We start from the raw sequence: 57671 nt of genomic DNA, 5'->3' as shown, positions 1-57671 counted from the left end.
AGTAAGGAATCGTTATCTTAATTGTCGTGCCGGCACCGGGTGTTGATTGGATATGTGCCTGGCCGCCAATCATGCCTGCCCGCTTCTGGATATTTTGCAATCCCATGCCTTTGTGCAGTTTCATGATTTCAGCCACGTCAAACCCTGCACCATTGTCCTGTATAGACAAGGTTAAAACATTACCAGCAAACGCTAAGTTAATAACAATTTCATTGGCCTGTGCATGCCTTACTATATTATTCAGGATCTCCTGAAAGAGCCGGAAGGTAATCGTCGCTTTATCTGCAAGTGGTGGGAGGGGTGTATCGGGATGGGTGTAGGTTATTTTAAAAAGGTCAGACCGCTCCAGGTATTCCAGTTCAAAGGCAATTGCATTGACGAGCCCCCTGTTCAGTAGCTCCTCGCCATGCAATAACCGGGACAGTGCCCGCAGCTCTTTCACCGCCCTTTTGGCCAGTGCTTCTGCCGCGGCCACTTTTTCACCGGCCTTCTCTGTATCCTGTATATTGATTGAGCCCAGAGTCATTACCGTAAGGCCCAGCAACTGTCCGATATTGTCGTGTAGATCGTAACCTATGGTCTTCAGGGTTTGTTCCTGGACCTCCATCTGGGTTTTTAACAATTCGGTATTAAATGCCTGTTTCAGGCTTTCCTTTTCTTCTGCATGCTTCTTTTTCCTTCTGTTATAGAGGTTTACATATACAATCAGGAACAAGGGGGCAATCAGAAAGATAACGGTTGTTAAACCGATGAGGAATAATATCTCCTTTGAAGAAATCTGCATATAAAAGCGTATGACCAACAGGAATACAACAACACATTCAGAATTGAATAGGTAATATACCTAATCGAAGCTGGAAAATGCGATATTCTGTCATTTGCCAGAAAATCAAAGAAAATGTTGGTCGCTGTACTACCAAAATAAAATATTAGCGTTCCGTTTACCCACCAAAACGGTGCGTAGGTGTTCAGAACGACATACTTATCGTCCCGCAGAATAAGGTAGTAAAAATAGAGACTTGCCAATACAAATACTACGGATTCTATTGAAGCGGTTACGTTTACGAACTTTGCAAAATGATTCGGAAGACCTTCATATATATACATCACCAGAAATAGGCAAAGCCATCCGATAAGGATTTTTCCTTTATCTGTGTATTGCAGGTACTGGTGATAAAAAAAGTAACTAATAAAACCACATTCTATCAGCAGGTAGGCATTATATAATGGGGCATTGGGTAAGTGCGTCATTTGGCGAATGTAAACACCCGTCAATTCTGTCGCACAGGTTATCAACAAGTAGACGATGGTAAACCGCCATACAGGCGTTTTGTCTTGTGAAAGACAAAACGCCCCTATCAACAGGCAGATCATTTCTGCGACGGTATTTGCTGTAAAAAAATCTTTCATATTTATGAGTCAGATCATTGAGTGATTAACAGGGCGCCTACTGATTTACAGTTGTAAGGCGGCGGACACATTTCCCCACGATTCTCAGGAGCAGCCAATACAATACGACCTTTACCTTTAGTACCCCTTGGGTCGTTGTTGTAATAATCCCAATGGTAGGTAGTACCATTATTAGAGGAATCCCTGGTGGTTACCATTACAAGGGTGTTACGGTTCCAGTAATCACATGGTGGCACGTGTGTATGGGAGCTGTCGTAACGGTTGTAAATGCTATCATATGCTGCGTAATAGAAACGGATACCGTCTCCGCCTTCTGCTTCCAGCTGTTCAACCAGTGCTTTTAGTTTTGAAACACTGAACCACACGGCGCGTGTGTTGGAAACCCACTTTGGTGGCTTCTTGCCGCTGCTATCCCTGGAACCGTCCCCGGTTGTATCCGGAAGTTTACCAGCGCGTTTCGCATAATTCTGAACATATATTTTTGCAAACTCGACACTGATGGTGTCTTTTTCCAGCAGACCGCTTGTAGCGGTATCTTTGTGATCATCTTCAGGTATGGAAGGTGATTGTTTAGATTGACAGGCAGTCATAGTCATAGCTACCATAGCTATGGTGATAATGGCAACAGGGATGTTCATAAACATTAAATGATTTAAGGTGTACCTAAATGTATAAAAAACTATTTCAATTTCATTTAAAGACCTGCAACTACTTTCAAAAGGCAGTGGAGGGCAGCTACCTAGCCCATGAGCTGCCGTTTCCACGTACCTTTCTGAAAGTAGTGTGCAGGTTGTTGTTCGTACAGGTTATGTCTGAGGGGGGACGTATAGGATGAAAGGCCATTGAACGGATGCTGTCATCAACAATTGCCTGTAATCAATCATCTATGAAGGACTTGGTTGCCTGTTCCGGGCTGTGTATATGATACACGATTACCGGAACGGAGCTGTTATCTGAACCTGATTATATAATCTACATTTACATTGATGGGTCTCGATTCTCTATCGCCTCCTGCTACAGCATGCCTATGTTCCCCATCTACGGAAGTTGCACTCTCGGCGGCATTAAACGCTGCCAGTTCCCATCCCTCTGCCGGATCGATCGCATGTCTTTCTGCCGGCACCCTATAAATAGCATGCGTATGTTTACCATTTGTAGTTGTCCTGATCGGATTTACCGGCAAACCCGTAGTAGAAATTACCTGTATGGTGCCTACCTTTAATTTTCCGGCCCCAGTCACGAAGTATCCCCGCAGATCGGGCAGTGCAAAGGTTAACGGCGCCCCACCGAAGTGAGTACCGATTACATTAAAGAGATCTCGGTATATATTTCTGCGCAGCGAGCTGCCGTCGCATGGAAACCAGCCTGCTGCCTGTAATTTGATTTGGACATCCCTATCTGTTATATCACCTCCAAAAGGCATGATCGTTCCAATGGGAGGTGCGGCAGCTGGAATGTCTCGTTCCGCGATCAGGAAATCAGCATAGATATTTTCCGGTCTTGTTTCCAGGTCACCGCCGGTAATGGTATGCAGATGTTCCCCGGCGGTGTTGGTCTGTCCGCTATCATCAATCCATGCGATACAGTTGTAGGCAGTAAAACCTGTGGCTCCTTTGGCCGCAGTGTGGGTAGACACGGGCACACTCGCTACCTGGTGGTTATGTGCACCAGCTGCAGTAGTCGTTATGCCGGGGGGAGATGCGGTGGCATAATACTCTACAGAGCCGATGTTGTCGCCCGTGTTTCCCCCTTTGTGAAGGGCATGGCGGCTATCCGCATCCGGGTCCCTGTTTGTTAAGTGACTAGTACCTCTGAGAAAATATCCTCTTAAATCCGGAACATGAATATTTTTAAGACCATCTCCGCCAAAGTTGCCCAGGATTGTATCGGACAATGCCGGGTAAGCCGTACATGCATACGATTTACCATCGCAATGGAGCCATCCTGCAGGTATGTGCGGCAATGGGCCTCCGAAGGCAGTAATAGTGCCTGCTGGTAATATGCCGGCAGGCACTTCAGGTGCACGGCATTTTATGACGAAATATAAAGCCACGTTGATGGGAAGGGTCGCAGTGTCAAATCCTGTGAGTGTGTGAAAGTGTGCGCCCGCCGGTTCTGTGGCGATTGTTTGGTTACCTCTTGCCATTTCGTGTGTGGAGCCACTCCAGGCCCTGTGCATATTGGCGGTAAGCCTGCCACAGGTATGGTGATGGGCGCCGGTGATAGAAAGGGACCAGAGAGACGACGGCAGCCCTGTAGCGGTTTGCTGTAATGAGCCGGTTTTATTGCCGGTGGCACCGCCAGGTGCTGCTGCAAGCCTATTTTTAGCGTCCGGGTCTGTACCTTTTGCCTGGTGTAAGGTACCTCTCAGAAAACGCCCGATCAGATCGGGCACGTTAAAATGGGATTCGTTTCCGCCATGAACGTGCCCGATGGCTGCGAAGAGTTCCGGATAATCCCCGGTGGAATAGGAACTCCCGTCGCACAATAGCCAGCCTTCACTTTCTAATGCATGCAACTGTTCACGGTTCGAAAGGTCGCCGCCAAAGGTGGTAATAGCACCAATGGGGAGCCCGGGTCCGATGGATACAGTTGTGGCATTTTCGAAAATCATGTCCCTTTTTGTTTTGATTGATGATACAAAGGTCAATCAAAACGAATCGGGAGAACAGGCCGGAATGTTCCCTTTTAGCAGCTGTTTTTAGGGGGTGGAAAAGGTGGTTTTCAGCTTTGCAGGTATTAAATCATTGATTTTCAGTTGGTCTTTCCGGGTTGTCTACCAGCCATTGAGTCAGTTTGTAGCGGGGAAGCAGCTCAGACATTTTCTTTTGGAGGTATTTTGAAATGAGTTCAAAGACAATGAAGCCGATGACCAGGGAGATGCCCCATTCAAGGTTGGTGTAGGTGTGTTTGGTAATGATGGTTTTGTGTGTGGTAAGGCCCCAGAGGTTATGGATGGAACGGGTCGTGAAGAAGTGGGAAACCAGACGGGTGGAGAGCATACCAATGGCGAAGCCGATAAAGTTGCCAATGTAGTTGGAATAGAGGTATTCGAGGAATTTTCTTACAACTTTCAGTTTCATAAAGATGGCCAGGTTTGTTTTAAAACAAGATAGACAAAATTTGCTTTCACTTTTCCGGAAAGCAAATTTTGTCGGATGTAACCTGGGGATCATGCGGTTCTTCTGTTTCCCCGATGGTAGAAACAAATCGCTGTCGAAGCGGGCCTGCGGTTGCGTAAATTTATTCTGTTTTTATGCTTTGGGCAGGGTTCACCAGCGCTGCGCTGACTGCCTGGAAGCTTACCGTGAGCACCGCGACTCCTATTGCCAGTGCACCGGCCAGCAAAAATAACCCGACCGATATATTTATCCTGTAAGCAAAATCTGACAGCCACTCGTTCATCGCATACCATGCCATTGGTGTCGCAATCAGGATTGCCAGCGATACCAGTAGTATAAAGTTCCTGGTCAGCAGTAGTACGATCTGGGTGACACTTGCCCCCAAAATTTTTCTTAACCCGATTTCTTTTTTACGCTGCCGGATGCTGAAGGCTGCCAATCCTAACAGTCCCATACAGGAGATCAGGATCGCCATAACGGTAGCCGTATTCATTATTGCGGCTGTCTTCTGTTCTTTCGCATAGAAAGCCGCTATGGTATTGTCAAAGAATTTATATTCAAACTGCTCGTTCGGATATACCTTATTATATGCGTCTCCAATAGCCGCTATCATGGTTTTGTAATCCCCACGCATCTTGACATTGAGATTTATAGCAAACATCTTTGACGCTGTAAAAAATGCAGGTTTTATTGTCTCATGCAATGATTGCGTATGAAAATCTGCTACTACACCAACTACAGGACAAACAGGAGATGAATTATCACTCATTCCACTCTCCATCATTTTTCCGATAGCATCTTCAGGATGCGCAAATCCAAGGGCTTTTGCTGCACTTTCATTGATCAGGAACTCCCGCATACTATCCGATGCCTGGACATTCCTGCCGGCCACCAGTTTTAGTTGATACAAGGGTACGTAATTCTCATCTATCCACAACAACTGACAATCCGCTTTCACCGGTTCCTTCCCTCCGTTATATTTTAACTGTGTACCCCAATGTGCCGATGCAGCAGGTGTACCATTACTTGTACTCACCAACTCTACGCCGGGGATCCTGTGGAGATTATCTGCCAGCACATCTACCTTAGAACGTTCATAGGCTGGAACCGTATTGATATTAATGACCGCGTCACTTTTGAATCCCAGGTCAGCATGCAGTAGATAATGCAGTTGTTTTTGCACTACCAGTGTACTGATGATAAATGCCATTGAGATTGTAAACTGAAATACTACTAACGCTTTTCTCAGGTATCCCCGCTCTTTTGTATCACTCTTCAAACTGATTACAGGGATTTTACCCGATAATACAATAGCTGGATAAAATCCAGCCAGTAAGGTGGTAAGTGCCAGTAATACCAGTAACATCAGTATGTTCTGCCAGCTAAAAATGGTTGCAATAGCACCCGCTGGTACGAAATCCTGCAAAGCCGCCAGTACGGGATATGCCGTTATCACTGCTAAACTCATTGCAGCCAGGGTAATCAGAAATGTCTCGATGAGCAACTGGAAGATCAGACTTTTCCTGCTTCCTCCCAGCACCTTCCTCACACCAATTTCTTTGGATCGCCGGATAGATTGTACTGTAGACAGGTTGATGAAATTAACCACTGCAATGACGAGGATAAATGCTGCAATACATAATAATCCATACAGCGTTGGTAAATGCGCCTGCTTTGAAAAGAAGTCACTATACTTTGTATCAAAATGTATTGACGGAAACGGTTGTAAGAAGAGGTTCTTCTGTTCTCCTTTACGGAGGGTAGTATTTTGAAGCAGTAGGTTGGTCATCTGCTTGTTGATAGGTTCTACCGCGGTTCCCGGAACTAACTTTACAAATACCTGTGTACGGGAGAAATACCCGCCCCAGTTTTCTGTATAGATGTGTTTACCTGCGAGAAAACTGTTTGGCACAGTACTGATAGAGACAAAATCTGTAAACCTGAAATCACTGTTTGCTGCATAATCTTTTACGACACCTGCTACTGTAAGCGTGAGAGAATCTTCGTAGCGCAAGGTCTTGCCAACCATATCCTGCAAAGGGATATGACCAAAATATTTATATGCCTTACTTTCCGTCAATACTACCTTAAACGGCTCTGACATTGCCGTGGCAGCAGATCCGATGAGCCACTGATAAGTGAATACCTTGAAATAATCAGGTCCTGTTATGATGATATCTGATGGTTGATACTGAAAGTCCGGAGCGGGAAAGCGCTTGCCGTTGGGTGCGTCAACTTTCGTATAAAAAGCGTGAAAATCGGCTATCGCTTTTAATCCGCTTATATTCCCCCTCATTGCATTGGCCAGAGGATCAGGGGGCATAGAAAAGAAATTATGCTTGCCTTCGGGCGAAGTAGCATCACTTACCACCCTGTAGATATTTTCCTTGTCAGGCTGGAAGTTTTCATAACTCAATTCAAACTGGCAGGTCACCCAGATAGCCACACAGGATAGAATGCCCAGTGCAAGTCCTGATATATTGATGACCGTATATAGTTTATTACTGACCAGATTCCGGAAAGCAATTTTGATATAGTTCCTGATCATACGGCTAGAGATTAGTTATCTCCAGCATACATGGAGTATGCCGGTTCTCTATGGAATGATTACAAGGTGTATATAATTAATTTAAATGTATATGTGTTCGGTTTTGCCTTAATATATGTCCGGTTGTGAACGATTGGTTCAGACTGAGAATGGTTTTCATTTCAGCTAAGGACCGTTTCAAATGATATGCCTCCTAATGTCATCGTTGTAAACTCCTTAATTCAAATCCATGATCGGTTTCCATGGTGACGGAAAGACGCCCACCCGCTGTGCATAGGCATTCCAGATATTACTCAATTCCTTTACCTTCTCCGGATATAATTCTGACAGGTCATGCAGCTCACTTCTATCTTTTTTCATATTATATAATTCCCATTTCCCCTGCCTGTAATGCTCTTTGTCCTTTAGCAACACGGCTTTTGACACGAGTTTCCAGTCACCTAACCGTACTGCCCTGTTCATCTCATGCTCCCAGCAGATGGCCTTGCCCCTGTCCAACGATTTCCCCTTTAGCAACGGCACCAGGCTCACGCCTTCCAATGGTATACTCCCGTTATACGCAGCTCCTGTCAATTCGACAATTGTAGGCATAATATCTATGATGTGGCCTGTGAAGGATGTGATCTTATTTTTCCCGTTCGTTACGCCTGGGTAATTGATGATAAGTGGTGTAGCAATGCCACCTTCGTGCACCCAATGCTTATATTCTCTGAAAGGGGTGTTTGATACATTGGCCCAGGACTTACCATAGGAGATGTAAGTAGAATCAGGGCCTCCACTTATCCCTTTACCTTTTTTTACCAGCTTCCCATCCCGTGTAATATGCGGTATAGTGGCGTAAGAGATCTCGTCTTTCTTCAGTGGCCGGAGCGTTTCCGGGTGTTCTGCCCAGTTGCCTGTGGCGCCTGTTGCACCAATATCTTCCGCACAACCTCCATTGTCCTGCATATACATGATGACTGTATTATTGTCAATACGCTGCTGTTTCAGGGTTTCCCTGATCGCACCAATACCCTGGTCCATATCATCAATGATGGCCGCGTACACTTCCATCCTTGCTGCCTGCACGGCCTTGTCTATGCCATTATCCCAACCCGGATAATCCGCCGGGGCCAGTTCTGTATTGTTAGAGATCAGACCTTCATGTCTTAGTTTATCGAATCGGGCAGTCCTGATTACATCCCATCCTTTGTCATACTTTCCTTTGTACTTTGCGATATCTGCGGGCTTTGCATGCAATGGCCAATGGGCTGCTGTATAAGTCACGTATAGCAGGAAGGGTTTGCTGGTATCACGTTCCTTTATAAACCGGATGGCTTCATGGGTGATCGCATCGGTATAGTAAAAACTATCTGTTTTGTATTCGGGATCTGTAAAAGGAGAGATCAGGTGATTATCCCGGCATAGGGCGGCCGGATCAAAATAGCTACCCGCACCCTGTATAGTACCATAGTACCTGTCAAATCCGCGCTGCAGCGGCCAGCTGGTTTTAGGGCCGTCTTCCCGGATGTTCTGGCTCACATGCCATTTCCCTGTCAGAAATGTTGCGTAACCGGCTGTCTTAGCTACCTCTGCGATCGTGGTGGCTTTGGGATTCAGGTCTCCTCTATACCCGGGCAACTGGTAATCCGTATCTCTCATCCAGCCCATACCTGCCTGGTGCGGATAGAGTCCTGTAAGCAAGGAAGCTCTCGTAGGGCAACATCTTGCACCATTATAAAATTGTGAAAACCGCAGTCCCCCCGCTGCCAGCTGATCCAGGTTGGGTGTGTGGATTTCACTACCGTAACAGCCTATATCAGAATATCCCATATCATCACTCAATATGACGATGATATTTGGTCTTTGCTGTGCCTGTATAGAATTTGTTGCAGCCATTCCCAACAATAAAAAAAACAGATGGGCTAAGCGAGGTTTCATATCAGAAAGGATTAAATAAACCTTCGGAAATTACAATATTTTTCCAAGATTGATGCCTTTCCCCAATACCGGCTTAAAAATATCTCCTTCACTTTGTATCCTGGCAATAGCGTTCTTTATTGTAAAATCTTTCATCTGCAATCCTTTCTTCACTTCCTCCCAATGCAGCGGCATAGATACGGTTGCTCCCGGTTTGGGACGCAGGCTATAGGGTGCCGCCAGTGTAGCTTTGGGCCGGTTTTGTAAATAGTCGATATACAGTTTGCCTTTCCTGTTGCGTGTCATCCGCTCGATACTTGTAAACCGGGGTAAACGTTTGTGTACCTCTGTCGCAATAATCTTCCCGAACAACTGGCATTCATCATACGTGTACTTTGCTGCTAGCGGAATATAGATATGGATGCCTGTTGATCCGGAGGTTTTAGGGTAACTTTTTATTTTCAGTTCTTCCAGTACGGCTTTTACTGTTTGTGCGGTTTGTATCACCTGCTCAAATGTGTTTCCTTTATCAGGATCAAGATCAATCATACACCAATCCGGATGATCTGGTTGATGAATGGTCGAATTCCAGGGATTCATTTCAATGGCTCCCAGGTTTGCCATATATAATAAGCTGGCTGCATCTTCCGGTACGAGAAAGTGCTTATCTTCTCCTTCACTTGTGGTGTACGGGAATTGCCTGATCCAGTCAGGCGCCTTGCCTGTTACGTCTTTCTGGTAAAAACTATGGCCTTTAATGCCATTTGGGTATCGGTTCAGTGACTGTGGTCTGTCTTTGAGATAGGGGAGTATGTAGGGGGCGATCTGGTAGTAATAATTCAACATATCCCGCTTCGTGATGGCTTCTTCCGGCCAGTATATTTTACTTAAATTAGAAAAGGTGAGCTGGTGCCCAGACACCTTTTTTACCTGCGTTTCTTCTGAGGGATTCAACAACGTCTTTAAGCTGCCTGTTACGGTGGGCTTGAGCATTTTCATCGCTTTTACAGCAGGAGTTGCTGTCTTTGTCTGAGTGGCTGGTTCATCTACTGCTATTTCTGCTTTCACATCGGCAGCAGCTTTGTCCGTTCGCATGCCCTCAAAACTGGGATGCCGCATCACGCCATCATCTGTGATCTCGACATAACTTACCTCACAAACTAAGGTCGGCTTTAGCCAGGTTGCTGTTGCCTGCGGAGGGTTTGGCCTGAACCGGGAGGGTTTATTAATATCCGGCACCTGTGCAAACGGACATGTCTTTCTGATCAATGGCTTGAATGCAGCCATCAGTTCTTTCTGCATCGCCTGATTAAATCCTGTACCTATTTTACCTGTATACTGCAATTTGCCATTTTCGTAAACACCCACCAGCAGACTACTGAAAGGTTTCGGAGAATCTTCATTCTGCGTAAAGCCCCCAATCACGACCTCATGTCTTTTATTTGTTTTCAGTTTTACCCAGTTCCTGCTGCGTTCACCAGGTTCATAAATACTATCTGCTTTTTTGGCAATAATCCCTTCCATTCCCATTTTCCGTGCTGCATCCAGGAACTCACCGGCTTTTGTTTCAAAGGTCTCGCTATAACGAATGATATCAATCGAAGGCATTTTCGATAGCAACAGCTTTCGCCGCTCTGCCAATGGTAACCCCATCAGGTTACGGCCATCCAGCCACAATAAGTCAAATACATAATAAACCAGGTCCCCGTCAACTTCACTACGCCAGTTTTGCAAAGACCCAAAATGGGATATTCCCTGTTTATTCAGTACGCAAATTTCCCCATCTACTACTGCGTGAATTCCCCATGCCTTCACAGCATTATAAACCGGATAAAACTTTTCATTAAACGACTTATTATTTCTTGAAAGGATATCCACCTTTCCCTTGTTACAGTAGGCCGTGGCCCTGTAACCGTCCCACTTCACCTCGTACAGCCAACCCGGTGTATCAAAAGGTTTGGTGACCAATGTAGCCAGCATGGGCTTGATGAGCTTAGGAAACGGATCTTTTTTCATAATGAGGTTCCAGTACAAAAAGTGGTCCTTAACTTGTGGTACAGCCAGCTATGAAAAACAGTTTCCACATATTTCTGTTGTTGGGACTCTTTGCCTGCCAACGGCCTCAACGTAATGCGAAGCATCCTGTATTATTACTGAAGAACGTCACGCTCATCGACGGCAATGGAGGCGCGCCTGTTGCTCATACCAACCTGCTGATCAGGGGAGATAGCATCGCTGCAATCGGTGAGAACATTGCTGCCGATGGAGCCACCGTACTTGACCTGTCAGGCAAAACCATCATGCCGGCAATGATTAGTGCGCATATGCACATTGGTACGCTAAAAGACACTGCTAATAAAGGAGAAAACTATACGCGGGACAATATTCTCCGCCAACTGAAAAAATATGCGGACTATGGAGTGACGAATGTACAGGTGATGGGTACTGACAGGCCTATGCTTTTTCATACCGGCCTGCGCGATTCATCGCAGAATGGTTTACTGCCAGGTGCCCGCCTGCATTCTGCCGGTTACGGATTTGGGGTACCCAATGGCGCGCCACCTATTGCCATGGCGATGGACAGTGTGTTCAGACCCTCTTCTGTAGACCAGGTGCCTGCGGAAATGGATAGTCTTACAGAGTTGAAACCCACACTGGTCAAGATCTGGGTCGATGATTTCAATAAAAAATTCCCGAAAATGGATACCGCCATTTACAGGGTTATTATTAAAGAGGCGCATCAACATCATCTGCGTGTCGCAGCACACTTATATTACCTGGCTGATGCCCGTTCGTTAGTCGCGGCAGGAGTCGATATTATTGCGCACAGTGTAAGAGACAGCGTGATAGATGATGCCCTGATCAAAGAAATGTTAGCGAAGCATGTTGTATATATTCCAACGTTATCGCTAGATGAGTACGCCTACATTTATGCCCGTAGACCGGAATGGGTCAATGATCCTTTCTTCAGGGCCTCGCTGGAACCGGGTGTATATGAGAAAATCACCAGTCCACAATACCAGGAAAATCTAAAGAATGCACCGGATTATGAGAGAAATGTACACGCATTCGAAATTGCCTTACAGAATGTCGGAAAGCTGCGGGCCGCCGGTGTACTCATAGCTATGGGGTCTGATTCCGGTGCTACGCCGGTAAGGGCACAGGGTTTTAGTGAACACCTGGAACTGGAATTGATGGTGCAGGCAGGATTGACGCCTTTGGAGGCTATTACAGCAGCTACCCGCAATGGTGCGAAGGTATTGAAAATAGACAATGCATTTGGAACGCTTGCGTCAGGTAAGTGTGCTGACTTTATTGTATTGGATGCAAATCCTGCGAAAGATATCAGGAATACGAGGAAGATATTCGCTGTTTACAAGGCAGGAAAGCTGGTCAGTAACGGACCTTCGGTAAAATAAAAAATAACAGCCGGTGCTAAGCCGGCTGTTTGCATTTGATCATCTGATCTCTTTTACTTATTGATCGCCTGTGTTTGTTATCAAACCAATTAGATAAAAAGTTATCCCGTTGGGTTATTTAATTGTGAGTAATTCGAATAATTATCGCTGCTAAGGTAGGGTGGTACTGTTGTGCGGGAAATGATCATTCTCAAACAAATCAATGATCCTGGTCAATTTGTAGCGGACTGAATTGTGGCACAGTATTTTATATCCTTCTCTGTAATGAAGGGACTATTATTTATTATATTATTGACGCTTACGTACGATGCCATTGCCCAGGATTCAATCCCAAGAAGGAGGAGAGACTATGGTTATGATGTAGATACCGTACCTAAACTCGACCTGATCGACATCTTCAGCAAGACTTTTCATATTCATGGCAAGAAGATGCCGAAGAAAGGAGACAAAAAGGTGTATTATTCATTAGTACCTATTCCTACCAATATCCCGGGTGGTGGGGTAGCGCTGATCACCAGTACCAATGCGGCTTTTTATATGGGACCAAGGAAATCTACGAATTTGTCCAACGTGTCGTTTGCCCCTTCATTTTCCTTCAGCGGACGGTTTTCTTTTAGCTTTCACAGTAATATCTGGCTGACCGGCAATAAAGATAATGTAACCGGCGATTTAAGTTTTATGATCAACCCTCAGTATACCTGGGGGCTGGGAAAGGGTGTGTCGAACGACGAGAAGGAGCTGTTATATAATAACTATTTCAGGTTCTACCAGACCTGGTTGCATAAAATAGATGGTGGAAAATGGATGGCTGGTATGGGTTACATGCTGGATTGGTATTCAGCCATCCGGTTCAGGAACAATGATAGTGTGTCGCTGCCGGAATTCAGTCATTATGAATATGGCACCCAGCCGGGCAGGCATTCCCTGTCTTCCGGACTTACGCTGAATGTACAGAAAGATGCCCGCCAGAACTCTATTAACCCACAGGCAGGGTATTATTTCAATACAGTATTGCGGTATAATTTCCGCTGGCTGGGAAGTACGGATAATTGGCCTTCGCTGTATGTAGATTACAGAAGGTATCTGCACTTTGGTGATGAACGCAGCCAGAATGTGTTGGCATTATGGGGCTTTTATTGGACAGCACTGAGTAATAAAACCCCATATCTTGATTTACCGAGTATTGGCTGGGACCCCACTACACACAGTGGCAGAGGGATGACGCAGAACAGGTATAGGGGTAAAGGTTTATGGGACCTGGAAGCAGAATACCGCAGGGATATTACCCGGAATGGTTTCCTGGGCTTCGTGGTTTTTGCGAATATGAATGCAGTGACAGAGCTGGATGAATATCGTTTTACTGCCCCACATCCGGCTGTGGGAACAGGTTTAAGAGTGAAGTTCAATAAGCGGTCTAATACCAACGTTGCATTTGATTACGGTATTAGCAGTACGGGTGGGCGCTTTAGTATGATGCTGGGTGAAGCGTTTTAATTATTCTCCTCCAAATTGTTGCAGCATTTCTGCAAATACGATCGCGGCTTTCTTTCTATAGGCATTGGCCGGCCAGGAAATAGTGGCTTGTCTGCTCATTTCTTTTCCCGTGATCATCACTGCCTGTACGGCTGTTTGGCCAACCAGTGAAGCTGTGGTCAGGATAGTGTACCACCGGCCGGTTGCGACCAGTTGTAAGAGAATACTGATATCGCTTAGCTCCATTTTGATATCGGGATAGATCTTGTTTTTCTCCAGCATTTTGTCCAGGAAGCTGCGTGTATTAAATCCCTTTGAAGGCATGAGCAGCGGTAGTTTTTCCACTTCTTTTATATCTACGCTTTTACGTTTGGTTAAAGGATCATTCACCGGTACGATCAGGGACAAACGGGACTCGAACAATGTTTGTGATATGAGCACGTCATTTTTTTGAGCGGGGGTGAAGGAGAGGACGAAATCCAACTGTACTTCCCTGAGTTTTTCCAGTAGATCCTGAGAGGTACCTGATGCCATAATGATCCTGATTTGTGGATAGCGTGCAGAGAACTCTATCAGGGTGCGGGTGAGGAGTGCCTGCAGGCCATAAGTGACCCCGATAGCCAGTTCACCGGTTTCCAGTTCCTGAAGATCCTGCAGCAGGTGCTGACCATCCTCAGCATGCTGAATACTTTGCCTGGCGTAGGGTAGAAAGAGTTTGCCGGCCTCCGTAAGCATCACTTTTTTCCCGATCCGGTCAAAAAGTGGTGTATTCAGTTCTTCTTCCAGTTGTTTGACCTGCTGAGAAAGGGTACTTTGACTGATATAAAGCATGCCTGCCGCTTCTGTAAAATTCAGAATTTCGGCTGTTTTCACGAAATAGCGCAACTGTCGTAGTTCCATGGAACAAATGTAAATCATCGATCGGTTTTACCAATGATAACCATAGAAAAATACCATGTTTACGAATCGAATAGCCGTTATAAATTTGTGTAATAAATACAAGGATTATGCAAGCGGTAGCGGAACCCGGGGTGTTCAGAATGCGCCCTGAAAGACAAAAAGCAGTGAAGGGATGTTTACGGTATACACGTATCAGGTTTGGTATTTTTTTGTCAGGGTTGTCGGTTTTTGCACAGTTGTATCTTTTTCAGCCGATGCTGACTTTACTGTGCAAGGAGTTTAATATTACGCCAGCGCACAGTAGTCTGGCGGTGTCTGCCTGTACGGTGGGGATGGCAACAGGGTTATTTTTATTTGCGTTTAAGGCGGACCGGTTTCCCAGAAAACAGTTGATGGTGAGTTCAATGATCATTTCGACGATGCTTACATTGTTATCAGCAGCGGTACGGAATTTTGAATTGCTGATAGCCATCAATTTTTTGAAGGGAGTTGTGTTAAGTGGTGTATCAGCGGTTGCATTGGCTTATTTATCAGAGGAAGTAGATGCAAAATCATTAGGGCAATCAATTAGTTTGTACCTGGCGGGTAATACCATGGGTGGTATGATGGGACGAGTAGGTGCTACATTGATGTCTGGCTGGTGGGGCTGGCAGTGGGCGACGGTAGGTATTGGGGCTGGCAGTCTGGTATTGGGGCTGGTATTTGCGCAGGTATTTCCTGCATCCAGGCACTTTGCGCCTGGCAAGGTACAGACAAGGCAGAAGCTGGCGCATATGGGGCAGTTTCTCCGGGATCCTTTGATTGTGCGGTTGTATTTTGTAGCAGCCCTGATCATGGGTGCGTTTGTGAGTGTGTACAATTATCTGGGGTTCCGGTTGGAAGGTGCGCCGTTTTATCTGCCACATTACCTGATCGCATTTATCTTTTTGATGTATACAACGGGCGTAGCGGGTTCATTGGTAACAGGGAAATGGTCAGACAGGCATCCTGCAGATAAAATATTAAGGGTGTTTATGTTACTGCTTGTACCCGGCTTATTGTTCTTACTGACTAAAAGTGTCGGCTTGATAATTATAGGATTGGGTATATTTACCTTTGCTTTCTTCGGAGCGCATACCATGGCCAGCAGAATGGTTGCACAACAGGCGAAGCAAGGGAAGAGTACGGCGACTTCCCTGTACTGGTTGTTCTATTACCTGGGATCCAGTCTAGTGGGCAGTACGACGGGGATTGCATTACAAAGATGGAACTGGGAAATATTTATCGGCGTACTGTTTGTGTTGGTGTTTGGCAGCCTGTTGTTAGTGAAACCTAAAAAGTAAGTATTAATTACATATTAATTATTCAATACTCTTTCTTTTTTAATTGTTTTTAGTTATATTTGTTACCCTCCCTATTTGTACAGGGAAGTGAGCAGTAAGGCTTTGTGAATGCAAAGGACGCTGACGTTGAGTTAATTGTAAAGTAATATTTTACAGTAATAGATATCAAGCCTTCTGATGCTTCAGGAGGCTTTTGTATTTTTTGTAACCAAACCAAGAAGTGTATGTTGGAAATTGTAGAAGTAACTAAGGATGATGTAAAAAGACTGGAGCAGGTAAAAGGCCTCTTCAGGGAGTATGCTAACTGGCTGAGTGTAGATCTGAGCTTTCAGCGTTTCGAAGAAGAATTGAGTAACCTGCCTGAACCTGCTTATGTAGCACCAGAGGGCGCGTTGTTCCTGGCCCTGGTAGACGGGCAGCCTGCGGGTTGTGTAGCTGTTAGGGCATTTGAAAATTCAACCTGTGAAATGAAACGCCTGTTTGTAAGGGATGCTTACAAAGGTCATGGTGTGGGCAAAGCGCTGGCAGCAAGTGCCATCGAAGCCGGACGCAAACTGGGATATAAACGGATCCTGCTGGATACCCTCGCGCACATGCGTCGTGCCATAGACCTGTACACAGGACTGGGCTTCAGGCCTATTGCTGCATACTATGATAATCCAATCAGTGATGCTGTTTATTTATCCATGAGCCTTGAAACAGAGAACGAAAGTGCAGGTAATGCAGCTTAATTAAGGCTGCTTTTTATAGCGTAACTCCAGTGGTAATACATGTACAATGATTGCCAGGTAGTTGTTGTGTGATATTTACGCGTTGAGGCGTACCTACCCCCTTGTGTTTTCCATTTTTAGAATTTTGCAATTGATTGAATGCTGACGCAGAAGGGGAGAGGTGTGTCTTGTTATCAACCGCTGATGCATGTGGCATCAGCGGTTGATGATTTTTATGATTTCGGCTGATGGTAACCATTATGATAATGACCGTTTATAAGCTTGTTTCCGGCCTTTTCTTTGAATCGTTGATGTTCGGTATCCCAATGTAGTTTCTGGCCCGTTTTATAGGCTATATTGCCCATTTGGGCAACTTTAGCCACATGGGCACCTGCCTGGATGGGCGCATGCAGGTCATCCAGTTTCCGGGATTTGATCACATCCAGGAAATTGGTAGTATGCTTATCCAGTCCGTTATCAACTTTTAGTCTGCGTGGTACGGCTTCCATCTTATCTTTTCCATCCGCTTTTTCAGGTATCACTTCCCACCCACCTCTGTCGAGAATTAAGGTGCCTTTGTTCCCGATAAATGCAATGCCATGGTCTCTGTCGTACGGGCCACCATTGATGCCTATGGCATGTTCCCACTGTATATTGAATCCCTCAAATTCGTATACGGTGGTGAGGGTATCCGGTGTTTCTGCGGCATCGTCCGGGTAAGCAAATTTACCACCGGCGGCCATGATAGATCGTGGATCAGTCGCTTTCATGCCAAGCAGTGCATAGTCCAGCAGGTGTACTCCCCAATCTGTCATCAGGCCACCCGCATAATCCCAATACCAGCGGAAATTGAAATGGAACCGGTTGGGGTTGAAGGGCCTTTTTTCAGCAGGGCCTAACCAGGCGGCATAATCTACGCCAGCAGGTGGTTCGCTATCAGGTTTAACCGGAATGGAATGCATCCAGCCCATATAGGCCCATGCTTTCACGAGGCGTACCTGGCCAAGTTGGCCACTGTGTACAAAGGCGATAGCATCATTAAAGTGCTGCATGCTGCGTTGCCACTGGCCTACCTGCACCACGCGTTTCGTGCGTTCCTGTGCGGCCACCATGGCCCTGATCTCTGAAATGGAGTTACCAATAGGCTTTTCGACATACACGTCTTTGCCGGCAGATACAGCATCTGCCATTTGCAGGCAATGCCAGTGATCGGGTGTACCGATAATGACCGCATCTACATCCTTGTTTTCCAACAACTGGCGGTAGTCACCATATGTCCTGACATTGATTCCTTTGGCGGCCAGTTCGGCAGCTCTTTTGTCAAGTACATTTTTGTCTACATCACAGAGTGCGACGCAGTTCGTGGCCGGGTTTTTCAGCATGGATGTCAGGTCGGACCATCCCATGCCATTGATGCCTATGGCAGCAATATTGATCCTGTCACTGGGGGATGTAGCCCGCAAGGTGGATGGAAGGGAAGCTGCTAGTCCGGCACCTGCTACAAGGGTGGACGCGGAACGGATGAAATTTCTACGTGATGTGTTCATAAAGTGGGGGATTGAGACGGTATACAAGATATAAAAATATCTTACAGGAAGATATTTAAAGTTCAAAGACTTAGCGCAAACTTGCGCCTTTTGGGGCAGGAAAAGCGTAGGAAATACAGGTTGGTGGCTGATTTTATGAATTGGTAAAAAGTGTCTAAAAGACAACAAACCCCGTGAATTTTGCTAATGGCAAGATCCACGGGGTTTGTTTATTGGCAGGTGGCCGTTTTAAAATTAAAAGTCTTCTGACTCTTCTTCCTCACCGGCACTGGTTCCGAAATTCATCATTGTGCCCAGCAGGTCGCTGAACCTGGTTTCATTCTCTACTACTTTCTTGCTGATGAGAGAATAGGAAGCCAGTCCATGCAGTACAAATTCCATCAGCAGCAGCTGCTCCTGTTTGTTCGCCTGCGGAAAGCGGCCTTTGATCAGTTCTCTCAGACCATCTACTTTTGAGAGTGCAGTTTCGTATTGTTTGTCGCTTACATCCTGCAGTAACTGTACGGCATTGCCTTTGTCGAACCACTGGATTACCTGGCGGTAAGGATTTTCGGCCTGCTGCACTTGTTTGCTCCGTTTCTTAAAAGAATCGGGATTTGGAAAGTATGTGGCAAATAATGTACGGATGGATTTATCGAGCAGGTTCACGGCTACCTGTAATGGGCCTTCCTGTTCACCTTCGTACACCAGTTCTATTTTACCGGTAATAGCGGGAATAATACCCTGCAGATCCGCGATGCGGACAAAGGTCTCTTTCTCGCCGTTGATGATGGCTCTGCGTTCGCCGGCACTTACCGCGTTCTCGTAGGCAGCAATGGTAAGGCGTGCAGAAACACCTGATTTCTTGTCTACATACTCGCTGTTGCGTGCTTCGAAGGCGACCTGTTCAATCATGCGCTTGATCATGTCACTGATATGCACGTGTTGTTGTTCTTCGTGCACATTGGCTTCCTGTTCTGTGATGAGCAGGGAGTTCTCCACGTTCTTTGGGTAGTGGGTGATGATCTGGCTTTCGATACGGTCTTTCAGCGGCGTCACGATAGAACCACGGTTGGTATAGTCTTCCGGGTTGGCTGTGAAGATAAAGAGTATGTCCAGCGGCATGCGTACTTTGAAGCCGCGGATTTGTATATCACCTTCCTGCAGGATGTTGAACAGCGATACCTGTATACGTGCCTGCAGGTCGGGAAGTTCGTTGATGACGAAGATGCCGCGGTTCGAGCGGGGAATGATACCGAAGTGGATCACTCTTTCATCAGCGTAGTTGAGTTTCAGGTTGGCCGCTTTAATAGGATCGATGTCGCCAACGAGGTCTGCAACAGACACGTCCGGAGTAGCGAGTTTTTCGCCATAGCGGGCTTCTGCGGGCAGCCAGGAGATAGGGGTGGCGTCACCAAGTTCAGCGACCAGGTCCCTGGCATACTTAGATAATGGGTCGAAGGGACTGTCGTTCACTTCGGAGCCCTCCACGATGGGAATGTATTCGTCCAGCAGGGAGATCATTTGCCTTGCCATACGGGTTTTGGCCTGGCCGCGCAGGCCGAGGAAGAGTATATTGTGACGGGACAGTAAAGCTCTTTCTGTATCGGGAATGACGGTGTCTTCGTAGCCGATGATACCTGGGAAAGTGATCTCTTTTTGCTGTAGTTTTTTAATCAGGTTTTGTCTGATTTCTTCTTTGACAGTTTTAGGTTTATATCCACTCTTCTTTAACTCACCTAGCGTTCTGATGTTGATATTCATTAATTGATAAGATTTTTACTGATTACAATTGAGTTTACAGCGGTATTCAATTTTGGTGTTGGAAAATGAAGGATGCTTATTTGATTCAAGCAACCTGTTTTACAGCACTTTTCTTTTCCCGTTTTCGAAATCGAAAAATAAGAACTGCCCCAATTTATCCAAACCAGAGAAAAACGCTTTCCCGTTGTTGGTTTCGGTGAACTCAGTCACGAACTTTTGCAACCACGGGTCGGTAGCTACCATGAAGGTAGTGATTGGAATTTTCAGCTTTTTGCACTGTGCCGCGAGGTTTAATGTGCGATTCAGAATTTTGCGGTCCAGGCCGAAGCTGTTTTTGTAGTATTGTTTGCCGACTTTGAGACAGGTTGGTTTTCCATCGGTGATCATAAAGATCTGTTTGTTGGGGTTCCTGCGCCTGCGCAGGATATCCATAGCAAGTTCGAGGCCTGCTACCGTATTGGTATGATAAGGGCCTACCTGCAGGTAAGGCAGGTCTTTGATCTCTATCTGCCAGGCGTCATTGCCAAAAACGATGATGTCCAGTGTGTCCTTGGGGTAGCGGGTGGTGATGAGTTCACTCAGGGCCATCGCTACTTTTTTGGCGGGGGTGATGCGGTCTTCGCCGTAGAGGATCATGGAGTGGGAGATGTCGATCATCAGGGCGGTCGAAGTTTGTGTTTTGAAATCTGTTTCCTGTATTTCCAGGTCGTCCTGATGAATGGAGAAGCTCTCAATACCATGATTGATCTGGGCATTGCGGATGGACGCTGTCATATCGATCTGTTCCAGTGCGTCGCCGAACTGGTAAGGTCTGGTGTCTGCGTTGAGTTCATCACCCTGTCCTGATTTGCGGGTGTTATGATTGCCCACGTTTGACTTTTTCAGTTTACCAAAGATCTCTTCGAGGGCACGTTTGCGGATATTCTGTTCGGTTTTTCCGGTGATTTGAATACTGCCGTTTTCTTCGTTGTCGCGGATGTATCCTTTTTCCTTTAATTCCTGAATGAAGTCTCCGATTCCGTAGTCTTCGTTGGTCAGCTGGTATTCTTTGTCCAGTTCGGTCAGCCATTGCAGTGCTTCGCTGACATCGCCGCTGGTGTAAGTCAGCAGTTGGGTAAACACGTCAAGTAATTTCTCAAATGGCGATTTTCCCTGCTCGTCGGGTTCAAATTTGGAAAAATGTAAGCCTCTCATAATAGTTCTAAATTAGGGAATTTTGTCGGAACTGCGGAATGAGGGGGTGTTATTCTACTGTTATAACTGAAAATAGGGGGGAGGAAGTCAGCTGAGTGGTGATTTTATGAAGTTATTCTCCTGGCAGCTTGCGCAAACTGGCAGCGTTAGTAATATAAAAAAGTAAAATTTGTTCATGTTCAATATTTAGAACCCGCGAAAAACAAGATTCCCTCTGATCGATACCTTCGCTGAAAATGTATTTGTCCCGGGCATCGCTGGCAAAAATGTCTCAGAAGGCAGGTGTGATAGCGGGTATAACAGTTTCCTCAAAATAGGAATTTCGTGAATGTACTGCAATTTTTATAAATTTATCAGCATGTTAAGATCAGTACTACCAGCATTGGCCATCATCCTCCAATGCGCTATTTCCACGGCTCAGACGGTAAAAACAACACAAGGTTACGTCAAAGGTGTTGAAGAACAGGGCATCCTGGTTTTTAAGGGAATACCTTATGCCAGTGCGGCACGTTTTAAAGCGCCCACCACCAGGCCAGAATGGAAAGACACGCTCTCGTGCACGACTTTTGGACCCGTTGCGCCGCAATTTGACGGGAGGGTTGTAGGGGAAGAAGATTGCCTGCGATTGAACCTGTATACCCCCGGCGTAAAAGGGAAAAAGCCGGTAGTAGTATGGGTACATGGCGGTGGAATGACCGGAGGGACGGGGATGTGGATGAATGGACATGCGTTTGCAGACCATGACAGTATCATTACAATTACCATTAACTATCGTTTAGGTGCGTTCGGGTTTTTATACCTGGGAGATGTACCAGGATATGAGACGGCGGCCAATAACGCTGTTTTGGACCTGATCGCTTCCCTGCAATGGATTCAGGAAAACGTCGCAGCATTTGGCGGAGACCCTGGTAGCGTCACAGTAATGGGAGAGTCTGCCGGGGCAAAACTGAGCAGTGTACTGCTGGTAGCGCCTGCGGCAAAAGGAAAATACAGCCAATTGGTACTGGAGAGCGGTGGCGTAAACTGTATCAGGGATGTTACAACGGCCAAAGCCATCAGGAAGCGCCTGATGGATACATTGGGCATTACTGACCCGAAGCAATTGCTGAACTTATCAGTCAATGACATCATCACGGCACAGGCGAAGGTATTGAAAGGCGCATCGGGTACGAATTACTTCGGACCAATGGCAGATGACAGGATTGTTTACAGCGATGCCTACAACTGGCTGCGAAAACACCCACTGAAAGATGTACGGGTATTGCTCGGGAGTAATAAGGCCGAAGCATTGTTGTTTATGAATATAGACAGGCGGTTATATCATCCGGATTTGGCAGTGTTAAGAGATTGGTTTGGGAAAAACGGAGATCTTGTACAGGTGCCCGCAGATACTGCCGGGATCATACAAACACTGAGCAGGATTATGTACCAGTTGCACACGTACCGGTTAGCAAACGTATTAGCAGCGCAAAAGGCAAATGTATGGTTGTATTCATTTGAGCAGCCAGATCATGGAAAGCCCGCTACCCATGGCCAGGAGCTGGGATATATCTGGGGTAGTAATCATCCGCTCCCCAACCCGGATTTGCAGGTAAAGATTCATGCTGACTGGGTAAATTTTATCAGGGGGAGGAATCCCTGGACAAAATACGATAGCCGGAAGATAGGGATGATCTACGGAGAGCCTACCCGCGAATCGAAGATCTCCGGGTATGAAGATCCTGACTATCCTGCCATGGGCTTTTTATTGGATTGACTGGATAATATAACTGCGGTTACCAGCTGCGGATTGACCAGTTCTGCCGGATGTGGGGTATGGGGCAAAACTCCAAAACCTGCATCCGGCAGTAATTTATACGCCTGGATTGTTTCTTCAAAAGACACCATCCGGTCGCGGTCACCGAGTAATAGCAGCACGGGAATATTGATGTTTTTAAAATAATCTTCCTGCAACGGCGCATTCTCTCCCAATTGACGCATCATCTGTGCCGTCCTTTCCACGACGACTTTCCAGTCATTAGGAGCGTGCATTTTTTCCAATGCATATGCAAAAGCAGGCACCTTGGCCAGCATGGTTGCTGGCTGCAGCATCTTCGTTTCTTTCTCTGCTACGGCAGGATCCCAGTGAAATTTACTACCAAGTGTAATAATGTAATCAACCAATCCCGGTTGTGTAGCTGCCAGATACAAAGCAACATACCCACCCATACTGGCGCCAAAGATTGTGACGTGCTTTAAATCTTGTGAGCGGATATAGTTGGCTACTGATTCAGCAAAAAAGGGGATCGAAAACGGTTCATTGGGCAGCGGTTGTCCACCATGTCCTGGAAAATCAAAGAAATAGATGTCGTAATGTGCAGCTATATCTGCAGCAATCGCTTTCAGCTGACTGGATGCGCCTATGGCGCCGTGGAGAAATAACATCCGGGGTTTCATGGGCTGCAAAATAAAGAAAACTGTAAAACAAAGATGATTCCCGTAAGGGAATATTTGACTTGTGGAAAGCACCCTGTAACAGCATAATTCATTTTGCCACATCTGTATTGCAAAAAAGAGGCTGAAATGCCTACCCAATAAGCAATCCAGCCTCTCTCGTTTATTTGGAACACGGAACTGTTAATAGTGATGGTAATAACCCCAGCCATGGTAGTGGTGGTGATAACGAGGACCATAACCATAACCGTGTTCTACTACGCAGCTACTTAAGCTAATGGTGCCTACAAATAATGTTGCGATGATGAAATATTTTAGCTTTTTCATGATGTTTAGGTTTGAATAAACTGTGATCAATAATGTTGTTTAAGGTGGCGTCTGCAGGCGTTTTAAACATCTATTACAGTAAATGAGAAAAGTGTGCCAGAGTCAGAATTGTATTGTTATTTACTGTTAAATCGGCTGTAACCTTCTGTGGACAAGGTGCGTGCGTTGTCGTTTAACTCCTTTTGTCTTTTGAAGTTGCGCTCATGATGCTTAAAAAGGAAGAAAAAGCATACCATCCGCAAGATTTTAGTCGACTTACGGGTAATATGAAGTGATTTCTTGTGTCTATGGGTAATATTTTCAATGAGGGGGAATAAGGATCGATGGCAGGTTAGCTCAAGTAAGTTCAGGCTGTTGTAGTTAATTTGAAAATGCCCGAAGAACAGCGTTCAGATGGTCTGAACTAAATTATGAATGCGAGGCGCTGTGCTTCGGGCATATTATTTAATATCTGCAATTCATGGCCAAAATGCTGGCTAATGAAGATCTCCGGCGGGTAATATCTTATGCCTCAGCAGGTTTTCCGCCTTTAAACTGAGGTGGCAGGAGACTGATTTGTTGACTGATGCTTTCAGCGATTAGTTTGCCCTGCTCACTCAGACCTGATGCGTCGTAAGAGGGTGCGCCCTCTTTGTCTGTATCGTGCTGAATCATTTCAAATCCTGTGGGGATCTGATCACTGAAATGCTTGTTGGGAGTTACATGATAGACGATGGAATGATCGCGTTGTTCGAATTCCAGGTCCAGCATGAACTGTTGTCCATCTAGGTTGATTGTGATTTGCCTGGTCATATGTTTGAGTTTATAATTGTCAGGCAAAACGCAGGCCATTTGTCAGGCAGTTTTAAAGCAGGAATGACTGTTATTTTTATGGTAATTTTTAATCCGTGTTTTCTATGAAAACTATTACTTCCTGATGCGCTATCTGCGCAAGCTTTGTGCTACCATGCAGACGAACGTTTCGGTGGCTTTGGCATTGTCCGCCAGGGAAAAAATGTAGCCAACCTGAACGATAGCGAAAGGTGTGTTTTTGATGCGAAAAGCCAGCCCAACAGCGCTGTTGTACTGGAACGGGTAACACGCGCTATATCTTTTCCCGGATTGTAGTGTCTCAAAACATCACCATTGCGGGGCAGACAGCACCCGGACAAGGATGTGGTCTATGGAAAGTGGGGCGCCTTATGCTAAGGTTGATAAAACTATTACATGACAATTCAGCTTATAGAGAAGTGTTCATGAAAATATTGCTCACCTGTCTTTAACGTCTTCTGGATTTGGCTTCTCACGGCGTCAGGAAGCACTTCGTGGCCCGTTAGTAGCCCATAAAACCCATAATATTAACACCGGCTGGAAGAACAGGCGGATTAACCTTAAGGTGTCTGTATTGAGACCAAAAGCATCTCTGTGATGTATGTACTGTGCGATATTGCCTGGGAATACCAGTACAAAGAAAAGGGCAATGAACCAGCCTACCTGTACGCGGTATTTCCGGACAAAAATCAGCGCCAGGCCCATCAGAATTTCTACTACGCCGGAAAGTAATACCACGAGGTCAACATTCATCGGTACAAAGGAAGGTACCTGTGCCTCGAATTCATATCTCGCAAAGGTAAGGTGACCAATACCTGCGAAGATCAGAAATAAGCCTAATAATATGCGGAATATATTGCGGATCATACTTTTTTACAAATAAATATCATGCCTTTTTCTTCTCAAAGTATTCCCATAAATATTTTGATACTTTTCTAATCAGATTAGATGCTTCATTATCATCTGTCCAGCTTTGATCTGCAATATTTTTAGTCCCCACATAAAAGACATATTCCCCATGTGGGGCATTCACGTACACGACTTCCGACCTGGATGCATCTACCGCACCAGATTTATGTGCTGCCTGCACATAGGGAGGAATGGCTGAAATGGCTCCTTCGTCATAGTAAGGGTGGGTCATGAGCCGGTACATTCTTTCTGAAGCCGACTTACTGATGATTTCTCCATTCCGGATTTTTAGCATCAGCGTTGCCATTTCACGAGGCGTGGTCATTCCCCAGCCATAGATCTTCCATATTTCCTGGCGGCCAGCCGTGCGGGAATTTACCCTGGTAACAAGCATGCCGTATTGCTCCATGAGCTGGTTAATTCTTTCTCCGCCACCGGCAAGCGCCTGGTTCCAGAGGGAAGCCGTATTGTCACTGTAAGACATCATCAGTGCCAATAGTACACTGAGTTCTGTATCTGTGCTATCCTTAAAATATTGCATTATGCCTGAGCCGCCGTATTTGGCGCTGTCCCTGTATACAAGGGGTTGATGGTATTGCAGTTTACCTTTCTCTATCTTGTCAAATACCCCGATCAGTATAGGGATCTTGACGATGCTGGCGGTAGGAAATACTGTATCCGCATTAATCTCCGCATAATGCCCGGTTTTGATGTTCCTGACATAGATGCCCACGTCTCCCCGAAAACCGGAGATCACATTACGCAAGCCCTGTTCCAGTCGCTGGTCATGCTGGGCGAAAGCCATTACCGGCAGTAGTAATAAGAGAAATAGCCATTTCATGTTTGTAAGATATAAAATTTACTCTCCATTTCCATTAGATGTAAGTACCTCTGTCATATAATCAAAGAATGGCCGCATGGCGATATATGTCTTATTCGCTTCTTCGAGGAAGTAAGGTGCCATTACCTCCTCATCTGTAAACTTCCTGATGAGCAGGTATTGTTTAAAACGTAGCAGTTCTATGGCTTCATGATCTGCAGGATACCCTTTGGGAGTTGTTTTTACCTGCTCGCCCTGTAATGATCCGAAATAGGCAATGAAGGTCTTGTTTTTGAGAATTTTTTGCAAAGGCGCCGGATCGAAGGCGATATCATCCCTGATCAGTTTCAGGTCCGCCGGTACGGGACCAAAGAAGCCGCCCGCCACGAAACTGTTACCTTGTTCTATATGGAAATAATAACCCCCTCTGCGTTGTTGGGTTGCTCTTTTAAAACTACCGCTCCAATGGGTTTTGTAAGGTGTTTTGTCCTGTGAAAAGCGGGTATCCCTGTAAATGCGGTAAAGGCTCTTTTTGCCGGAGGAGGTTTCAATCAGATCATGTGTGTTCATCTTAGCCAGCAGGGCTTCAGCAAATTGCTCTATATGCTGCAGCTCCTGCTGATAAGTTGTTTTATGTTCATTAAACCATTCGCGGTTGTTATGCTGCCGTAACTTTTGCAGAAATTCAAATCCTGATGCAGGTATTGTTACCTGTGATTGTTTTGCCATGACAATGATGATTGAATAGCAAAGATAATCTTATTGTGCGGGAGTCATTTCTGCCACTGCGTTTTTCTTCCTATCCAGGATTTTCAAAACTGCTGCTTTCAGGTCCTCATACTTTGAAGTGTCGTCGAAACCAATGGCGTAATTAAAATGGGTATTGCCTTTGTTGCCACAGAGGATATAGGGCTGGCCCCCTAATTCTATACTGATAGGAGAGTACTCTGTCTGAATCGTCATATCTACTTCATTGCCATTCAGGATCACAAAAATAACTTTATTGTAAATGTTGCTGGATTTACCATGTTCATACCTTTCATATACTTCTACCTCTCTGTCTGTCCACTTGAACTTGTCAAAGCAGAACCTGTCATTCATGTAGCGGTTACCGGTAAATCTGCCATCCCGTTGTGCGGCGTACAGCTTTGCTTTCAGGAGATCGCCTTTTGCATAATCCTTATTATGATAGTGAATCTGGATCAGCCTTGTGATCGCCTCATAATCGGTAGAATCCATTGCCAGCAATTCATCGACGATAGGAACGACCTCGTTGCCGCGTCCTTCTTCGTTCTCCAGGTCAATTATATTGTAAAGTGCCGTTTTATAATTTTCGTCATCCTTATTCAGGGATTCTTTCAGATTGTAAAAAATGGCTAATGCCTTTTCGTTTTCATGCTGCACGGAATATACCTGGCCAATCATTATACTGGCGCGGCTACCGGCACCAGGTAACTGGGATGCTTTTGTAAATGCTTCTAATGCCTGCGGGTATTTTTTAAGATAGTAATTTGCAATACCTATTCCCTCATAACTCTGTGCGTTGATATCACAAGCCAGGGCTTTTTCAAACATCTGTATAGCCTCCTGGAAACGATCTGCGTAATTGAGCATCGTTCCTTTCAGTTGATAAGGTCTGACATCCCGGGGCGCTTTTTCGATGGACTTATCCAGGGCAATGAGTGCCATACTGTCCTGTGATGCCATGTGATAAGCCAGCCCCAGGTAATATAAGGCTGGTGCTGATAGCGTATCCGGCTTCGTGGCAGCGGCAATAATATCTTTGTAATTTTCTGTTTCAACCAGCACCTTAAAGCGGATGCTGTCCTGTGCATAGCTTAGCGTGAGCGCGCAACAGCCACAGATTGTCGCAATTAATCTTTTCATATATAGGGCGATTTTTGGCCATTTAACCAATCATTGTATTCAATGCCATCAGATTAATAATTGCATCCCCGATGGTATTATTAAAATACACAAATACCTCTTTCCCATCCTTCATCCACTGTTTGATTTGTAAAGCATGTTGTTCCAGCTGCGTATGGGTATAACCTCCTTTGTAGTCGCCAGCCGGACCATGAAACCGAAGGTAAACAAAATCTGCCTTGTTATTGACCCTGTTATTCCGGGACCTGGGAATATCGTGAAGTACTATACTGGCCCCATACTCATCTGCCAGCTCGTAGGTTTCACTGATATACCAGCTGGGATGTCTGAATTCAAGCGCTACTTTCCACCCGTTTATCAGCGACAATAAAGATTCTAACTGACTAAAGCGCTCAATCGTAAGGGAGGGAGGGAATTGTATCAGCAGGCATCCTTTATGCTCCCCTGCCTCTTCAATCACCGACATAAAATTTAACACATCTTTTGGATTAAAGGCCAACCCTTTTATATGGGTGATCTCCTGCCATAATTTAAAGGTAAATTCAAAATCCGGTGGTACTTCTGTCGTCCATTTTTTCACTGTACTGCCCTTGGGCACTTTATAGAAAGAGCTATTGATCTCAATACTGTTAAATAAACTGGCATAGTAAGTAAGCCTGGATGTATCCCGATACTCCGGTGGAAAAGCTGCTTTATTGGGAACAGGCAATACAAGCCCGCTGGTACCTGATTTATAAAGCTTATTCATATACGTGTGCTATTTATTATCGTAGTGAATACGCATTTTCTTCGATAGTTAAAACCATAAACATTACAAGCTGCAAAAACTCAAAAAAAGCATTCTATTGTGCCTCAATATCCATTTTTTGAAATGCTATTGCAAATATCTAAGGTCGTATTCTTATATCTTCATTGACCGTACCAAAGCTTATATGTATGTTTTTCCAATTGCAATACACACTTCGCAACATTATTGGCAGAGGCACATATATCAATAATCTCGCCACCACCGTTTAAACATGACTTTTGGAAATTTTCTGATACCACGGCTAAATGGAATACACCGGCCGGGTATCAGCATCCACGGCGTGGGCAATTTGTTGACCGCAGTCATTCGGGGTTATGCACTTTAACGGGATGTAAGTGTTTCGATGCACTGTTTCGGGAAGGGCTGCAGTGGGTATGATCCCTACGGTAGGCCTCCTGCACAATGAATGTGGTGAAAGGCCGCCCCGGGCACATTGCACCGGGGCGTCTTTTTATTTGAGTTCGATGGTGTTGACAGCACGTACTTCTTCGAGGAAGTACTGATCGTGTGAGATAACGAACAGTGTACCTTCGTATGCATTGATTGCCGCGGTGAGTATGCCAACATTCTGTATATCCAGGTTATTGGTCGGTTCGTCGAGAATGATCATGTCAGGGGCCTGGGCGTCGATCGTAAGGCAGCACAACAGGAGCCGCATTTTTTCCCCTCCACTGAGTGTACTGCATGGTTTGTCCCAATATTCCATGGTAAAAAGAAATCTTGTCAGCCGGATCTTTATTTCATGTTCCTGCAAACCTGATTTATTAAATAACTGCGCCTGTTCATACACCGTGAGCTGGTTATTGATCAATGAATAATCCTGGTCAATGTAAACAGTTTTGCCGGCATGACTGGTGATATTACCAATAGTGGGAGAGAGGGCACCTATAATTATTTTGATCAGGGTTGTTTTGCCTGAACCATTTAGTCCTTTGATGGCCAGTCGTTCGCCGCTATTGACCTGAAAGCTGAGTGGCTGTAACCAGAGGAGCGCCTCATTGTAGCTGAAATTAATCCCCTGCGCGTTGACGAGCAGTTTGCCTTTATGTAGATTGGTATTTTGAAATCCGAGTTTCATTTTGTCAATGTCCGGAAGTTCTTTACGCAATTCCTGTAAGGATTCGGCGAGCTGGCCGACCTTTTCTTCGTGCATACCTTTGGTCCGGGCAGTGCTCTTTTCCGCATTGTTACGGAATGTATTCATGGATATGGTGGGCAGGCCCGACTTCTCCTGTTTCTTTTTTCCCCGTGCGTCCAGCTTTGCCTGTCGTTCCATGGTCTCTCTTTCAGTTTCCCTGGCCTTGCGAAGTGCTTTTTCCCTGCTCTTCAGATCTTGTGCCATGGCATTGTTTTCTACCTGCTTTTGTGCGAGATAAAAGTCGTAATTGCCACCATAGGTGGTAATGCCTTTTGTGCTGAGTTCATAGATCAGGTTGGGTAGTTTTAAAAGTTGCCGGTCATGACTTACGATGATCACAGTGGCGGTAGTTTGTTCGATCAGGTTGTACAGCAGGCCACGACCATGACTGTCCAGGTGATTACTGGGTTCATCCAGCAAGATGCAATCCGGGTTATGAATGGCGATACCCGCCAGGAAGACTTTGGTTTTTTGTCCTCCGCTGAGCGTACTCATTGGCTGAGAGAGTGAGAAACTCTGCAATCCCCAGTGCAATAAAGCAGTAGCGCATCGTTCTTCAATGTTCCAGTCATCGTCGAGTATCGTCATATTTACAGCTGATACATCACCTTCCAGTATGCTGTGCAAGGCACTAATTTTAGCATCAATGTGTAAAGCCTGTGCGATACTGAGATGATCATATTGACCAAAGTGTTGTGGTATGTAATAAGGCTGACTGTCGCTATGGACGTTACCGGAGGCCGGGGTCAGTATACCTGCTAATAATTTGAGCAGGGTGGACTTACCTGCACCATTATTGCCAATTAAAGCCGCTTTGGCATAAGTTGGAATGGACAGGTCAATATTGTCGAATAGCAGATCCTTATCAGGATGCAGATAGGTTACCTGTTGTAAAGTGAACATGGACTATTTTCTTCAGTAAGAATTAGTGAAGTGGGTTGATTACTGATTATTTTCTGAAAATAGATCTCACATTGAAGTAGGAGTAATTTTTGCAAATATAGGTAAAAGGTTCTATTTTTCGTTAAACCATGCTTTATTTTATGACATTAGAAACGTACAAGAGTTTGTTTACCGAGGACGATACTGTAGGTTGGACCGCCATTGACAATGTGTTTGATAAGATTTATCCGGGTCAGGAGCCTGCACATTATGCCCCACCGTTACATTTTGCCATTGGAGGCAGTGATCCGATTGATGGCACGAGTATTTACAGAAGTAGTAAACAGGAAGATCATTTCCACATCGTGAGTTATGGTATGTCTGAATTGTATTACAATGAGAAAGCAGCAGGCGGTGAGTTCAGCAAATGGGGATTTGAGTTTACTATGCGGATCAAGCCATTTGCCGGGGACGCTGACAAGCCTACCTGGGTGATCAGTATGATGAATAACCTGGCCCGTTATGTATTTAATAGCGGAAAATGGTTTGAGGAATTTCAGTATATACCTGCCAATGGGCCTATCCGGCTGGAAACGGACACGGATATCACGGCATTGGCATTTATCAGGGATCCGGAAGCCGGCAAAATCGATACACCACATGGAGAGGTGACGTTTTTGCAAATGGTAGGATTGACCACAGCTGAACTGGAGCGGCTTAAGCAAGTCAACACGAGAGCAGCTGTGGAGGAATTACTGAAAGAACTGGCGCAAACAAATCCTTTGCTGATCACCGATCTGGAAAGGAAGTCCTGAATAGTAAAGTCTTTCCTGATGAATCCTGGAGGGTATCATTCACGGATCATATCAAGGTGCACACTGTCTTTATTTAGTATGCCGGTAAATTTGAGATGATTCGATTCTAACTTAATAATTCCTTTTAGTGGCCCTGCGATGAGGGTATCGCCCCGGTACTGGTATTCGCCAACATACCTATGGGCGGTATTCCCCCATTCCAGGGTCACATCATTATGTTGTTCTAAATAGAGGGTAGTGAGCGGGCTGTTTGTAACCCGGTACTTTCCGGTGAGTGCCGGATGTTTATCAGTAGATGGACTGGTGATGACCAATAAAAAAGGAACTACCGCCGCTGCAATGGGAAAGCCAATATGCATGTTTGTTGAACTGTGTTGGAAAAATAGCTGCCTTAATTGTTCAAAATACTCTTCCAGCAGGAAAATCACCCCGGCGAGTAAAGTACCTGCGTGCAGCAATGCTGCTATACCAATCTGATAAAAAATGTCAATCATCATGATATTCATGAGTATCGGTATCAGCATGATCAATCCCAGCAAGCGTGTTCTGCCAGAGAATAGTAAAAATGAACATAGCATCTGTGCAGATCCGATACATACCAGATAAGGATAGGAAGATTGAAAATAGGCCCAGTTGACCGTTTCGGGCGGCATACTACTGAAAGGAAGATCCAGCACTGACTGAGGTACGTGCGCCTGCAGGTGAAAGATCTTTTGCCACCCGAACAAGATCAGATCAAAAGAAATGACAAAGGAAAGCCATTGTTTGGAGGGTTTGATGGTTAGCAACAGAAAGATCAACCCGGTCAATCCCCATATCCAGGGCATGGGCAAATAATCGCTAAGAAAACGGGTTGCAAGCCTGTTAAAGGTAAAGGCAGACATTAATCCAGTGAGCAGGGAAAGGGCAATTTTTCTCATGGTTCGTATTGTTTTTATTTTCACAATACTACCATAGGGGGTAGGTTCCGGTGTTCCAAACTATAATTCCGAACCACTTTTTTTCCAATCAGAAGGGGATACTCCTGTGGCTTTTTTGAAGGTGGTATTGAATGTCGTTTTGGAATTGAAGCCAGCTTCGAAGGCGATGCCAAGTATTGTCAGATGGGCATGTTTTTCTGAAAGTAGCAGCTCTTTTGCCAGTGTTATTCTATATGCATTGACGAACTGATTGAAGTTCTGACCGTACCCATTATTCAGCAGGGCAGACATTTCATGAACGCTGATGGCCATTTTTTCGGCCAGTGAAGACAGGTCCAGGTCGCTGTCCGTATAAATCCTTTCCCGGGTCATGAGGTCTTCTAAACGGGTTTTTAAACGATCCGGGATGGCAGGTTTTAACGCGGCAGCAGAATAGTCCTTTTGCCGAGCTGCAAAAAATCCCAATCCAAAGACGGTAACAAGGTAAATGCCCGCCGTGTAATGATGAAGTCCGCTGAACCAGATAAACATCATGCAACAGGTACTCCATAATAAGTACCTGAGCCAGGGCAGGTGCATGGGATATCGCATTAGCCGGTAAATGGAGAGGGACATGTAGAGGAAGAACTGCACCTTTACTATTCGTCCCATGATCCAGCCTAAGATCTGGGAGTAAGGGGATGGTAATGAAAAGATATGTTTGTTCAATATGATCTCTGGCAGGACAAACATTAAAAACAAGCCGGCTGGCAGAAAGTGCCAGTAAGCCGTATTTTTAAACCCGTTGGTATAATGGATTACACTTATATACAGTGCAGGTGCCATCGCAAAGCGGGTTAATTCAGTTAAAGACACCATATCAGAAGGTACAATCACCGACGCAATCGCGCAACCAACACAAAAGAAGAATATTCCCAGCCAGCGATTGGCTGGTATATTTACTTTGCCTGAAGTACTGATTAGTAAAAAGGACAGCAAAAAAAGGCTACCACAAGTCAATGCGTAAATCATGTATCAATATACAAAAAGCACCGGTATTTTACCCGGGCGCTTTCATTAAAATATACCAGCCGAAAAGGGATGATCAGGAACGAGCTGTTCCGAAGGCATATTTTTTGAATGATACATTTAAAACCCCAATTGAAAAATAAAATAAAAATTGCCATTATAGGTGGTGGACCTAGTGGATTGTTTATGTACAAACGACTTATTGAAGAAGTCAACTCCGAATATTCCATCGATATCTTTGAAAAGAATGACAAACTTGGTGCAGGAATGCCTTACAGTATCCACGGTGCAAATGAAGAACATATAACGAATGTCTCGGGCAATGAGGTACCAAAGCTTGTAACAGATATTTCGGAATGGATCAGGACGGTCGATGAGTCGATCTTACATGCATATGGAATGAGTGCTGAAAATTTTCATAATTACAAGGTGCTCCCGAGATTGTTATTTGGCCAATATCTTACCGCCCAATTTAAAATGCTGCAGGATTCAGCAGCGAAGCTCCGCATTGAAACAAGTGTATTTTACAACGCTGAAGTAACCGACATCAGGGATGATCGGGAAGCGGGTAAAGTAAGTGTGTATTCTGGTGGACAGTGTTTTATATATGACCGTGTAATTATTTGCTCAGGGCATCACTGGCCTTCAAAATATGAGCGTCGGTTTAAAGGGTGTTTTGATTCACCTTATCCACCGTCTAAATTTAGTTCAGTTAAACACGCTGCTATTGCCATTAAAGGCGCGTCCCTCACGGCTATCGATGCTATCAGAACATTAGCAAGACAACATGGTGTTTTTGATCGTATCAACGACCAGGTGATTTACAGGTTAAACCCTGCTGACAGGTCGTTTAAGATAGTCATGCATTCCAGGAACGGCTTGTTGCCGGCAGTCAGGTTTCACCTGGATGATTCAACTCTTGGCAGGGAATCTGTAATAAGTAAAGAGGAAATTGAGGTGATTAGAAATAATAATGATGGATTCCTCCCGTTGGATGAAGTTTTTGAACGCAATTTCAAAGAGCCGATTAAGGAGAAGCATCCAGAATTTTATTCGAGAATTAAGGAGATGAAAGTCGAAGAATTTGTGGATATGATTATGGAGATGAGGGAAAAAATTGACCCATTTGACTTGTTGAAAGCAGAATATACTGAGGCCGAGAAATCTATCAGGCGTAGACAATCGGTGTATTGGAAAGAGATGCTGGCTGTTTTAAGTTTTGCAATGAATTATCCAGCCAAGTATTTCTCCGCGGAAGACATGATTAGGATCAGGCGTACGCTGTTACCTTTAATTTCTCTTGTTATTGCTTTTGTACCCCAGGGATCTGCAGAGGAATTAATTGCACTGCATAATGCTGAAGTACTTGACTTAATAAGCGTTGGCGAAGATAGTGATGTTGAACCCCATCCCGCCGGCGGTATTATTTATAAATATAAGGATGAAACCGGCAGGCAATGTGCTGTTAATTATGCTACGTTTATTGATTGTACAGGCCAGCCCCACCTTGATTATGAAGATTTCCCTTTTTCTACACTGAGAACCGACGGAACAATAAGCCCGGCTATGGTAAAATTCAGATCTGCTGGCGAGGGGAAGAATGAGTTGGAAAATGGAAATAAGCTGGTTAAACCAGACGAATGCGATAATTATTATTTAAGAGTACCTGGCATTGCTATTAACGACAATTTTCAGGTATTGGATAAATATAATGCTTACAATGAAAGAGTCTATATAATGGCTGTTCCGTTTATTGGCGGGTTTAATCCTGATTATTCCGGATTGGACTTTTGTGAAACGGCTTCTCTGGCTATTGTAAATAGTATAGTCACTAGTTTGAAAATTTAATTCATAGCAAATAAAATTTCATTTATGGTAACAACGTCAAATGACATCCATGTGTTAAATAACCTCATTGAACTGAACAATGATCGTATCGCTGGTTTTGAAAAGGCGGTAGCCGATATCAAAGACGAAAATATAGACCTTAAGGAATTGTTCCTGAAATTCGCTGCACAAAGCCGTAAGAATACGCAGGAGTTAACTGCACTGGTGGCTACCAGTGGCGGCGAAGTTGAAACAGGCAATACAGCTGCAGGAACCTTACACCGGGTATGGATAGATATTAAGTCATTGTTTGGTGGCACAGACAGAGGAAGTATTCTCTCTGAAGCTGAACGTGGTGAAGATGCTATTAAGAAGGCATATCAGGATGCAAGTGTTGATAATGATATTTCAGCAAAGGTGTTGGAGTTAGTGAGAAGCCAGGCTGTAGAAATTAATGCTGCGCACGATGCTATTAAGGCACTCCGCGACGCATCAAAATAATAGTTGCAGGCCGCCATCAAAGGCGGCCTGTCTTTTTTTCGTTTTCTAACTTTTAAATGCTGATATCTTCCGTGAAACCTTTCAGTTGTTGACGGAGAAAATCATCATTTTGATAGCCACAATACGAACTTTCGTGTTCTTGAAAATATCTTAAGTCAGTCCCGCTGATTTATGCCGGCAGAGCAGTTGTAGAAAGCGCTTTGCTCACTCCCATTAGTTTGATTAGCAAGGTCCTTATCTTATCATCTTCCGTATTCCTCACCCCTCATTACATTGTCGTTTGACCATGTAGTCTGCTACCTGGCCATTAGTCCCTGATACGTTCCCAACTCCCCATCTTTTCAATGACAATAGTTTTTTCTCTAACCTTCTAGTTCATCTGCTGAATTGTGGATAAATCATAAAAGAATTACGGGGCGAACACATCCGAAAACGAAGTACTGTTGCGTGAGAGACGGCTGCGTTTATTTATTACTGCATCGGGCGATTGGGTTTACCGGATGAATGCTGACTGGAGCCGTGTGGAAATTTAATTGGTGAAAATTTACAGGCTGATGTGTCCGAACCAATCTCCAGGTGGATGGATAAGGTCATGTTACACGAGGATCATCTATTTAAAAACAAAGCGTTTGTCGTGTTGGGATCTAACAAGAAAATCATCAGTAACGAAAAAGATTGTCCCCTTCTATACAGGATGTTTCTTTAAGAAGCATAAACCGTAATATTTTACGTTAAAACCTGCCTTTGTGTAGATAGTGTATTATATTACATGGAGTATAATAGACTTGCAGCTTTAGTATTCTTAAAGATTTACCCAAATATTACAAGAAAGTTGTAGAAAAGACAATTATAATTCTTCTAAATTTAACCACTTTAGGGACCTCGTGAACGACGAGGGGTTATAGGTGATAATTTAATAATGTGTTCCTTCTTTAGCAGATTAAGGTAAGTACCCGAATTTTTAATCACCTGTAGTTTTTTCCCTGGGAAGCTATGTTTATTGTATTCTATTTAAAAAAAAGCTAAGGGGTATTAAAGTATTAGTAAGCCATTTAGGGGCACAGGAAATTGAATATAGTCATGTAAGCAAACTTTGATTGAATGAACAATGAACGAGCATTAGTATTTTTAGCAGAAGATGATCAGGATGATCAAATAACATTTTTAGAGGCATTAATTGAAGTTAATTTGGCGATAGAGGTGAAGATTTTTGAAAACGGATTTTCGCTATTAGAAGGGTTGGCAAATGGTAAACCTCCTTCTTTAATTATCCTGGATCTGAATATGCCACGACTGAATGGATTAGAAACATTAACTGAGTTAAAGAAGAATGAAGAATTGAAGGATATTCCCAAATTGGTTTGGAGTACATCAGAAAATTCTGAAGTTAAATATGCCTGCATTCAGCAAGGTGCAAATGGTTATTTTGAAAAACCAGATACCTTTAGTGGACTATTAGTGACGATTGAAGATATGATGAAGTGGATTGCCTGACTGAGCTGTTAAACCAACGTACAATCCTTTGTTAGCTTACAGATTAAGAGATCGCATGAAATCACAGACTATAAATAATATAATCGATACCTATCTGAAGAAATGGTTAGAGAATGAACTGAATACATTACCCATAGAAATTGAGCCTGAAATGGCAGACCTGGCACAGGATAAAAACGAAGAGTGGCGCACCTGGTATCCTGTTGACAGTAAAGTTACAGCTGCTGAGATCGGGGAAATAGAAGGGAGAATCGGGCACAAATTTCCTGATGACTACAAGACATTCCTGAAGCACAAACACTTTTACGAACTTCACATTTCCGATGCAACCTTCTGTGAACATCCGGTAAACACCTGGAGAGCAAGTCTTACTAATATGGTTTTTGATGGATATCCAACAGGATTTCTAATTGACAAAGGCTATATACCCTTCGCCAATTGGAGTGATTGGGGATTGCTTTGCTTTGACACGAACGGGAATAATAATGATGACAATAATTATCCTGTCGTATTATGGGATCACGAAATAGCAGATGAGTTTAAAGATATGGCGCAGGATTTCTACGAATTAATCATAAAGCTTGATGAAGAGGAAAACGCGAAAGGCAGGCACTCTTCCTCCATTGGTTAAAATATTGCTGATCAGGATACATTATACCCGCATTGATAGCGACTGGTCGCCTGGGTGGAGAGGTCATGTTCCAGGATCTTCAGATCATAATTTAAAAAGGCACTGTGAATAACCATCACAGTGCCTTTTTCAATTATCTTCACTTCGTTATCTGATTGACACCAGCACTTTAATTACCCCGGTTCCATTCCCGTCAAAATTGCTCAGCGCCTTACCAATCACCTGACCCGGTTTCACTTTGTTCAGATCTGCTTTCATGGCATGCCCTGCTTTGCTGGAAGTCACCAGCAGATCGCCACGTTTGATAGCACCATTTTCACCGCATACTTTTGTAGGAATCACACCAATCACTCCCATAGGAACTTTGTCTACCAGTTCATCGCCCATGTTTTCATCTTCGGTTAATAATACGCCTGGTTTAGTGGCATATACGCCCGCTACCAGTGTAGAGTATGGCTCGGAAGAAAGGGTTACTGTACGATCATCTTCAGTAGAGATCACGAGTACATCGCCGGGGGTATATGCAGCCACATGGCCTTCTACTGCAAATGCTTCTGCCACGTCTGCGCCACTGTTCGCGGTACCTCCATTGAAGAAACCACGGCCTGCTTTGTTTATGCGAGCTACGTTTGAACCTCCGCTTTGCAGGATCATCGGGTCGCCGGAGGCGCCGGTATGATTCACCAGGATACCCGTACCGGTACCCGAGTTATTCACCTGTACTACAGGCTGCCCATTGTTGGTATTGAAGTTAGCAAAACGAGCGGCTTTACCTGTACCGAAGTTAGGAATCCATCCATATACTGCATTACCGTTACCATCACAGGTAGCTTCTATACCATGGCCGTTACCACCTGCGTTCGTAGTAATACCATTACCACTTCCTTCAGTAAGTGAGAGCAGAGCCGGCCCATTGCCAGCGGCGTTGGATGCATAAAACAGGCCAGCATAACCACCGGTTCCGGAAGATAACCCGTAGACGCCGGCAGTACCGAAGTTGGCAAAAATAGAATTTACCTCACCTTTTACAGCAGGAGAGGTACCTGTGGTACGGTCAACCATAAAGTTACCAGCAGTACCATTACCTACTGTTTTTACGGTAATCACATCTGATTGGTTATTGTCATTGAAGATCTCAAAGCGGCCGGCACGACCAGTTGCGAAGGAAGGAACCCATGCATACAACGCATTACCTGCACCATCAATATTGGTTTCAACGCCGTTACCATTTTTTGAAGCATTTGCAGTAATGGCATTACCATTACCGTCATTAATGGATACTAAAGACGCACCATTTCCATTTGTATTTGAAGCATGAAATAAACCTGCAAAACCACCTGTACCTGAAGATACACCGAAGATACCGGCAGCACCGAAGTTGCCGAAGATAGTCTTTACCTCGCCTCTTACGGCAGCAGATACACTATTTGTATTATTTACAAGGAAGGACGCAGCATTACCTTGTGTATTGTCGGGAATGTTACCATTGCTGTTGGTCTCAACCTCAAGGGTATTCACCTCGTTGTTCGCATTATTATTTTCAAAACGACCTGCACGACCAGTACTATTGTTGATACCTACTTGCCCAAATACACCAACACCACTACCTGCAGTGCTGGTTGCAACAAAACCTCTTACACCATAGCCGCCACCGTCGTTTCTACCAACAACTGCACCTGCAATATCACTGGTAGTACGCCCTACGATAGCTTCACCGCCGCCATTGTTGTCACCAACAATACCTGCAGAGGTCTGCTCAGAAGTAATACCTTGTACACCGAAGCCTGCACCTACGGAGCTAAGTACACCTGTACCATTTCCGGTGGTAGATACATTGAGCACGGTTCCGTTACCCACGGAATTGACATTCATTACATTGTTGTTGTTCGCATTATTGAAGATAGAAATGGTGGCAGGAATACCATTCACAGAAGTGGCAGTCAGACCATTACCAGAGTTGCTGTTTGCATACACACCTGTACCATTGGCAGTGGAATTTCCATATACCCCCAAACCATTTGGCGTAACACCGTATACACCCCAGCCGCTACCCGCCTGAGAACCCCATACACCAATACCTAAACCGCCGGTACCATTGTTGATACCCCGCATGGCAGCGGCGAAACCACCGGGAGCAGTTGAATTGATGATACCTCTTACTGCGGCGATGCTGGAAGTGGTAGTGTTATTCACACCTTCGATACTTGTACCATCACCATCATTCGTGATAGAGAACAACGTACCGCCATTGTTTTCTGTGGTAATATAAGGTAGTGTAAAGCCACCACCTGCTGCAGATGGTGCCCAGTTGGTACCATTAAAACGTAAAATCTGACCTGCTGCAGGTGCCGTTGTTGAAACGGGGATTGTTTGGAGTTTGGCAACAGTCGGATTAGGATAATTGCCACTCAGATCACCGCCAGCCGGGCCTGTAGAATTGCCATCGGCACCGGCAGGACCTTGCGGACCTACGGGGCCTTGCGGACCAGTAGGTCCTGCAGGGCCGGTAGCCCCAACATCCCCTTTGTCTCCTTTAGGACCCGTTGCACCAGTTGCACCCGCAGGCCCCACCGGGCCAGTAGCACCGGTAGCGCCTACATCGCCCTTATCTCCCTTAGGACCCGTTGCACCAGTCGCACCGACAGGACCCACCGGGCCTTGTGGACCAGTAGCGCCTACATCTCCTTTATCTCCTTTAGGACCAGCAGCACCAGTCGCACCCGCAGGTCCCACCGGACCTGTAGCACCGGTAGCGCCTACATCTCCTTTATCTCCTTTAGGACCCGTTGCACCAGTTGGACCGACAGGCCCCACCGGACCAGTAGCGCCAGTAGCGCCTACATCTCCTTTATCTCCTTTAGGACCCGCTGCACCAGTCGCACCGACAGGCCCCACAGGGCCTTGCGGACCAGTAGCCCCTACATCTCCCTTATCTCCTTTAGGACCAGCAGCACCAGTCGCACCTGCAGGCCCCACCGGACCTGTGGCGCCAGTAGCCCCTACATCCCCTTTATCTCCTTTAGGACCTGCTACGCCTTGTGGACCCGCAGGACCCACCGGGCCGGTAGCCCCTGCAGGACCTGTAGCACCTGCATCTCCTTTAGGCCCGGCAGGACCAGCAGGACCCTGTGGACCAGCGGGACCCGCAGGACCCGGATTGGCAGCATACATGGCATAAGGTACACTCATCAACTGGGTTGTACCCAGCACGGTAAAACCCTGCCCGAGATTCACTTCTACTTTTAAATACTGATTTGCATTACTCCACGGCACACCGGCAAATGTTCCATTGCTGGCATTACCCTTACCAACCTGGATGGTGAACAGACCCAGTGAATTGGTTGTCACCTCATGTGTTTCTTCGTATTGCAGCACCCCATTCGCAGAACCACCCAGGATAGATGTACGAACAGTCATACTGGTATTGGGCAACACTGTACCATTTGCATTGCGCACTACCGCCTGGTAGTTGGTACCCGTCAACCCTTCCTGGGCATAAGCACCTGCGTAAATGGTAAGTATAAATATTATGCTGAGATAAAATTTCTTCATGATAGCAGATTTGTAATAATTGATCTTTTAGTGCTTTTTTAACTGACCGGAGGTCGCTTTGGAATCAGCCTTTGGCTCTTCTCCCTGTGTCGGAAGTGTGAGTGAAGGAGCAGGGGATGTTTTCGCCTTTTGTTTTTCAAGCGCCGCCTGTGCACTCATGTCAGATGGTGTGGTGGAGGACTGCTTACGGCTCTGTGCGCCCAATAGTCTGGCTTTCGGGGATGCAGTCTGTGGTTTGTAGCTGGTAAAGATCGATTCTTTAGTAGACCTTCCCTGTTGTTTGGGTATGGAATGGTCTCCTATGTTTTCTTTCGCTTCCAGTTTTGCTTTGTCTTCTGCAAAATGGGGGAACAGCACATCCCTGGTACGGGATTGTGCTACTGTGATTGTTGTAGCTGCAGTAATTAAAAATATCAGGAATAGAACTGTTTTCATATGTTGAGTTGAATGTTTATAAGTTTAATCAGCTTTATTGTACCTGCCAAAGTTGTACGCCAGGGTAAACTTCAGTGTACGACGAGGGTAAAGGCTATTACCCGTTGGAATAATATAGGCCATATCTACGCTCAGTCCCTGGATCTGTAAACCAATACCGGAGCTGAAATGCTGCCGCCAGCCTTTGGTAGGAGACTCATAGAAATAACCCGTACGGATATACAATTGGTGCTTGTAACTATACTCTAATCCGCCACCGGCAGTGATTTCACGAATTTCTTCCGAGAAACCGCCAGGTGCATCGTAGAATGAAGTAAAGATCGCCTCAGGTATGCCCCTGTTTGGATCTCTGCCTTTCAGTATCTGATCTGTCACCCCACCGGCAGAATCCAGCTTGTAAGTAGGAGGTGTCGGAATGAGCAGCTTCTGGATATCGGCCAGTATGGTAAACTGATGTTCTATAGTGTTCACAAATGTGTAGCCGCCACCAATGCGCAGGTTCATGGGCAGAAAAGCATGGCGGTTGCCATCATCAGTATACTTTAGCTTACTACCCAGGTTCGAAAAACTAATACCCCAGCAAAAGCGGTTACCTGCCGGATCATATTTCGCATAGTTTTCGTAATAGAGCGAGATGTCGCCGGCTACAGCACTGGCAGGGTGTTGACTCAGACTATTAAAATTCCCCTGTCCCAGATCACTGCGAATGTAGCGAAGTGCAATCGCGATAGAATAACGGTCGCCCAGTTTGCGGGCATAGGTGGCATCAATCGCATATTCTTTGGGTCGATACTGTTGCATCTCCGTTCCATTCTGATCTCTGAACGTAATGGTTCCGTGGGAGAAATAGCGCATAGTCACACCGATGGCTTCATTGTGATCATTGAATGATTTGAATGCTGCCAGATGACCAAGGTTTACACGCTGGTTACTGTTGTTCAGGTCCCACATCCAGGGAGAGTAAGAGGCGGCAATACCCATATCGCCGGCAAACACCAGTTTGGCCCCATTGGCAAACTGTGAATTGACGTCGCTCTCCAGTCCGGTAAGCGCGTCACCGGTGCCGGTACTACGGGCATCGGGATTAACAAGCAGGAAGGAAGCGCCGGGGTTAAGTGCCTGTTGGGAATTCTTCTGCGCCTGCACTATACGGGGAAGTAACAGGCACGCAAAGACACCTATACATAGCGTAAAGATTTTTTGCATAACGATGGTTTAAAGGGTGATACATTACTGTATGATCAGCTTATCCTGGAAGGCATAGCCCCCGGCCTGAACGCGTACAGTATAGATGCCTGCGGCAAAGTGATTGACGGGCAACGTAATGGTGATCCTGCCTGCGGCGTATACTCTGTAGTCCTTATAAACCAGTTGTCCGGCGCTGTTGATGATCATAAGGTAGACAGAATTAGTCGCTACCATGTCGAACTCAATTTTTACGCTGGTGGCAGCGGGATTGGGGTACAAGATCATGTTAAGGACTGGCCTGGTACCCGGGTCAACTGGCGGCAGTTCCTCGGGTTGCTGGAAGCCCTGCGTAATCATCAGTGCGCCCTGGGAAAGAGTGGTTGTAGCGAGGTCGCCGATCGTAAACTGGAAATCTTTGTCATGGACCTTACCTACACCTCCTGAGCTGGCGGTTACCTGTCTGTTCAGTGTCTGCGCGTCGGCTGTACAAACCGCCACTGTATACAGAAAGAATGCCAGCATACATTTGTAAAGTGTGTGCATGTGCGGATATTGGGTTGAATAAAATAAAAGGTTACATATTATTTAGTCGCTTAGAAATCTGGTTGATATATACCGATGCTACACCGAATGCGAACTACAACTGACTGCAAATATGTTGTAATTGCCTGCTGGTGGCAATGTCTAATTTTTACATGGCGGTAATCTTTTTTTAAACGGCAGGCTAAGGAGGACAAACGGTTATGATGTATGTAGAAACAGAGCGGGCGGTGAATTGTTTATTGTCCAATAAAAAAACCTGCGGGTTACCGCAGGTTCCTTAATGAGAAATTTCTTATAAGAACGACTTTTAGTAAACGTTACTAAGATTTACGAACATACTTTGTCAGTATCACAATCGTTTGTTCATTAATTTTACCTTCTATTTGTTCGTGGTTATCTGATACCAACCTGATTTTACGTACAATCGTGCCTTTGGGAGCCATAAAGTTAGCACCTTTCACGTTCAGTCCCTGTGTCAGCACCACTGTATCGCCGTGCTGCAATTCAGTACCATTGCTATCCCGATGTACTGCTTTCACCTCAAAGGCACTCAGCGCCCAATGACTCACTGCTTCGTCCAGCTCTACACCATTTATGATTTCTGCTGCCCATTCCTGATCTTTGTGTTTGTATAGCAGCCGGTAACTCAGCGCCTGCACACTTGGTTCCGCATTCCAGATACTGCCTGCCAGACAATGCCAGTGCATAGCGGCGCCTGCATCTTCCATTGCGGCAGCGCAGGTATTGCAGATGGCTACTTCGTTTTCAATGGCATCATTGTTCCTGGGACTTACTGCAAAGGCCATCGAGGCGTCTTCACTGGTACATAGCTCACAGGTACCGTTACTGCGCTCCCTTAAAGCAGGCGTAATAGTTGTACTCATAAATGGTTTATTTTCTATATAAAAGGGGCAAAGATAAGCGCATATTCCGGATTTTCCGGACTGACAGGAATCAGGATATTTGTATTATGAAAACACAGGAGCATATTAATTACAACAGGATTGCCGCAGCGATCGATTATATCCGGAACCATTTTCGGGAACAACCAGGCCTGGATGAGGTGGCAGAAAGCGTGCACCTGAGCCCTGCTCATTTTCAGCGCATGTTTACCGAATGGGCTGGTACAAGTCCCAAGAAATTCCTGCAATACATCAGCCTGGAATATGCTAAAGGCATGCTGAAGGAGTCGACCATCTTCGATGCGGCCTTTGAAACCGGGTTATCAAGTACCAGTCGTTTGCACGACCTGTTCATTGCCATAGAGGGAATGACGCCAGCCGAGTACAAACATGGCGGGAAGAACCTGGTGATTAATTACAGTTTCGCGGAAAGCCCGTTTGGGAACCTGGTGGTGGCCGCTACCCCCAAAGGTGTCTGCTATATGGCATTTCATGACGAAGAAACCGCTGGTTTTGAAGATCTGCGGGCAAAATTCCCGAATGCGACATTTCAAAGAAAATTAGATTTGTTGCAACAGAATGCGCTATTCATTTTCCAGCACGACTGGAGCAAACTGCCAGAGATCAAACTTCACCTGCGGGGAACGGATTTTCAGCTGAAAGTATGGGAGAGTTTATTGAAAATACCTTTAGGAAAACTGTCTACCTATGGTACCATTGCCGCCAATATTGGTAGTCCGAGCGCCAGCCGCGCTGTGGGAACAGCTATTGGGAGTAACCCGGTGGCATATTTAATCCCTTGCCACAGGGTGATTCAGTCTGGAGGTACCTTTGGTGATTACATGTGGGGCAGTACCCGCAAAACGGCCATCATTGGCTGGGAAGCCGCAAGGGCAGGCCAGTAAATGTGGTTGTAGTTTGTAACCTGGTGGGGGAGGTGCTGGTCTGCCAGATGGATGAAGACCGCCTTATTCTTTTCTGAAATGATCATACGATCCTGTTACTGAATGCCGCCTTTCTTATGAAGTGAGTACCCTGTTCCCCTTTATAGGCCCTGCCTGTGCTGTCATAGAAGTAATTATATTTTTCTATCTTGGCGGGGTTATGCATAAAATCGTCGTATTATGCCTGGTCTTCCTGAGTATGGAGGCCTGGGGACAGAAAAAATATCCAATCACACGTTTTGGCGCGAAAGCGGGAATGACATTTGACAATGCCCGTGCCATACAGGCAGCCATAGACTCCGCAACTATTACAGGTGGTGCTGTCATAATTCCTAATGGAACATTTATGACCAGCACTATTTACCTGAAAAGCAATGTTACATTACAACTGGACACTGAAGCGATCCTGCTGGGTAGCCGGGATCGGATGGCCTATGCACAAACGGGGCCACTGGCGCTGATTGTGTGTAAAGATCAAAAGAACGTAAAAATTACGGGAGGAGGGATGATAAACGGACAGGGCAGGGAACTGGTAGAAAATACAATCCGGTGCTTACGGGAGGGCAAACTCCAGGACGATGAATGGCTAAAGAAAAGGCCTTCAGAAAAGAACCGGCCTAACCTGCTATATTTTGAAAATTGTACAGCAGTTTGTATCAAAGGCATCACCCTGAAGGATGCAGCCAGCTGGGTGCAGTTGTATAAGGAATGTACCGGTGTTGAAGTCAGTAAAATTAACGTGGAAAGTAACGCTTATTGGAACAATGACGGGATTGATATTGTTGATTCAAAAGATGTGGTTATTAAAGAGAGCGTATTTAACTCAGCGGATGATGCAATCTGTCTCAAATCAGAAAATCCTGCCCTTAAATGTGAGAACGTTACGGTGAAGAATTGCGTTCTCCGATCCAGTGCAAATGGGTTCAAACTGGGAACCGGATCGTTCGGTGGATTTAAGAATATTGTGGTAGATAGCATTACGGTATATGATACCTATCGCTCCGCCATTGCTTTGGAAGCAGTAGATGGAGGTGCAATCGAACAGGTAGCAGTCACAAATGTGCGGGCATATAATACAGGCAATGCATTATTTATCCGCCTTGGAAAACGGAATCGTGATGGTCAGTATAGTACGGTGAACAATATTTTAATAGAAAAGCTGACAGCAGAAATTCCTGCTACGAAGCCGGACATTGGTTATCCGCAGGAGGGGCCCTTGCCGAAAGTCCCGATCCATTATCTGCTGCCGGCCGTGATTGCTGGCATACCGGGGCATACAATTACGAATGTACAGTTGAAGGAAATTGAAATTAAATACGCAGGCGGATATGTAAAGGGAGACCTTTCGCCTGTACCTGAGAATGAAGCTGGTTATCCGGAGTTTACTATGTTTGGTGATCTGCCTGCATGGGGATTATATGTAAGACATGCAGCAGGAATACAAGTAAAAGATTGTAAAGTGACTGTGCAGGCAGCGGATTTCAGGCCTGCTTTGTTATTTGAGGATGTAAAAGATTTACAACTACAACGCACACGGATACCTGAGAAGGAAGTAATAAATGCATCGCATGCCGAAGCAATATCTATTTCATATTAAAAATTATCTTTGTCCAAAATTGATACATATGTTCGAGCAACTAGCATCTCTGATCCAGCAGCACAGTCAGCAAACCATAGCGGACAATCCGGCTATACCAAATGAGCACAACCAGGGTGTTGTTGAGGAATTAAAGAATGTGATCATCTCCAAGGTCACCGGCCTGGTTACAAGCGGTCAGACAAATAAGATCACTGAAATGTTGTCTTCCAATGGAGAAACACCGGAGGCAAAAGATATGGAGAATAACTTTGCTACCAACATCATGCAGAAGTTTGGTATCAACAACCAGGTAGCTACTACCATTGCAGCTACCCTGATCCCCGGCATACTGAATGCGCTGAAGGGTAATAGCAGTGTACAACAGATCCTTGCTTCCCTTGGTGGTGGTGGCAACCTCGCAGATACACTGAGTGGTCTTGGCGCTAAATTTGGTTTGGACAAAGATGGCGACGGTGACGTAGACCTGGGGGATTTAGGTAAGATGTTTAAATTCTAAAATACAGGTGATCTGACAATGCGCTGGTTTAATACCTGTGCAGTTATTGAAGCATCAGACATTAAGAGCGGTTGCCTCAAAGTAAATCTTACCCGGTATGATACGGGTGCCTGGCGGGACAGCATTTCACATAAACGATTCCCAGGCGTACAGGTTACTTTGAGGCAACCTGTTTTTATACCTTCAGTGAGCCACGGAATCCCCGCGCTGCATAATAGGATTGCGCACCATTGTGATAAATGAACACATGGTCATACCTGCGATCACCAAAAATAGCCCCACCGAGTTTCCTGATAGCGGGCGGGGTTAATAGCCAGCTCGATGTTTTGAGATCGAATTCTCCTAACTCCTGCAATGCTTTGTATTCATCTTCAGTCAACAGTTCTATACCAATAGCTGCCGCCATTTCAGTGGCACTATCCGCTGGTTTCGCTTCTTTTCTCTCATCCAGTGCCTGCTGGTCATAACATACACTTCTGCGACCTTTAGGGCTTTCGGGTGAGCAATCTACGAAAGTATATATGCCAGTCTTTTTATCAAATGCTACGACATCCGGCTCACCACCTGTTTCTTCCATAATTGCCAGCACCTTTAAATGCTTTGGACTGGCATTCAGCTTCGCTTCCACCTGTGCCCATTCAATCCCTTTATGACGATTTTTATGTTTTTCAAAACGGGCTTTTAATATTTTTAATAATGCAGCACTCATAAGGTTATTTTAATTTGTTTACAATTTCCTGTAATCTGTTATGCGCCATATTCAATCCTTGTTTAAATGGCAGCTTCAGCATCTGGTCTCTCAACGCACCCGAACGATATACAATCTGCATAGTGAGTTTACTATTATCCTCATCCAGCGATTCAAATTCCAGGAATTCCAGTTGAACATCAAAATGAGCATTGCCCATTTCAAAAGTACGGGTGATCTTCCTGTTGGGGACAAACTCATGATACACACCGCTGGCAGTAAATACGATATTGCCTTTATCGTCGCTGGTATCAAACTGCCAGCTGCCATATTTCCTGTTTTCCAGTTTTACGACCTTCGTATTCATCCATTGTTCCAGAATATCAGCATCTTCATATGCTTTAAAGAGCAATTCAACGGGCAATTCAAACTTCCTGGTGATTGTGAGCTCCTGTTTTCCATTTTCAGCGTGGATTTGGGTCTTCAGTTCCATTACTTTTTTGTTTTATAGGCTTTCATGATATCTTCGAGTTTATTAAACCTGTCATCCCATAGTTTACGGAAAGGCTCAATAAAATCAGCGATTTCTTTCATTTTATTTGGATTGAGGTGATAATAAATTTCCCTTCCATTTTGTTGTTGTTCCAGTAACTCACATTCGGTAAGAATAGCGAGATGCTTAGACACAGTAGGCCTGGCCGTGTTGAAATTGGACGCAATAGATCCGGCCGTCATAGCCTGCGAAGCCAGCAACATAAGAATAGCTCTCCTGGTCGGGTCCGCGATGGCCTGAAACACGTCTCTCCTGATAATCATGGTAACAGTATTTGCATACAAATATATGTGTAGTCATTTAACTACGCAAATATTTATTTTCCCGGCTAATGGTGCCCTTACAATAGGGGGCTCCATTTCGTATGGTATGTGCCACTGTTATCCAACCCTATGATGCTGAAAGAGATATTTCCCGCTGTCAGCAATTCACTGGTCAATGGCGTGAATGATTATTGTCAGCCGGTAAAACTATGGTCTGATGTTTGAGCTTACACTTGTATGAGAAAACCTGGTTTAGCCATTTCGTTTTGGAGCCTTTATACGTTAGCCTTTACTGTTGGCCTGCCCTTAATCATTTATTATGCTTCCGGCAGCGCTGCTGAAGCACCCGAAGAAATTACAAACTATACTTACATTTCTATCGGCATTGGCGCTGTGGCATGGATACTGCTCCTGGGCTTCTATGGCCGGTTCTATGTAAAGACGCTCTTTACTGACAAGTCAGAGATCATAAAAACTGCGAATGAAGGAAGACCGCTGATTGCCGGTATCACCAGCAAAATTGAGGAGGGCAGGATGCGTAATATAGCGGTACTGCAACTCAGACTCGCTTTTACGAATTTCTCAGGTACACCGGTGGAAGTGAATTATCAGCTCATGGACAGCAGACCTGAGGAAGGTCGGTATGAGAAAGGAAATACCTTTGAATTGAGCGTAAATATGAAGAAGAAGGGCGGACAGATAGTACCTAAAGGTATCGCGGTAGATTGGAATGTTTCCATGGTGATCCTGTATACATTCGTCTTTTTGGTGCTGATCGGGGTGGCTGCGTATTATCCCTTGTTTGATGACTGGCGTCATTTTGTGTTGCCACATCCCTGGACGTTGATCCCACTGGTGAATATCGGGGCTGCTTTCATCATCGGATTTTTGCTGAAGGTGATTATGAATGCAGGTGGTGGTGCTAACAATTCTGTTCAGATGGTGGTCTATGGTCTGAAAACCACCGGCAATATTGTTCGTTATGAGCAAACAGGCATGTATATTAATGAACAACCCCAGGTGGCTTTTCATTTAGCCTTTGCCGACCATCAGGGGAAAGCACATAGTCTGGTGTTGAAGAAGATAGTCTCCCTGCTGGATGTACATAAATTACAGAATGGCCCTGTGGAGATTATGTACCTCCCTGAAGATCCGGGAAAAGTGATTTTTTATGAAGATTTGAGCTTATAGGATGTTGGACAGATAAAGTATTTTTTTTGTTTAGGTTTCAGGAACAAAATAACTACTCAAAAAACGGCATTCCCGGCAGCGCATACTTTTTCATTCCTGCTTCGTTCATCTCAACACCAATACCTGGTTTTTCTGAAACTGTAATATACCCGCTGTTCACCCATTCACCGTCATACGACACGATATCCCTGAACATGGGGTCTGTATGAAAGTAACTCTGCCATTCGAGTATCAGGAAATTTGGCACTGCCGCGCAAACATGCGCCGAAGCCATCGCGCCCAGGAAAGACGCCACCATATGTGGTGCAAACGGTGTATAGTACAGGTTCGCCAGGTTGGCGATCCGTTGCCCTTCCCCCAATCCGCCACATTTTTGCAGGTCAGGCATGACGATGTCTACTGCGCCTATTTCCAGCATTCGCCTGAATCCGTAAGCCAGGTACTGGTTTTCTCCAACGCATATCGGGGTGGTCGTAGAATCGGCAATCAATTTATACACCTCTACATTTTCTGCAGGCACCGGCTCTTCCAGCCACATCAGGTTCAGCGGCTCCAATCGCTTTGCAATGGCATGAGCCGTGACCGCATCATAGCGACCATGCATGTCAGCGCAAATATCAATGGTCGGTCCCACCGCCTGCCTCGCTGCTGCCAGTTGGTCATACATACGTTGCAGCTCAGCCGGACTGGCCGTCCAGTTATACTGGTCATACTTATTAGGATCGTTTGCCTGATCAAGATCGAATTTGATAGCATTGAACCCCATATTCTTCGCGCTGAGCGCAGCTGCCGCAAAATCATCAGTTGTAGGCAGATTACGCTGATACAGTGCAGTATCGCAATATACGCGCACCTTATCCCGGAATTTACCGCCTAACAGCTGATATACGGGTAGTTCCAGTGCCTTGCCGGCCAGGTCCCACAACGCTGTTTCTATTGCGGACAATACGGCTATATACATACCCGACTGAGCCCCCCGGAAGAATCCGGCTTTACGGATGTCTTCAAACAAACGGTGCACATTCAAAGGGCTTTTTCCTTCGAGTACCGCGCCGAAAAACTTTACCAGGTGATAAGTGCCTGCAACAGCATCCACGCCTTCACCACACCCCCATATGTCCTGATTGGTGTAGATCTTTACAAACAGGCTGCCCCTGATATAACCGCACTTTACCTTTGTGATCTTCAGGTTGGCAGGAGAGGACATTTTTGACGTGCGATCAATTGCTTTTTCATATCCCTGCCCGAAAGTTGCCAGAGGTGCCAGCGCAGCTGCGATAGCCGTAGTGGTAATAAATGATCTCCTGGAGTTATTGTTTGTCATTTGTTATTATTTTATCTGAATGAGCATACTTTTGCTGCAGGTTCCCGATCATTTCAAATTCGTCGGATAGTTTAGCACTTAATGTCTCAAATATGCGGAAGTAATCGGCATAGATCTCATGATGGAGCTTATTGGGCATAAACACATCCGGCGATTCCAGCGGTTTTGCAGCCGCATCATCCAATGATTGATAGATACCCATTTCAGTGGCACTGAGTATATAAGCACCAAAGCTCACACTATGAAATTGCGGCCGTACCTGTACCGGTTTATTGAATATATCAGCCAGGAGCTGGCTGCAGAAAGGAATGGTCCCGAAACTACCATTTACCGAAAGTCGATGAATAGAACGCTGCTCGCCCAGTGTCTTCCCGATACTATAGATTTCATATAAAATACCCTCAATCGTAGCCCGTATGAAATGTTTTCTTTCATGTTTAATGTTCAGCCCGAAATAGGCGCCGCGCGCATTCGCATTCCAGATCGGAGCACGTTCACCAAGCAGATACGGCAAAAATAACAGTCCTTCTGATCCGGCTGACACATTGCCCGCTTCTTCCAGCAACTGCTGCATACTATCCGCCATATCGAATTGATTGATAAATTCACCGAATTGCCGGGTAAACCATTCAAAAATATTCCCGCCATTATTAGTAGGGCCGCCAGATACATAATAATTGTCCGTAAGCAGGTAATTAAAGAACCGCATTTTCTCATCTTTCAACACGGTAGCTCCCATTATCCTTACGGCACCACTGTCTTCAATCGTGATATTAGCCGTTGTTTCTCCTTTTATGATACCATCTCCCAAGGTAGCCAGGCAACCATCACTGGAGCCAATAAGAATTTTCGTATCAGCCCGTAACCCTAATGATTGCTGGTACGCTTTTTTTAATTTGCCGGCTGCCGTAAATATAGGCGCCACTGGTGCCAATTTATCCGCCGTAATACCGGCGTATTGCAATGCGTCGTCTTCCCAGTTCACCGTGTGAATGTTCAGCAATCCGGTGGCAGAAGCAATGCTGTAGTCTATCATATATTCGCCCGTGAGCTGGTGAACGATATAACTTTTGATAGACAGGTATTTACTGGTACTCCTGAATCGTTCGCTGTCATGATCCCTGATCCATGCAATTTTTACCAATGGTGACATGGGGTGTATCGGCGTGCCTGTTTCCTCGTACAACTTTCTGCCAAGTGATGATTGCCGTAATTCCTGTGCTTCTTTCTTGGCCCGGTTGTCTGCCCAGGTAATAGCATTACCAAGCGGATTCCCTTTCGCATCCACAGGCAGCACGCTGTGCATAGATCCACAGAAGCATATGCTGGCTACTTTGTATTTCTTCGGGTGTATATATTCATTTAAGATGTTCTTTAATACATATAAGGTGGTGATAAAAATCTGCTCCGGGTCCTGCTCACTATAATCAGGTTGTGTATGAAATGTTGGATAGTGGCCCTTCATTGATCCGATTACCTGGCCACTAAGGTTATATACAAACACGCGTATCCCGTAGGTTCCTAACTCAACTGTTATGATGCAATCCATATCTATGACTATTTATATATTACGCAAATGATTTTTCCTGAATTCACTTGGACGATACCCCGTTAACTTTTTAAAAGTGGTTGAAAAATGTTGCGATGAATAAAAACCTACATCCAGCGCAATATCAGTTACACTGATATCATCCCGCTTGAGTAATTTGATAGCCTCCGAAATGCGGATGTTGATCAGGTAATTAATAGGCGAGAACCCGGAAAAACTTTTCACCTTCTCCGTAAACATCGTTGTGCCCATACCGACCAGTCCTGCCATTTCCTCTACCGTCCACTGATGCGAGAGATCCTGCCGCAATGCTATTTCCAGGTTGGTAAACGCCTGGGGGAAGTCACGGGAGGAATGTGTTTGCCGCGTTATCTTACGGCTGACCTGTATCAGCATTTCATCTATATGCTGGTTAATACGTGTCTGATAGGCAACTTCCATCTCTACCAGCTCTGTGTAAATACATTTGATAATACTACACACCTCATTAAACCGGCTTAATGCCGGAAGATTGTTGACAGATAATATTTTGCCAATGGCGGTGGATTCACTATTTGATAACCTGCTCCATTTTCCTGGTAATATATGACCGTTATCCTCCTGTTTTACGGCCAGTTGTATCCATATAAAGGATCCGATTGTCAGCACACTGTTAGCTGCACTAAGTGATTTGCCGGGCATTATCAACGCTACATCACCGGGGTAAAACACATGCGGTTGATGGTTGATGTACCATTCGAACCGGCCTTCTATAATATGATAAATACGTAATCCTTCTGCTACAGTGGACGGAAAACTATTGGGCTGAATGGAGCCATTCTTTTTCAGGCCCAGCTCCAGGATATGCGGGAACAATACCAGCTCTGGAGAGGTACCATGTTTTAGCTCAAATTGATTCATATACGTGGTGAATGGGCTTACATAAAGTAAAGAAATTTGTTCAATCTGCACGTACAAAATTCAACGCCGTTTTATTTTGGAAGTTTTTATATGTAATACCGGATAATTTGTACGCTAAAGATTCCTCACCCCACCCAACTTACGTTATGAAAAAGCAATTCCACAGCAGTGGTTACCGCTTTGCGGGATTCCTGCTGCTTATTATCTTACAGTTGATAGTATCCCACGCCTATGCACAAACCGTTACAGGAACGGTGGCTGATGACAAGGGCGTAAAAATGCCCGGGGTTTCTATTACTGTAAAGGGTAGCTCCCTGAGAACCACGTCCGACAGCTCCGGCAAATATCGCATTCCTGCTTCCGCGAACGCCACACTTGTATTCACTTCGGTAGGATTTAAAACTACAGAAGTCAATGTAGCCAATCAGTCCGTCGTCAATGTATCGATGCTGATCGATAACCAGAACCTGGGCGAGGTAATTGTAACAGCCCTCGGTATAAAGAAGCAGTCACGTAGCCTGGGATATGCCGCTACCAGTGTCAAACCTGAAGAAATAAGCGTAAATCGCAGCAGTAATGTCATGAACGCCCTGCAGGGCAAGGTAGCCGGATTGAATATTTCTTCCCTGGGTACCGGTCCGGGTGGTACATCCAAGATCCGCATCCGCGGCCAGTCATCCATTTCCGGCCAGAACAATCCACTGATCGTCATTAATGGTGTGCCGGTTGATAATACCAATTTCAACGACAACATCACCGGTGTGAAGGGTGGGGGCGTGTTCGCTGATGGCGGAGACGGCCTTTCTAGTATCAATCCTGACGATATCGAAAACATGACCATTTTAAAAGGCGCCCCTGCATCGGCGCTCTATGGTTCCCGTGCAAAAGATGGTGTCATCATGATCACCACAAAGATAAAAGGAAAGACAAAAGGGATGGGCGTTACCTACAATCTGAATTATACTAACGACACGCCGCTTGACTTTACGGATTACCAGCGTGAATACGGGCAGGGTGAGAACGGCGTTCGTCCTACCACTCCCAATCCCACTTCCGGACAATGGTCCTTTGGTGAAAAATTTGCTCCCGGAATGACGCAGGTCCTGTTCAATAACTTAACACTTCCCTACCAGCCGCAAGGCAGCCGTATAAAGGAATTCTATCGCCACGGTCAGAATGTGGCCAACACAATTGCTTTTGAAAGCAGCAGTGATAAAGGTGGTTTCCGGATGTCACTGAACAATACGGATAACAGGGGGATTATGCCCAACAATACATTTAACCGTAAGTCGATGAACCTCGGTTTTATTTATAATCTGTCAGAACAGTTCTCTGTATCAGGCAATGTCAACTACTCGCGTGAGATCAACAAGAATCCACCGAACATTGCCAACCAGGATAACTCTATTCCTACTACCCTGATGGCAATGTCTACCTCCATGCCTTTACATGTGCTGGATGAAAATAAATACAATGCAGCAGGTGATGAAAACAGTTGGTCCAGGTTTGCCAATCGTACCAATCCTTATTGGGTACTGGCAGAACAATTTCATAATATCAAACGGGATCGCATTTATGGCAATGTGACACTGAAATACCTGCTCCGGCCATGGCTCAGTGTGCAGGGACGGTTTGGGCAGGACTACTGGTCCAGGGATGAAGACGTCAATAACTTTCCTACCGGCCAGGCTTCCCGGGCCGCCGCACCGCCGGGATTTGTAAATGGTTTGTATACCCAGGAATCACGCCGGTTCCGGGAAACAAACCTCGATTACCTGATCAATGCCAATAAAAAGTTCGGTGAGGTGGAGATAAATGTAAATGCGGGGGGCAACCGGATGCGCAAACGGTCTGATATCAATAATGTGGTTGTAACTGACTTCATCACCAGGGGAATATATACCGTACAAAACGGCCGTTCCAAAGATCCGGTGTATACATTGATAGAACAGGGTGTAAACTCGTTGTATAGTTCTGCCGAAATAAATTTCCGGCAAACTTTCTACCTCACCGGTACTGTACGCAATGACTGGTTCTCGACACTCGCTCCTAAAAACAGGAGCATTTTGTATCCGTCTGTATCAGGCAGCTACATTTTTTCAGAACATCTGCCTCGTGTCAGCTGGCTGAATTTTGGCAAAGTGAGATTAGGTTATGCGGAGGTAGGAAGTGATGGCGACGTGGCGCCGTATTCTAACCAGTTGTTCTATACACCTAATGCGAATTTCATCAATAATCCAAACGGGCAGGCAGTGCCTGTAGGTACCAGTGCTATCAGTAATAATGTGACCGGTACCACTTTGCCTAACGCAAATCTGCGGCCCAGCAGGATTTCAGAACTGGAGGCCGGACTGGAAATGCGCTTATTTGATAGTCGTGTGAATATCGATCTGGCAGCTTACCGCAAAATTACCAGCGACCAGATCGTGCTGGTACAAATCTCCGATGCTTCCGGTTATCTGAACACGCCGATCAACAGTGGCAAAAGCCGTAACAAAGGATTTGAAGCCATGCTGAACCTGGTGCCGGTAAGAAGTCGCCAATGGACATGGGAGTTCACCGCCAATACCTCTTATAATATCACAAAGGTGCTCAGCATCATTACAGACAAGGCAGGTGAACGTATTACCACCGGTACACACGTATTTAACGGAGAAACGAGGCATGTAGTGGGCAAAGAAATCGGGCAGATCGCCGGCTATGGCTATGCATATAACGAAAAAGGGCAACAGATATTTCAATCAAATGGGCTACCGCAACGGACAGCCGACTTCCTGTTGTTTGGCAGCGCGTTGCCCAAATGGGTCGGCGGTTTTCTAAATACCGTTACCTACAAAGGATTCAGACTGAGCGTCTTCGTGGATTATAAACTGGGTAACAAAATGTTGTCAGGCACCAACTTCAACGCAATACGACACGGACTGCACAAGAAAACGCTGGAAGGACGTGAGGGAGGTGTAAAGGGCGCTGGTGTAGATGCCAATGGCAATCCCAATACTGCCGTAGCCGCAGTGCAGACCTACTGGGAGCATCTCCGCTCACAACA

Annotated in this window: 49 protein-coding genes (2 of these 49 running past the window's edge); 15 read left to right on the top strand and 34 right to left on the bottom strand. The window is 45.4% G+C overall.

The window, feature by feature from the left end; translation table 11 throughout:
* The 7 genes from ABDW33_RS16260 to ligD form a co-directional block, all read right to left on the bottom strand.
* Window positions 1–784, bottom strand: the 5' portion of a protein-coding gene (locus ABDW33_RS16260; RefSeq protein WP_343691134.1) for an ATP-binding protein. Its footprint begins 2 nt before the window's first position; the window shows 784 of its 786 coding nt (coding positions 1–784); the start codon lies at window positions 782–784; its stop codon straddles the left edge of the window (only 1 of its three bases is visible, at window position 1).
* Between the two features lie 640 nt (window positions 785–1424).
* Window positions 1425–2048, bottom strand: a complete 624-nt coding sequence (locus tag ABDW33_RS16255) for a hypothetical protein (RefSeq protein ID WP_343691133.1) — start codon at window positions 2046–2048, stop codon at window positions 1425–1427.
* Between the two features lie 311 nt (window positions 2049–2359).
* Window positions 2360–4024: a phage tail protein gene (locus ABDW33_RS16250; protein WP_343691132.1), complete on the bottom strand. Its 1665-nt coding sequence runs from the start codon at window positions 4022–4024 to the stop codon at window positions 2360–2362.
* Between the two features lie 130 nt (window positions 4025–4154).
* Entirely contained in the window at window positions 4155–4493 is a 339-nt protein-coding gene (locus tag ABDW33_RS16245) for a hypothetical protein (protein ID WP_343691131.1), read from the bottom strand.
* A 160-nt stretch (window positions 4494–4653) separates the two neighbouring features.
* Entirely contained in the window at window positions 4654–7080 is a 2427-nt protein-coding gene (locus ABDW33_RS16240) for an ABC transporter permease (protein ID WP_343691130.1), read from the bottom strand.
* Between the two features lie 216 nt (window positions 7081–7296).
* The gene (locus ABDW33_RS16235; protein WP_343691129.1) at window positions 7297–9000 is read right to left on the bottom strand and encodes an arylsulfatase; all 1704 of its coding nucleotides are present in this window, start codon (window positions 8998–9000) and stop codon (window positions 7297–7299) included.
* 30 nt (window positions 9001–9030) lie between these two features.
* Window positions 9031–10995 (bottom strand): DNA ligase D, encoded by a 1965-nt coding sequence (gene ligD / locus ABDW33_RS16230; protein ID WP_343691128.1) that lies wholly within the window; start codon window positions 10993–10995, stop codon window positions 9031–9033.
* 50 nt (window positions 10996–11045) lie between these two features.
* On the opposite strand from ligD, the gene ABDW33_RS16225 reads away from it, so the two are divergent.
* Entirely contained in the window at window positions 11046–12398 is a 1353-nt protein-coding gene (locus ABDW33_RS16225) for an amidohydrolase family protein (protein WP_343691127.1), read from the top strand.
* Window positions 12399–12662: 264 nt separating this feature from the next.
* Entirely contained in the window at window positions 12663–13892 is a 1230-nt protein-coding gene (locus ABDW33_RS16220; protein WP_343691126.1) for a hypothetical protein, read from the top strand.
* Here ABDW33_RS16220 and ABDW33_RS16215 read toward each other — a convergent pair whose 3' ends face one another.
* Window positions 13893–14771, bottom strand: coding sequence for a LysR substrate-binding domain-containing protein (locus ABDW33_RS16215; protein ID WP_343691125.1), 879 nt, complete (start codon window positions 14769–14771; stop codon window positions 13893–13895). It lies immediately after the preceding gene.
* A gap of 107 nt (window positions 14772–14878) precedes the next feature.
* Between ABDW33_RS16215 and ABDW33_RS16210 the strand changes: the two genes are divergently transcribed.
* Together ABDW33_RS16210 and ABDW33_RS16205 are read left to right on the top strand one after the other, a co-directional pair.
* Entirely contained in the window at window positions 14879–16093 is a 1215-nt protein-coding gene (locus tag ABDW33_RS16210; protein WP_343691124.1) for an MFS transporter, read from the top strand.
* A 224-nt stretch (window positions 16094–16317) separates the two neighbouring features.
* On the top strand, window positions 16318–16824 hold the full coding sequence (locus tag ABDW33_RS16205) for a GNAT family N-acetyltransferase (protein WP_116855468.1): 507 nt from the start codon (window positions 16318–16320) through the stop codon (window positions 16822–16824).
* 212 nt (window positions 16825–17036) lie between these two features.
* On the opposite strand, the gene ABDW33_RS16200 is transcribed toward ABDW33_RS16205, so the two are convergent.
* The 3 genes from ABDW33_RS16200 to ABDW33_RS16190 all read right to left on the bottom strand — a co-directional run bounded on the left by ABDW33_RS16200 (window position 17037) and on the right by ABDW33_RS16190 (window position 21287).
* Window positions 17037–18350 carry a Gfo/Idh/MocA family oxidoreductase gene (locus ABDW33_RS16200; RefSeq protein ID WP_343691123.1) on the bottom strand — a complete coding sequence of 438 codons (1314 nt, stop codon included), beginning with the start codon at window positions 18348–18350 and terminating at the stop codon, window positions 17037–17039.
* A 234-nt stretch (window positions 18351–18584) separates the two neighbouring features.
* A complete protein-coding gene (locus ABDW33_RS16195; RefSeq protein WP_343691122.1) occupies window positions 18585–20093 on the bottom strand; it encodes a magnesium chelatase in 1509 nt (502 codons plus the stop codon).
* Between the two features lie 99 nt (window positions 20094–20192).
* The gene (locus ABDW33_RS16190; protein WP_343691121.1) at window positions 20193–21287 is read right to left on the bottom strand and encodes a VWA domain-containing protein; all 1095 of its coding nucleotides are present in this window, start codon (window positions 21285–21287) and stop codon (window positions 20193–20195) included.
* Window positions 21288–21645: 358 nt separating this feature from the next.
* On the opposite strand from ABDW33_RS16190, the gene ABDW33_RS16185 reads away from it, so the two are divergent.
* A complete protein-coding gene (locus ABDW33_RS16185; RefSeq protein WP_343691120.1) occupies window positions 21646–23043 on the top strand; it encodes a carboxylesterase family protein in 1398 nt (465 codons plus the stop codon).
* On the opposite strand, the gene ABDW33_RS16180 is transcribed toward ABDW33_RS16185, so the two are convergent.
* The 8 genes from ABDW33_RS16180 to ABDW33_RS16145 form a co-directional block, all read right to left on the bottom strand.
* A complete protein-coding gene (locus tag ABDW33_RS16180; RefSeq protein WP_343691119.1) occupies window positions 23013–23723 on the bottom strand; it encodes an alpha/beta hydrolase in 711 nt (236 codons plus the stop codon). The genes ABDW33_RS16185 and ABDW33_RS16180 overlap by 31 nt on opposite strands.
* 828 nt (window positions 23724–24551) lie before the next feature.
* Complete coding sequence (locus ABDW33_RS16175) at window positions 24552–24839, bottom strand: hypothetical protein (protein ID WP_343691118.1); 288 nt, start codon at window positions 24837–24839, stop codon at window positions 24552–24554.
* Window positions 24840–25337: 498 nt separating this feature from the next.
* On the bottom strand, window positions 25338–25724 hold the full coding sequence (locus ABDW33_RS16170; protein ID WP_343691117.1) for a hypothetical protein: 387 nt from the start codon (window positions 25722–25724) through the stop codon (window positions 25338–25340).
* A gap of 19 nt (window positions 25725–25743) precedes the next feature.
* On the bottom strand, window positions 25744–26607 hold the full coding sequence (locus ABDW33_RS16165) for a serine hydrolase (RefSeq protein WP_343691116.1): 864 nt from the start codon (window positions 26605–26607) through the stop codon (window positions 25744–25746).
* A gap of 18 nt (window positions 26608–26625) precedes the next feature.
* Entirely contained in the window at window positions 26626–27315 is a 690-nt protein-coding gene (locus ABDW33_RS16160) for a DUF2461 domain-containing protein (protein WP_343691115.1), read from the bottom strand.
* A gap of 30 nt (window positions 27316–27345) precedes the next feature.
* On the bottom strand, window positions 27346–28473 hold the full coding sequence (locus tag ABDW33_RS16155) for a hypothetical protein (RefSeq protein WP_343691114.1): 1128 nt from the start codon (window positions 28471–28473) through the stop codon (window positions 27346–27348).
* Window positions 28474–28495: 22 nt separating this feature from the next.
* A complete protein-coding gene (locus ABDW33_RS16150; RefSeq protein ID WP_343691113.1) occupies window positions 28496–29221 on the bottom strand; it encodes a DUF72 domain-containing protein in 726 nt (241 codons plus the stop codon).
* A 511-nt stretch (window positions 29222–29732) separates the two neighbouring features.
* Window positions 29733–31322: an ABC-F family ATP-binding cassette domain-containing protein gene (locus ABDW33_RS16145; RefSeq protein ID WP_343691112.1), complete on the bottom strand. Its 1590-nt coding sequence runs from the start codon at window positions 31320–31322 to the stop codon at window positions 29733–29735.
* 140 nt (window positions 31323–31462) lie between these two features.
* Between ABDW33_RS16145 and ABDW33_RS16140 the strand changes: the two genes are divergently transcribed.
* Window positions 31463–32116, top strand: coding sequence for a suppressor of fused domain protein (locus ABDW33_RS16140; RefSeq protein WP_343691111.1), 654 nt, complete (start codon window positions 31463–31465; stop codon window positions 32114–32116).
* A 35-nt stretch (window positions 32117–32151) separates the two neighbouring features.
* Here ABDW33_RS16140 and ABDW33_RS16135 read toward each other — a convergent pair whose 3' ends face one another.
* Both ABDW33_RS16135 and ABDW33_RS16130 read right to left on the bottom strand, forming a co-directional pair.
* Window positions 32152–33036 carry a hypothetical protein gene (locus ABDW33_RS16135; RefSeq protein ID WP_343691110.1) on the bottom strand — a complete coding sequence of 295 codons (885 nt, stop codon included), beginning with the start codon at window positions 33034–33036 and terminating at the stop codon, window positions 32152–32154.
* A 60-nt stretch (window positions 33037–33096) separates the two neighbouring features.
* The gene (locus ABDW33_RS16130; protein ID WP_343691109.1) at window positions 33097–34047 is read right to left on the bottom strand and encodes a helix-turn-helix domain-containing protein; all 951 of its coding nucleotides are present in this window, start codon (window positions 34045–34047) and stop codon (window positions 33097–33099) included.
* Window positions 34048–34155: 108 nt separating this feature from the next.
* Between ABDW33_RS16130 and ABDW33_RS16125 the strand changes: the two genes are divergently transcribed.
* The 4 genes from ABDW33_RS16125 to ABDW33_RS16110 all read left to right on the top strand — a co-directional run bounded on the left by ABDW33_RS16125 (window position 34156) and on the right by ABDW33_RS16110 (window position 38497).
* On the top strand, window positions 34156–35892 hold the full coding sequence (locus ABDW33_RS16125) for an FAD/NAD(P)-binding protein (protein ID WP_343691108.1): 1737 nt from the start codon (window positions 34156–34158) through the stop codon (window positions 35890–35892).
* Window positions 35893–35916: 24 nt separating this feature from the next.
* Complete coding sequence (locus tag ABDW33_RS16120; RefSeq protein ID WP_343691107.1) at window positions 35917–36372, top strand: PA2169 family four-helix-bundle protein; 456 nt, start codon at window positions 35917–35919, stop codon at window positions 36370–36372.
* 1101 nt (window positions 36373–37473) lie between these two features.
* Window positions 37474–37866, top strand: coding sequence for a response regulator (locus tag ABDW33_RS16115; RefSeq protein WP_343691106.1), 393 nt, complete (start codon window positions 37474–37476; stop codon window positions 37864–37866).
* Window positions 37867–37921: 55 nt separating this feature from the next.
* Window positions 37922–38497, top strand: a complete 576-nt coding sequence (locus ABDW33_RS16110) for an SMI1/KNR4 family protein (protein ID WP_343691105.1) — start codon at window positions 37922–37924, stop codon at window positions 38495–38497.
* 11 nt (window positions 38498–38508) lie between these two features.
* Here ABDW33_RS16110 and ABDW33_RS16105 read toward each other — a convergent pair whose 3' ends face one another.
* The 6 genes from ABDW33_RS16105 to ABDW33_RS16080 form a co-directional block, all read right to left on the bottom strand.
* Entirely contained in the window at window positions 38509–38640 is a 132-nt protein-coding gene (locus ABDW33_RS16105) for a hypothetical protein (protein WP_343691104.1), read from the bottom strand.
* A gap of 4 nt (window positions 38641–38644) precedes the next feature.
* Window positions 38645–42049 carry a hypothetical protein gene (locus ABDW33_RS16100; protein ID WP_343691103.1) on the bottom strand — a complete coding sequence of 1135 codons (3405 nt, stop codon included), beginning with the start codon at window positions 42047–42049 and terminating at the stop codon, window positions 38645–38647.
* Window positions 42050–42076: 27 nt separating this feature from the next.
* Window positions 42077–42484, bottom strand: a complete 408-nt coding sequence (locus ABDW33_RS16095) for a hypothetical protein (protein ID WP_343691102.1) — start codon at window positions 42482–42484, stop codon at window positions 42077–42079.
* Between the two features lie 24 nt (window positions 42485–42508).
* The gene (gene porV, locus ABDW33_RS16090) at window positions 42509–43690 is read right to left on the bottom strand and encodes a type IX secretion system outer membrane channel protein PorV (RefSeq protein WP_343691101.1); all 1182 of its coding nucleotides are present in this window, start codon (window positions 43688–43690) and stop codon (window positions 42509–42511) included.
* 24 nt (window positions 43691–43714) lie between these two features.
* Complete coding sequence (locus ABDW33_RS16085; protein ID WP_343691100.1) at window positions 43715–44215, bottom strand: T9SS type A sorting domain-containing protein; 501 nt, start codon at window positions 44213–44215, stop codon at window positions 43715–43717.
* Between the two features lie 320 nt (window positions 44216–44535).
* Window positions 44536–45099, bottom strand: coding sequence for a PhnA domain-containing protein (locus tag ABDW33_RS16080; RefSeq protein WP_343691099.1), 564 nt, complete (start codon window positions 45097–45099; stop codon window positions 44536–44538).
* Between the two features lie 86 nt (window positions 45100–45185).
* Here ABDW33_RS16080 and ABDW33_RS16075 point away from each other — a divergent pair, with 86 nt between their 5' ends.
* Window positions 45186–46022: a methylated-DNA--[protein]-cysteine S-methyltransferase gene (locus tag ABDW33_RS16075; RefSeq protein ID WP_343691098.1), complete on the top strand. Its 837-nt coding sequence runs from the start codon at window positions 45186–45188 to the stop codon at window positions 46020–46022.
* 82 nt (window positions 46023–46104) lie between these two features.
* Here the strand turns inward: ABDW33_RS16075 and ABDW33_RS16070 are convergent, their stop codons facing one another.
* On the bottom strand, window positions 46105–46227 hold the full coding sequence (locus ABDW33_RS16070; RefSeq protein ID WP_343691097.1) for a hypothetical protein: 123 nt from the start codon (window positions 46225–46227) through the stop codon (window positions 46105–46107).
* Here ABDW33_RS16070 and ABDW33_RS16065 point away from each other — a divergent pair.
* The gene (locus tag ABDW33_RS16065; protein WP_343691096.1) at window positions 46222–47658 is read left to right on the top strand and encodes a glycosyl hydrolase family 28 protein; all 1437 of its coding nucleotides are present in this window, start codon (window positions 46222–46224) and stop codon (window positions 47656–47658) included. The genes ABDW33_RS16070 and ABDW33_RS16065 overlap by 6 nt on opposite strands.
* A 28-nt stretch (window positions 47659–47686) precedes the next feature.
* Window positions 47687–48157 (top strand): hypothetical protein, encoded by a 471-nt coding sequence (locus ABDW33_RS16060; protein WP_343691095.1) that lies wholly within the window; start codon window positions 47687–47689, stop codon window positions 48155–48157.
* 175 nt (window positions 48158–48332) lie between these two features.
* On the opposite strand, the gene ABDW33_RS16055 is transcribed toward ABDW33_RS16060, so the two are convergent.
* From ABDW33_RS16055 to ABDW33_RS16045, 3 genes are read right to left on the bottom strand one after another with little or no spacing between them, the layout of a single operon-like run.
* Complete coding sequence (locus tag ABDW33_RS16055) at window positions 48333–48866, bottom strand: DUF4256 domain-containing protein (protein ID WP_343691094.1); 534 nt, start codon at window positions 48864–48866, stop codon at window positions 48333–48335.
* A gap of 4 nt (window positions 48867–48870) precedes the next feature.
* Window positions 48871–49338, bottom strand: a complete 468-nt coding sequence (locus ABDW33_RS16050) for an SRPBCC domain-containing protein (RefSeq protein ID WP_343691093.1) — start codon at window positions 49336–49338, stop codon at window positions 48871–48873.
* A complete protein-coding gene (locus tag ABDW33_RS16045; protein ID WP_343691092.1) occupies window positions 49338–49661 on the bottom strand; it encodes a metalloregulator ArsR/SmtB family transcription factor in 324 nt (107 codons plus the stop codon). Before ABDW33_RS16045 ends, ABDW33_RS16050 begins: the two co-directional genes overlap by 1 nt.
* Before the next feature lie 237 nt (window positions 49662–49898).
* On the opposite strand from ABDW33_RS16045, the gene ABDW33_RS16040 reads away from it, so the two are divergent.
* On the top strand, window positions 49899–50852 hold the full coding sequence (locus tag ABDW33_RS16040; RefSeq protein ID WP_343691091.1) for a hypothetical protein: 954 nt from the start codon (window positions 49899–49901) through the stop codon (window positions 50850–50852).
* A 52-nt stretch (window positions 50853–50904) separates the two neighbouring features.
* Here ABDW33_RS16040 and ABDW33_RS16035 read toward each other — a convergent pair whose 3' ends face one another.
* Genes ABDW33_RS16035 through ABDW33_RS16025 form a run of 3 tightly spaced genes read right to left on the bottom strand, consistent with a single transcriptional unit; the run spans window position 50905 to window position 54625 of the window.
* On the bottom strand, window positions 50905–52176 hold the full coding sequence (locus ABDW33_RS16035; RefSeq protein ID WP_343691090.1) for a mandelate racemase/muconate lactonizing enzyme family protein: 1272 nt from the start codon (window positions 52174–52176) through the stop codon (window positions 50905–50907).
* On the bottom strand, window positions 52163–53725 hold the full coding sequence (locus ABDW33_RS16030; protein WP_343691089.1) for a gluconokinase: 1563 nt from the start codon (window positions 53723–53725) through the stop codon (window positions 52163–52165). Before ABDW33_RS16030 ends, ABDW33_RS16035 begins: the two co-directional genes overlap by 14 nt.
* A 12-nt stretch (window positions 53726–53737) precedes the next feature.
* Window positions 53738–54625 (bottom strand): AraC family transcriptional regulator, encoded by an 888-nt coding sequence (locus tag ABDW33_RS16025; RefSeq protein ID WP_343691088.1) that lies wholly within the window; start codon window positions 54623–54625, stop codon window positions 53738–53740.
* 146 nt (window positions 54626–54771) lie between these two features.
* On the opposite strand from ABDW33_RS16025, the gene ABDW33_RS16020 reads away from it, so the two are divergent.
* A protein-coding gene (locus tag ABDW33_RS16020) for a SusC/RagA family TonB-linked outer membrane protein (RefSeq protein WP_343691087.1) crosses the window boundary here: on the top strand, window positions 54772–57671 show its 5' portion. 271 nt of this gene lie beyond the right edge of the window; only the first 2900 of its 3171 coding nucleotides appear in the window; it begins with the start codon at window positions 54772–54774; the stop codon falls past the right edge of the window.

This window comes from Chitinophaga sp. (genome assembly GCF_039596155.1).
Classification (GTDB): Bacteria; Bacteroidota; Bacteroidia; order Chitinophagales; family Chitinophagaceae; genus Chitinophaga.
Note: the sequence above shows the minus strand (reverse complement) of the source record. Positions and strands in the feature narration are given on the sequence as shown.

Coding starts and splice junctions, on each gene's coding strand:
- ABDW33_RS16255 (WP_343691133.1), bottom strand. CDS start 2,048: ATGAACATCCCTGTTGCCATTATCACCATAGCTATGGTAGCTATGACT.
- ABDW33_RS16250 (WP_343691132.1), bottom strand. CDS start 4,024: ATGATTTTCGAAAATGCCACAACTGTATCCATCGGACCCGGGCTCCCC.
- ABDW33_RS16245 (WP_343691131.1), bottom strand. CDS start 4,493: ATGAAACTGAAAGTTGTAAGAAAATTCCTCGAATACCTCTATTCCAAC.
- ABDW33_RS16240 (WP_343691130.1), bottom strand. CDS start 7,080: ATGATCAGGAACTATATCAAAATTGCTTTCCGGAATCTGGTCAGTAAT.
- ABDW33_RS16235 (WP_343691129.1), bottom strand. CDS start 9,000: ATGAAACCTCGCTTAGCCCATCTGTTTTTTTTATTGTTGGGAATGGCT.
- ligD (WP_343691128.1), bottom strand. CDS start 10,995: ATGAAAAAAGATCCGTTTCCTAAGCTCATCAAGCCCATGCTGGCTACA.
- ABDW33_RS16225 (WP_343691127.1), top strand. CDS start 11,046: ATGAAAAACAGTTTCCACATATTTCTGTTGTTGGGACTCTTTGCCTGC.
- ABDW33_RS16220 (WP_343691126.1), top strand. CDS start 12,663: ATGAAGGGACTATTATTTATTATATTATTGACGCTTACGTACGATGCC.
- ABDW33_RS16215 (WP_343691125.1), bottom strand. CDS start 14,771: ATGGAACTACGACAGTTGCGCTATTTCGTGAAAACAGCCGAAATTCTG.
- ABDW33_RS16210 (WP_343691124.1), top strand. CDS start 14,879: ATGCAAGCGGTAGCGGAACCCGGGGTGTTCAGAATGCGCCCTGAAAGA.
- ABDW33_RS16205 (WP_116855468.1), top strand. CDS start 16,318: ATGTTGGAAATTGTAGAAGTAACTAAGGATGATGTAAAAAGACTGGAG.
- ABDW33_RS16200 (WP_343691123.1), bottom strand. CDS start 18,350: ATGAACACATCACGTAGAAATTTCATCCGTTCCGCGTCCACCCTTGTA.
- ABDW33_RS16195 (WP_343691122.1), bottom strand. CDS start 20,093: ATGAATATCAACATCAGAACGCTAGGTGAGTTAAAGAAGAGTGGATAT.
- ABDW33_RS16190 (WP_343691121.1), bottom strand. CDS start 21,287: ATGAGAGGCTTACATTTTTCCAAATTTGAACCCGACGAGCAGGGAAAA.
- ABDW33_RS16185 (WP_343691120.1), top strand. CDS start 21,646: ATGTTAAGATCAGTACTACCAGCATTGGCCATCATCCTCCAATGCGCT.
- ABDW33_RS16180 (WP_343691119.1), bottom strand. CDS start 23,723: ATGAAACCCCGGATGTTATTTCTCCACGGCGCCATAGGCGCATCCAGT.
- ABDW33_RS16175 (WP_343691118.1), bottom strand. CDS start 24,839: ATGACCAGGCAAATCACAATCAACCTAGATGGACAACAGTTCATGCTG.
- ABDW33_RS16170 (WP_343691117.1), bottom strand. CDS start 25,724: ATGATCCGCAATATATTCCGCATATTATTAGGCTTATTTCTGATCTTC.
- ABDW33_RS16165 (WP_343691116.1), bottom strand. CDS start 26,607: ATGAAATGGCTATTTCTCTTATTACTACTGCCGGTAATGGCTTTCGCC.
- ABDW33_RS16160 (WP_343691115.1), bottom strand. CDS start 27,315: ATGGCAAAACAATCACAGGTAACAATACCTGCATCAGGATTTGAATTT.
- ABDW33_RS16155 (WP_343691114.1), bottom strand. CDS start 28,473: ATGAAAAGATTAATTGCGACAATCTGTGGCTGTTGCGCGCTCACGCTA.
- ABDW33_RS16150 (WP_343691113.1), bottom strand. CDS start 29,221: ATGAATAAGCTTTATAAATCAGGTACCAGCGGGCTTGTATTGCCTGTT.
- ABDW33_RS16145 (WP_343691112.1), bottom strand. CDS start 31,322: ATGTTCACTTTACAACAGGTAACCTATCTGCATCCTGATAAGGATCTG.
- ABDW33_RS16140 (WP_343691111.1), top strand. CDS start 31,463: ATGACATTAGAAACGTACAAGAGTTTGTTTACCGAGGACGATACTGTA.
- ABDW33_RS16135 (WP_343691110.1), bottom strand. CDS start 33,036: ATGAGAAAAATTGCCCTTTCCCTGCTCACTGGATTAATGTCTGCCTTT.
- ABDW33_RS16130 (WP_343691109.1), bottom strand. CDS start 34,047: ATGATTTACGCATTGACTTGTGGTAGCCTTTTTTTGCTGTCCTTTTTA.
- ABDW33_RS16125 (WP_343691108.1), top strand. CDS start 34,156: ATGATACATTTAAAACCCCAATTGAAAAATAAAATAAAAATTGCCATT.
- ABDW33_RS16120 (WP_343691107.1), top strand. CDS start 35,917: ATGGTAACAACGTCAAATGACATCCATGTGTTAAATAACCTCATTGAA.
- ABDW33_RS16115 (WP_343691106.1), top strand. CDS start 37,474: ATGAACAATGAACGAGCATTAGTATTTTTAGCAGAAGATGATCAGGAT.
- ABDW33_RS16110 (WP_343691105.1), top strand. CDS start 37,922: ATGAAATCACAGACTATAAATAATATAATCGATACCTATCTGAAGAAA.
- ABDW33_RS16100 (WP_343691103.1), bottom strand. CDS start 42,049: ATGAAGAAATTTTATCTCAGCATAATATTTATACTTACCATTTACGCA.
- ABDW33_RS16095 (WP_343691102.1), bottom strand. CDS start 42,484: ATGAAAACAGTTCTATTCCTGATATTTTTAATTACTGCAGCTACAACA.
- porV (WP_343691101.1), bottom strand. CDS start 43,690: ATGCAAAAAATCTTTACGCTATGTATAGGTGTCTTTGCGTGCCTGTTA.
- ABDW33_RS16085 (WP_343691100.1), bottom strand. CDS start 44,215: ATGCACACACTTTACAAATGTATGCTGGCATTCTTTCTGTATACAGTG.
- ABDW33_RS16080 (WP_343691099.1), bottom strand. CDS start 45,099: ATGAGTACAACTATTACGCCTGCTTTAAGGGAGCGCAGTAACGGTACC.
- ABDW33_RS16075 (WP_343691098.1), top strand. CDS start 45,186: ATGAAAACACAGGAGCATATTAATTACAACAGGATTGCCGCAGCGATC.
- ABDW33_RS16065 (WP_343691096.1), top strand. CDS start 46,222: ATGCATAAAATCGTCGTATTATGCCTGGTCTTCCTGAGTATGGAGGCC.
- ABDW33_RS16070 (WP_343691097.1), bottom strand. CDS start 46,227: ATGCATAACCCCGCCAAGATAGAAAAATATAATTACTTCTATGACAGC.
- ABDW33_RS16060 (WP_343691095.1), top strand. CDS start 47,687: ATGTTCGAGCAACTAGCATCTCTGATCCAGCAGCACAGTCAGCAAACC.
- ABDW33_RS16055 (WP_343691094.1), bottom strand. CDS start 48,866: ATGAGTGCTGCATTATTAAAAATATTAAAAGCCCGTTTTGAAAAACAT.
- ABDW33_RS16050 (WP_343691093.1), bottom strand. CDS start 49,338: ATGGAACTGAAGACCCAAATCCACGCTGAAAATGGAAAACAGGAGCTC.
- ABDW33_RS16045 (WP_343691092.1), bottom strand. CDS start 49,661: ATGATTATCAGGAGAGACGTGTTTCAGGCCATCGCGGACCCGACCAGG.
- ABDW33_RS16040 (WP_343691091.1), top strand. CDS start 49,899: ATGAGAAAACCTGGTTTAGCCATTTCGTTTTGGAGCCTTTATACGTTA.
- ABDW33_RS16035 (WP_343691090.1), bottom strand. CDS start 52,176: ATGACAAACAATAACTCCAGGAGATCATTTATTACCACTACGGCTATC.
- ABDW33_RS16030 (WP_343691089.1), bottom strand. CDS start 53,725: ATGGATTGCATCATAACAGTTGAGTTAGGAACCTACGGGATACGCGTG.
- ABDW33_RS16025 (WP_343691088.1), bottom strand. CDS start 54,625: ATGAATCAATTTGAGCTAAAACATGGTACCTCTCCAGAGCTGGTATTG.